Below are 57671 nucleotides of genomic sequence, written 5' to 3' on the forward strand. Positions count from 1 at the left end.
TGACAGAGTATTCGTTTTCATTAAGGCCTGGCGTTGAGTTTCATTTGTGTTTGTGCAAAGGAATATTTTTTCCCATTCCTCAACAGAGGATACGCTCAATACATCCCATGCTTTTTGAAGATGAAGTTCCTGTTTTGAAGGCATACTTTGCACTTTCTCTATTCTCTCAGCCTCAGAAGGATGGTCCGAATATAGATTTGTAAATGTTATCTCCGATGGTTCTTCATCGAAATCATCCAGGCATGTCTCTATCTTGTCGTATGAAATCGTTGTGCATAGTTCTTCAGCCTTGACTTTTTCATATTGTGCAAAAACATCATAAAAATGCGCATACTTTCCAACAGAAAGCAAGCGTCTCCATAATGCTACGGCATTACTTTCTGCTACGCTTGCGAAACTCACTTTTATCATTGCCGAAACGAACATATCTTTTCCAACAATACTACAAGCTACTCTATCTGCATCAAACTCCATTTGGCGAGAAAGAGAATAGTAAGAACGATTTACGAACTTATACATCCAACGCAGCACATCCTTGACAAACACGAGGATATGATACAATAAAAAAAGCACAATTTGCCCAATCACCCCATACCAACCTCCAAATCTACAGAGATTCATCAATCCTCGGAAATATTTATCTAGCCAAGCATCCCACCTATCTTCCTGGAATGCCATATCATACATCACGGTATTCAGATAATAAATAACCGAACCTATCTTCATTGAACTTTGAGCAAAATGCCCAAACTCATGAGCAATTATCGATTTTACCTCCTCCGTATTTGTATTGACAAATAATCCTAAGCCGACCACTAGATTTTTTCGTGTCGGGAAAAATATTGATTGAAGTGTGTTGTTATAAAATACAGAAGCATTTACCTCATTCGACAAGAACACATGCAAAGGCATTTTGCATCCAGTCGCCTTAGCGACCTCTTCTATTAAAGCAAACAACTTTGGCATCTTCTCTTTTGTCACTTCTACTTTTGACGAATCACTCTTATTACTCTTTCGCAAAAGAAATTTCAACGGATATAATCCATACAGCAAAAGAAAACAACAAGGGAATGCTACCAAAAGAACAGTACATAATAACAAGAAGAACTCACCAGAATCATAGCTATCCATGATACCTGGCAATCCATAATTCATAAAACAATAGTATGCTACATATACAAACACACACCCAAAAGCTACCAGTAACAAATAGCTTAAGAAAAATAGTACTATCTTAAACAGAACAATAGTACACTGCTTATTCAACTCGCTGTTCATAAGAATTCTGTTTTTATGATATAATTAAGCAAGACAACAAAACATCATTACCATGTAAAAAAGAGTCTAACTAAATGAAATACACCAAGAATTATCATCAAAATGCCAACTAAAGACAAACCGACAATAATATAATGATCTATCGTTTTAGAATCTCTCAGCCTAATCCAAGAAGGAAAATACTTCCAAAGCAGATACCCCAGTATTATTTGAAAAATTGAATGTATCATAACTACTTAAGATAAGGTTTAATAGCGTCAATACTCCAAGCATAATTTAAATTTGCTTGCGAACCATCATAAAAAGTTCCAGATGTAACCCCTACAACTTCACCATACTCATTGATTAAAGCACCACCACTACTTCCATGATCTATCAATGCATTAATTTGCATCAAATTGGTATCACGCCATTGCGATACTTCTCCTGAAGAGAATGTATTCTCTAATCCTCTAGGGCTACCTATAGCATAAACCTTATCGCCAACACTTGGCTTTTCTTTAGCTAACGGTATATAAGGAACATCATCAACATCGACGAAGAACAAGATAAAATCTTCCTCTTCATCAGACTTAACAACTTTCGAAACCTTATATGCAGTATCACTCCCAACCAGTTTTATCTGCTCAGCACCAATAGCTGTACCCTTAAAAACATGGTAATTACTAACGGCCAATCCATGAGAGTTTATGAAAAAGCCAGAACCTTGATAGGTATTTGTACCATCTGTAGTAAAGACCATGAACACGGCATTTCCATATCTATTAAATATAGTTTTGCCATTCAGGATTTCATTATTATCTCCATATTCTGCTGTAGCAGAAGTTACGTTATCTTCAGAATCAGGAGTTCTTACAGATTCCCTTTCTGTTGCAGACTCTGCACTTCTATTAAGTCTCTTATGCCCAGATTTGTGAGCACAAGAGACAAATAAACACATTATAAGTACTATAAGTAACTTACTTTTTTTCATCTTCAATAATATTTTTAGGAATAATGTGAATCAAAAAACGCTGATTGTTGACTTCATACATTTTATCACGCATTGTTTCAATATTATATCTTCCATCTCCACTACCAGCAATTTGAACCTCACAGTTTTTTCCAAAATTAATACCACATACATCCTTCCAATACTTCATTAAGGAATAAGCTCTCTCAAAACTCAAATCATAATTACGATCAGTCCATGCCTCTGAGTTTTTCGATGCTTGTCCTTCAATGATTAACAGATACTTATTATCATTATGTTTAGATAAGAACTTTTGAATCTCAACACCAGCAGCCCCTAATTGCTGTTTTGTATCATCCGGCAACTCTTCTATATCATAATGCAATTCTTCGAAAAAGCAATGCACCTTAAGCACATACTTTTTATAAAAAGGATTATATTCAAAGTACTGCTTACTCAAATCCTCTGTCGATTTCTGAACAAGTTTGATTTCTGCCAATTCTCGCTCAGTTGCTTCCATTCGTTTATGCAACAATACAATCACCAGAACAAAAAGGACCAACATAATGAAGAACAAACTAGTCATCAAATCAGAGTAACTTGTCCAAAAGAAAGACTCTTTTTGTTTCATTCTACATTACCCTTTCTATTATTTACTATATTTTGCTTCAGCTGAGCCACAGTATCAACAGGTTCTTGCTTTACCACATGCAATAAAGAATCAGAAACAGAATCAACCATTTCTTCATCAAGAGAATTAGCATTTCTCATGACACTTGTATCACTCATGATTCTATAAGAACAATACCCCATGAATAAAGAAGAGATAAAGAACATAATAGCACACATTACCAATAACAACTTTCCCCATGCAGGGAATCTTGCTTCTTTACGACTTCCTTCAGGTGTGGTCGTTGCCAAGAATTCGATTCTCTCTACCTTTTTATTTATCTTCTCTATTGCAATCGAGTTATTTTTCTCAATTTTGTTAGCTAAAGTTGTCAAAGCAGAAGGTATCTGCGAAATAGCTTCCAAATTTTTATTCATCTTTGGGAACGCCTCCAACTGACTAGTGAACTGATCAAGCAACTGCTTATTAATCGTTTTAAAAGTATCAACCTCATCAGTCAAGACCTTTTCCAATTCAGCCATATTAGTTACAGAAGTATTCTGCAAAGTTTTAAGAGCCGTCTTTAAAGCATCAGTCTCGTCTGTCAGATTCTTTGCTATCTCAGCCTTATTTCGAATGAAGAAATCTCTTATTTCCTCAAGGACATGCAAACGATCACTTTCTGCAAAGAATTGCTCATTAAACTTTTCTATAGCAGTAGTATATCCTTTTACACTATTCAGATAATACTGGAAATCCTCCAATTTTTCAGTACATCCCTTCAATTCTTTCAATACATTGACATTCGCTGTAGCCATTTTCATGACATCCATATCATGAACTTTCTGGATGATGTCTGCCTGAAACTTATAAGACTCATTTACTTTAGAAAGAGTCCCTCCCAATTCTTGAGTATTTGAAGAGAAAGTATTATTAAATCGGTTCAGATTCTTCACCAACTTATTCAATGCATCAGAAGTATCGGATGGTAACTCTGGCAACAACACAGATTGCATCCATGCCAAAAATTCATTTTTACCACTTTCCTCTTGCAATTTACACTTTTTAAAGAGCAAGGAATTTAATGTTGTAAGACCAATACCAAAGATACTAGCAACCATTGCCCAAGCTACACCCGTAAGCAAATCGCTCACACCATCAGCTGCAGAATAAAAAGCAGACTGTTGAGCTGACGAATTGGTCATCAGAGATGTTATACTATCAGTAAACAACAAAGAACCAAGACCTATGATAACACCTAACATTGTACCAGCGAGTCCACAATACAATGGTACAGGTGTTTGAGTAGATATATCCTCTTCTACCGTTTCACAATGCCTATCAACAGCATCCTTTAACAAATTATAGTCTATGACTGAGCCAACACTATTGTTCAAATACTTGTTGATGGAATCCTTGATCGATGAGAATATTATATTTCCTTGACCATATATTCCTTTGACAAAACCAGAGTCTCTGTCATGTGATATGTCCCAAGTACCTTTTTTCATAAAGATGTCTCGGAACTGATGCATACGCTTTAAGTTCTTTACAAAGAAATAGAACTGAAGCATAATTATACCTAAAACAATTATAGGAACTATAAATTTCATATTTATCGACTATTTTAATTTAACTTCCGCTGGTTGTATTACTTGCCAGTATTTCTGCCCATGTTGTTCTCTTTGAACAGCCTGTCCACGCTTTACTACACTAAGTTCTGTAGCTTCTTGCAAAGAACCCTCTAAGATGGTTATTGCTTTACGAATCGAAGAAATAGACTTTATTCGCTTAACAGAAAGAGGTTCAAACTCAGCCAAACTATCTGATTTGGCATAATATTTGAAAAACGCCTCTTCTGTTGCCGATGTATAGACCTTACCTATGATTCCCCTATCATCGTTAAAACCGAAATAGCCACTCTTTACATCATTGACTGACGCAGGAGCTTTTTTACTTTCTGATCCTGGTCCATAAGTACGATTTCCCTTACTTACGTTTTCCTTATTAACATTCTCTTTCAGTGCAACAATCTGTCTTTTCAGATAATCGATATCATCTTGATAATCATATACTATACGACTACTTGCTCTATTATTAGTAGCGCCTTCATCTTTCAGTCTATTAATTGCATTTTCAAGGAATATCAATTTATCTTTGATTTTCTCCTTACTTTTCTGCAATTTAAGAATTTCCCATAAGGAAACCATAACCAACACCAAAAGCAACAAACTTATTGCCAACAACACATAAACCAACTGTTTGTCTACCTTACTTTCCAATTCTTTATTGGATTCATTCAAGGATTGCTCTACTGATTCAAGACGATAACTATTGTCTCGTATTGAATTTTTCATATCTCTGCATATTTGCTGTAAAGCTGCCAAATCTTTCGAATCAACAGAGTCACTGTCCGTTTTCTCGACAGATGGCTTTGGCAGACTATTTGGCTGAAATCTACCATTATCGCAAGCACACAAAGTTATACTTGCAACTATTATCAATAGTATTTTCTTCATTATTAATTATCTTCATTAGTTAAACTTTTGTTTATTACTCCGGAAAGAACATTCATCACACCCTTTATTGGATAGAAGAACAGAGTCTCGCTTATTCGTTCTTGACCATTAGAGTCCTCTTTTGCTAAAGTCATACCACGATTGATGAATGTGTCAATATCATCTTTGCAAACATCTTTTGCTAAAGACAAAGATTCGGGAGTTACACCAAAATTTTCATCAAAGTTAAACTCTTTATTCAATTTATCTAAAGCAAACTCAAAGAATTTCTCCACAGCCTCTTTTGTCTTGCTGATATAGTTGGCATTTATCGAATCATAAGTGTCATCATTACCAACAAAAGAAGTACCATCGCCCTTCAAAATCACCACCTTATCCCTGTCTTCATCCAAAGGTTGATTAGTTACCAAAGCACCCTTGCAAGTGGCCTGCTTTGGAGAAGACGCAGCATCTCCTAAGCCGAGTATTTCCAACTTGCCCTCAGTACCATCAACACCTAGCAATTGGAATATCTTACAAGTAAACTTTGCCAACAATCGATTTTCAGGTGTGATAACACGCAAGATTTTACTTCCGTTTCCACTAAACGAGATATGACGTGGCATAGGCATACTCTTCAACTTCAATATCTGGGCAATGTGGTATATTATAGCTGTATAGAATATGATAAAGACTATTTTGAAGTTCTCATCATCACGCAACAGCACGTCAAAATCAATTACGCTTCTATCCAAATTTGCAGCAGCAGGATTTTCTGGCAAAGAGAAGAAGAAAGAGGCTATATTCGAAGGTTTAGTATTGGTATCCAAAATCTTCTTCAGTTCATCAATATCCTTTATTTTATCTTCCACCACTTTCTTGAAATAGTCAATAATTCCATTATGAAGGCTTTCATCCAATGAGCTTTCAAATAGGTCATTAGAAGCAAACTTGAAAGATGTAACATTCTGCAATTCTCCATTCTTGGCAAAAGCAATATCCGTAGTACCTCCACCAATATCAATACTAACCAAATTGGTTGCAGTGGCATTTTGACGGAAGAAATATTGGATAGGAGCCGATGACTCTGTCATAGACTTAGTTGTCCCATTTCCAAAATATTTATGATATGCATTGTTCCATGTTGTTCGAATCAAATTTACTCGCTTTGGGGACATACTGATTGGATAAAACCATGTGATATCCGTTTGCTGCAAATTACCACCATTCATGACAACTTTATTGCGCAACATCAGCATCAAACAATCAATAAAGACAGAAATATAACGTTGTTCCTGCCCCTTTCCCCATTTTATATTATCTTTTGGAGTATCATTGTAAGCATTAGACATACGCTTATTATAAGCAAATGGAATGTTCACCAACTCATAAGGCAATATTACGTTGTTCCAATCCACACCCTTGGCATGAGAGAGTACAGTTCTTGTTGGAAACTTAAACATAGATTCTTCACCAAGAATAAATGGCAGAAAATCATATTCCTCAAGCTCTTCATGAACCTGCAAAAAGTTTTGAATTGCATTAGGAGAAGTTTCAAACATTTTCACCATAGGACTGTCTTTTACGTCATAGGCAAATGTATGTGGTTCTAAATCTCCATTTTTCATAACTTCCACATGAGTGTTGGAAGTTCCTAAATCAACCGCAAACTTAAATTGTTCCGTACCTCTTTGCTGGGCAAATATTGGCACAAGAACACCTTGGTTATTATTTGCATCCGTAAGAACAATATAATCAAAGTTCTCCTTATACAATGTATAAGTTACAGCCTTATAAAAATCCTCTCCATTCTTATTTCTACAAGCATGAGTCACACTCAATTTATTCACACCTTTATAAAATGAGAATTGAAATTTACGACTATATGTACTTACACAGCCTATCTTATACAATGCTTCATTTGGGTTTGCAAACATGACATTAGGCATTAAGAAGCCTGTAAAATCAGCCTCAACTATTGCCCCCTCGTTACGACTTGGATTAGCCGCATTGCCTTCTCCATAATACAACTTCGTATATTCCACATATTTTACATTGCTATTACCCTTTATAGGAATACGCAAATATACCTTTACGCTCATATCATTGATGTTCTCCATCTTAATCATAGGAGAACCATCTACTAAAGGATTCTGCAAATCTACAGATGAGAAAAACTCAAAGAAGCGTCTCTTTAATGGCAACAAGTAGCTTTTTTCTACATTAGGAGTTCCATCGTAATTTCCATCAAAGAAACTTTTTTTGTTCAAACTATGAGGTACTTGAATAATTGTATCTTCCAAGAAATCACCAATCGTCAAATAAGGATATATGGTTCCATCATTTGGCAAACGTCTCAGATTTAAATCATCCTGCTTATCAAAATAACCAGCACGATTATCCTTACCCCACAAAGCTGTAGTGTAATGAAGATTTGCATACATATTACCCGATTCCACAGGGAGCACCAAAGGCATCTGCTCCAACTGAATCTTAGAAACAATCTCAAAGTCGCTGCCTTTTATTGGCTCATTCAACTTCTTTAGTATCGGATAACCTAACACCTCTACAATATTTGTCTGATGATTTACAGAGACTTGAATATTACTCTTAGCCAAAGGATCAGAGTTTGTCAAGCCCTTTAGCTCATTTCTAAAATCAATATCCAACATTTTTAATGTTGCCTGCAAATATTCATACACCTCAGGGAACAAGCCAGCAAAGCCAGGTATAGATTTGCTCAAAACGAACCAAGCCTTGACATATTCCTTGTCTCGTTTATATAAAGGTTGAAAGTCTGAATCGAAAGGTCTATCCTGTCCAAAATTAATCTCTTTGGACACATCCTCAAGCTTATTTGCCGTACTGAAGAATATGGTTCTTGGCGATGTTGCGCCTATAATATCCAACTCATTCAAGCCATTCTTATAATTCAAAATATAAATGTCCTGTAATTGATTAAAATTATAAGCCTTAGCATCAGACACCATGTACTTTCGCAGCGCATCTGCTAAATAGCGATGACCTTCCTTATCGGAATTCTCCAACAAAGAAATCATTGCCACAGAATCCCATTTTACAATTTCAATTTTATCAGAATATTTATCTATATTAAAAAATATCTCACCAACATCAAGAGTATCAGATACCATCTTATGGAAAATAGTATTTCCATCAAGATTAATTTTCTTGGTGTTCACATCAGGTTGACAAACACGCACAAAAGCAGTCTTTACCAGATCTATTCGGGCAAATGGAGAAGGGATTGATGTAATTTCATTCTTTGAAGAAGCCCCATCTGGATCATCTATACCATTCTTTCCATCTCGATTCTCTGAACTGTATGGAAAAGAAGCACTCTCATGCCAATCGGTGAAAGTATTATCACCATTTTTATATAATCTAAAAACCTTTGACATAACTAAAAATCAAATTTTTCTTTTGCTAATTGTTTTGTTGCTAAATAATAAACCTCAAGAAGTTTATCCTTTACATCCTTACTTCCTAATTTACCAACCTGTCCATTGATTCGGTCAATAAACAAACTGTAGTTGGATTTCAAGCTTTTAACTTTACGAGGAGTGACGTTTGTCACAACATCAAAAGGTTTGTCCCCACAATTCAAGTTAAATAAGTCTAACGACCTCTTATTATTTTTCATTTCAGTGAGCCAAGCCAAAAATCTAGCTTGAAAATCCTTTAAGCCACCAACAAACTGAGAACGATACAAATCCTCATTAAAACCAGAAACTTTTCCATTTGCAGCCAATTCACTTGTACTAATTGTATTCCAACTATGCTTAAAGCAATTTGACATTAGCACAAATTGAGTCAATGGGCATCTTACCATTTCAGTAATTCCTTCATAGAAAGAAGTAAAAGATACGGCATCACCTTCTTCTTTTATGCCCAATTCCTTGTTTACCGTTGTAGGATATGAATTCTTACTAAAATCAACAATAGCAGTTGCTGCCAAAAACTCTATTAGATGAGCATCATTCTTCTGTTCAACTCCGCCCTCATAATTTTCATAAACATTTTGAACATCATCACCCAAATAATAAAGAGCATTAATCTGATTATTCTTGCTTATGTTGTCCTCATAATAAGCCAGAGCTGATTTTGTTTTAGATATGAAAGTTGAAGAGTCTATTTCGCTCTCATCACTTGGCTTAAGTTTGAAGTAAGGCAATATTGTCACCGCACCAATCTCCGCATCATTGATTGTCTGAAAATTCGGAAAAGAATTGCCTGTTCTCAGAGTTTTCAACAGGAGAGGAAATCCGCTTGCTCCTGTACCTCCAAAAATAGAACTAATGATAAATATTTTATCTCCAGCCGAGAAACCATTTGCAAAAGTATCAAAATCGTCAGAGTTGACTATCTGATTTAGGACAACACTTCCAATATTTGGGTTTCCCTTAAAACCAACATCCATCTTCGATTTGAGATTCTTTTCCGAAAAGAGCAACTTCACCATAGCTTGGTTCTCTCTACTCATCGTAGAAACATCCATAAACTTCTGGAAGCTCTTATCATCTGTATCTTTAATCTGCAATCTAAAGCCAGGAAGTTCCTGATTGATAGAAATTCTAAAGAATTTATTATTGTTGGAAGAGGCAAATGTTAGATCTTGTCTAATTCGTGAATATAGATTCATTAAATCCACAGTTCTTGACAAATCTGCATTAGACTCATCTGGATCAATAAAAATTGGCACAATCTCGTCTTGCCCAAGTTGTACACCTGAAGCCAACATCATTGTCAAGGAACGGAGCACTCGTGCTCCCGTTCCACCAATACCAAATATATATAATTTTGCCATACCAAAATCGATTAGAATGGAGAATTAGAAGAATTCTTACTCCACCATTTCATTAATAAAGATAATATACCAAATACCAATATTGCCAACAACATATTGGCAAAACCAAAACACAGCATATCCCCATAAGAGATATTCAAATCGTAGTCTTTTTTTGTAGAAGAATCTATACCTACCATATAACCAAGATAGTAATGGCGAAGTACCCATTGCCATCCTATCAAGAAATTAGCTATAGCATTACTACCTAAAAATATCAGCCAGCCCCACCATTTTGCCAATTTAGGATGGTCAATAATATAATAATACAACAAACAAACCAACAACGAAACAACCAACATAGTAAAGCCTATAGGCACATACATGTTTGTCTGTTGGTCTGGTGACACATTACCCCAAAGGTAATTAGCCAATTCAAGTCCGAACACATCTTCGAACCAGCAATAAATACTGCCAAAGAATTCTCCCATAATATAAAAGTTTTAATTGTTTTTAATTCTAAAATCGATTGTAGCCAAGTTTGTATTATCCTTGTATGCATCACTTACTCCCTTTATCAAGTATTTGATGCCAGTTGTTTTATTCATATTTTTACGAATATCTCTACCACTATCATCATTTACCTCATCTACCCAAGTTGGCATAGCTGGAGGTGCAAAAGAAATGGTTTCAGAACAAGGCTTAGTATTTTTTGAAATAGCCAATGTCAAAATGTGAGTGTATTCAGACCCCTGTTTAACATTCTCTACACCACTTACACTAACATTTCTACCAGTACTGGAAACATAATTCCTAGAGGACATCAATGTAGCTTCTTCTTGAAGAGTTTCAGACATATCAACCATAAAATCAAAGACATACTGACCTTTGACATTAAGATTACCCTTAATCATGTGTTTCTTTAATGAAGTTGCAATATCGAAAGGCACATTAGTTGTTGAAGAAAATGCTACATAATTATCATAACCATGTTGTATAGTAGTCAAAGCAACCTTCTTATTAAGTCTACCCAACAATTCTTTATTACCTATCATCCAAATATAATAAGGTCGTTTTGACTCTATAGGTTCACATCCCTTAGCATAATAATACATACCTTGATAAGTAGAAGACAATCTTATGATTTCTACTCCTAACTTTGGATGTTTATTTAATGCTTTAGAAAAAGTACGGGTTACATTAGTCTGTTTTACCCCAAAGAAATTAACCGCATCACCTTGAGGCACATCCAATATGCAATCAGAGATAAACATTGATACACTATTATCCTCTGTTCGCATTACAATATTGTTTAACATATCAGCAATATCAGAATTGCTCCTACTACCTGCACATTTTGCAAAACTCGCAGGATTCAATGCCTCCTCTAATTTAGCTATATCTGCTTTAAATGAAGAAATCTGCGTATTGATATAATATAATTCAGTTGTATCCACTTTTAAGTCAAGAGCATTTACATAACTTTTCACTGCATCTTTGAACTCTGATTTTTGTCTCATATATCCATCCATACTACCAGAATTCTCTATGTAAACTTTCAATTTTACAGAATTATTGCTTTTTTGAATAGCAACAGGTTCCCATTGCACGAAAATACTACTATTTCCCGTACATGTTACTATAGCAACAACAACTATCAACAATACAACTAAAAGTATTATAATTTTAGCCTTATTTTGCATAAATATCATTTTTATCCAAAAGGCTCCATTTTGGAAAGTTTATATTAGTAAGTTACATATACAAAAAGCGCGGAGCCAGTCTGTTGCCCGTTCCACGCTATTAAGGCCTTCGCATTGCCCTGTCTGTCGAAACGAACAACGCTGATACAACGCCAATACAACGTCAAATCTCATGCAACATTCAAAATGATAATAAAACGTGCGTAAATACTAATATATACAGCATATAGCAGGTATTTAACAAAGTGTGTATTTTGTTATTTGTTTGTTACTTTACCATTTGATTTTATTATTTATCATAGTTAATGGTTCGTAATTGGTTCTTGTTTTGGGTAACAAATCCAATTATTTTTCGTATCTTTGCACCGTGAGTAACAAATCTCGCAAAATGACAATAAGTAGAATAAATAACAAAGTAACATGAGAAGTAACAATGAACCTGTGCGCATACGCTATAAGGATTTGGCGAATGGCACAAAGTCGATTTATCTCGACACTTACAAAAGTGGAAAGAGGTCGTATGAGTTCTTGAAGCTTTATCTGCTTCCTGAGGACGATGACAAGGCTAAGGCTGTCAATACCGAGACCTTGCAGAAGGCAGAAGCTATCAAGAACCAACGAGTGCAAGAAATTCTGTCGGGGAAGTTGGAAACAGTGAAGGCTTCCTTGGAGCATCCTGCTTCTACAACAACTTCAAGCAAGAAGACCGCACGTTTAAGTAAGAAGAAAAAAGTCGGCAGTGATAAAACTGGCAAAAGTGTCAAGGGAAAGGAAAGTGAGGTAAACGAAGTCGTTGGAGCCGTTTCTGGCAGAGAAGGACACCAATGGAAGTTTATTGACGATGACGGTGAGGACAGAGCCATAGATGGAACAATCAAAAAACATAGAGGCAGACCCAACAAGCGTGAAGCTGTCACTCTTCGTTTCAAGGACCTTGCCAACGGCAGCAAGTCGCTCTACTTCGACATATATTATAATGGTGAGCGCAAGTACGAGTTTCTGAAGCTCTATATCAACCCAGAGATTACCGAGGCTGACAAGCAGAATAATGCCTTGGTCATGGAAACCGCAGAGCGTCTGAAAGAACGCAAGATGCGAGAGGTCGTCAATGGAGAGACTTTCACAGATCCTTCTGACGAGCTGAACCAAGTGGAGAAAGTTGAGGAATACACCAGTTCAGTGATAGTTCGTAGTCGCAAGATGCGCAACGGAGACCGTTCTCTCTTCCTTGATATATATTATGGTAAGGGTGAACGTGCCTATGAGTCAGTTGGTCTTTATCTTCGTAAGGATGACAGCGAGGAGAAACACAAGGAAATCTGGAAAGAAGCTGAGAAAAAGGCCAAAGAACGCATGAAGGCATTGAAGGACGGAACCTTTGAAAAGCGTGTCGGCAGAAGAGGCTACAAACCACATGGGGAAGATCCCGATGCCAACGTGGACAAATACAAGGAGTATCTTGCCAACAAAAAGGTAAAGACGGAGATTGCCGTTGCCGAGACTGAGCGCAAGAGAAATTCCAAGACCAAGGAACCTGTGAGAATCCGCTTCAAGGAACTTGCCAACGGCAACAAGTCGGTCTATCTATCCATCAATGTCAATGGTCGCCGCACCTACGACTATCTGCGTCTTTATCTCATTCCAGAGGTTGACGCAGCTGCCAAGGAGCAGAACAAGCAGACGATGCAAGCGGTGTATGCCATCAAGGCACAACGCATCATGAGCATCACTAACGGCATCGCAGGGCTCAAAGACAAGTCGAGAATCAAAATGCGACTTGTGGATTGGTTGGAGATATTCCGTGACGCACAAGTGGAGCGAGGAAGGCAATCAGCCCGAAACTGGGTGAACAGCGTGCTGAATGCAGTGAGAGAACACTCGCCAAACGTGACACTCGCAGAGATGACCAAGGAATACTGCAATGGTTTCATGGTGTTCTTGTTGAACGACTATATCACCTACAAGCACACCCATCCGTCCAAATCCACGGTGATGAACTATCTCAAATGCCTCAAAGCTGCCTTCAACATGGCTATTGAGGAAGAGATAATGGACGACAATCCCGTATTGCGTCTTCGCATGGATGTTCTGAAAGGTGGCGGCACCAAGCGAGAGTATCTAACCGTTGACGAGGTGAAGAGACTGATTGACACCCCTTGCAAGCGTGAGGATATCAAGGCGGCGTTTCTGTTTTCATGCTTCTGCGGACTCCGTATCAGTGACGTGAAGAGTTTGAAGTGGAAGAACATCATCACCGAGGGTGACAAGACACGAGTTGAGATATTGCAGTACAAGACCAAGCAGCCTCTCTATCTTCCTCTCAACAAACAAGCCCTTCGTTGGATGCCTGAGCGTGGATCTGCAAGTGACGAGGACAATGTGTTTCCAACACTGCCAAGTAAGAACTACGACTGCATCCCGGAATGGAGCCGTGCGGCAGGTATCAGCAAGCATGTGACCTACCATGTCTCAAGTCACAACAAAATCTTTTATTTATTGAATATCAGCGAGTTAAATATTTTGAAGAATGTAACTGCTAACGATTTAGAAACGAGCTATATTCTTTTTCTTTCACAACTTTGCAATATACAAAGAACGCTTTGATTACAAGTGCAAAGATAAATTGAAATTTTGAAATACAATTATTTTTGCTCATTTTTTCACTTTCTTTAATGGATTCCCTTGGCAAGCCCTTTGGCACTTTACCTACTTCAAGGTATTGCAAATATATACCGATTTTCGTACCTTTGCAGCCGATTTTGAATATTCAAACCAAGATGAGGCTAAGATATGCTTATGTGTCTGTGCTTTTGCTCATGTACTTCTCAACAATAGCAAATGTATGGGCATCGTCTTCCCTTTCTCCTGACGGAAGGGCTTTCTCTTATGCTGTGTCGAGTGATACAGTAAGGGAGAATCGTGCCTTGTCAGAGGGCGATGGCGACTCTGTGGAAACGCAAAAAGAAGATTCCATCTTTAAGACGCTCAACCTCGGCGAAGTGGTGGTTACTGCTGCCATGAAGGAGGTGGAGATGAAGGGCGATACCACGGTTATCAATGCCAATGCTTTCCAGACTCCCGAAGGAGCATACCTCGAAGAACTCTTGAAGCGAGTGCCTGGATTGGAATACGAAAAGCAGAACAAGACGATAACATATAATGGTCTTCCCATCCATGAAATCAATGTCAATGGTGAGAGTTTCTTTGGCGGCAACAGCACCCTCGCCCTCGAAAACCTGCCAGCCAAGTTGGTGAGCAAAATCAAGGTGTATGACAAGCGGAGCGAACTGGAGAAAATCACCAAGGTGCGCAAGGGCGGCGAAAACTATGTGCTCGACTTGCAGACCAAGCGAGAGTTCAACGGCACGCTGATTACTTCGGCTGGCATAGGCAGGGGCAACAACGAAAAGAAGGAAGCCGAGTTAATATCCAACCTCTTCCGCCAGACTGGCGACAACATCTCCGTGATAGCTCGAAGTGGCAACCGATACATGACTTCTCGCTATCCCGACAACCGACAGGACAACGTGGCGATGAACTTTGCCAAGAAGTTCTCCAAGCGATTCACCCTCTATGGCAACATGATGTACAACCATTATGCCAGTGGCAACGAGAGCACCCTATATAGCGAGCAATATCTCACCACAGGCAACCGTTACCAGAACTCGGCATCCACCAGCACCAATCGCAACACGATGGGCAATGGTTCGTTGGGCATGAGGTGGAGCTTGGATGACAAGACCTATTTTAATATAGGTGGAAACTTCAGCAAGTCGAAGAGCGACAACACCAGCGACAGCCAGCAATCCACCTCTTCAGAAGGCGATGAGCGTATCAACAGCATCACGAGAAACTCGGATTCGAAGAGCGACAGCCATTCGTTCTCCGTCAATGCCGACATCACCCGAGTGTTCAACGACAAGGGTACGAGCATCAGCCTCACGGGTAGTTACTCCGACAGCAAGAGTACCAACGAGTCACATTCCCTTTCCGAGACCACTTACTATCAGTTGGAGAGCAGTCTGGGTGGCGATTCCGTGCTTTATCGCAACCAATACCAGCACTCCCCCTCCACCAATCGTGCCTATTCCGTAGGCATCAACTTGACGCAACCCTTGGCTGAGAACTTGCGCCTGCAACTCGGTTATCGCTATTCTGCCAACCGACAGGTGAGCGACAGGATTACTTACGAGAGCGAAGTATATCAAGACAGTTTGAGCAACTATACCCAGAGTCGGACTTATTCCCACGAACTCAGCCTTTATTTCAATTATAATGGCAAGCGATGGCAGGTGAATACAGGTGTGCAGATGCATCCAGAGCGGAGAAGTCTTGACCAGAAGACTGGGCTGCTCTATGCCGATACGGTGAGGACGAGCGTGAATTGGAACCCACAGTTGAATGTGTCATGGCATCAAGGCAAGACTCGCTTCGAACTGAATTATGATGGCAGCAGCCGACAGCCAGACCTTGGCAGTTTGGTTTCGCTGACCGACAATAGCGACCCATTACACGTTACTCATGGCAATCCTTCGCTCAAAGCGGCTTATAGCCAGAACTTTCGGTTGATGGGAAGGAACACTCGCCTCGGGCTTTCGGGTGATGTTAATTTCAGCAACACCTATAACAGTCAGACGCAAGCCGTCTTTTACAACCTTGCCACTGGTGGCACGGAGACTTATCCTGTGAATGTGAATGGCAACTGGAATATGCGTGCCAGTCTTCGTTATCAGAAGCGATGGAAGAAGCGGTTCAATCTCTCCGCTCGCACAGGTGCCAACTTTAGCCAAAGTGTAGCCTTGGTGAACGAGGGGAAGAGCGAGGAGCCAGACCGCAGCGTCACCCACAATACGTCGTATAATGCCAACCTTCGCTTGGGTTATCAGCCGAAATGGGGAGGCTTCGACTTGCAGGGCGATTGGCGTTATCGCCATGCCACCAACCAACTCCGGGGTACATCCAACTATACCCGAAGCTATAACTTTTCGCTGAATACCTATGCAGAGCTTCCTCTTGGTTTCATGGTCAAGAGTGATGCTGCATACTCTTTCCGTAACGGCACGAACATCAAGAAAGGCGAGGACGACCAAGTGGTTTGGAACTTGGGGGCATCTTGGCGATTCCTCAAAAAGAAGCAAGCCGAGCTTTCGCTCTATTGGTCAGATATTCTCAGCGACAAGAAAAACTATTATCGCAATGTTACGGCGACAGGATTGACGGAAAGCCGTACCTCACAAATTGGCAGCTACTTCATCATCAGTTTTAAGTATCGGCTGAATAAGCAACTGTGAAAAACATATTGAAAATCTGAGATATGTTATGATTTCTCAACAAGACAGATGAGAAACCCTATAAATCATAACAAATTACTATTGCAAATTTCATTATTTTTAGGTATTGCACATTATTTAATAAATATGTACCTTTGCCGCCACAAATTAAGGGTAATATTTTATATTAATTATAAACATTTAAAAGAATAATAAAACAATGAAGATTTTTAAGAATTTCATCGGTCTCGCTGCCCTGGCACTCTGCCTCGGTTTCGCTTCTTGCAGCAGTGACGACGATACACCTTCTTATAGCAATGTGGCTGTAAGCAACTCAGAGTTGATGACTATCCTCAAAGCTAAGGGATACCAGTTTGATGAAAATGGCAAAATGCTCCTTGACGACAAAGCCAACAGCACCACATCTCTCGACCTTTCAGGCACAAAGGTTGATACCGCTGCCTTGAAGGAACTTTCTGTTTTTCCTAATTTGAAAGAGTTGAACCTTAGCAGCAACGGCTATGGTGAGACTTTCGACTTTTCAGTTCTCCCTGCTCAGATTACAGGCATTGACCTCACAAATAACGACATTTACAACTACGATAACCTCGTAAAGGTAACAGTAGAGGAAAATGGCGATGAGACAGTGGAGAATGTTCACAATATCACCAAACTTTATTTGCCAGAGGAAGCTAAGTATAATATTGCTCAGCTTATGCGTTTCTATCGTCAGAATAAGTCTGCCATTGATGGTGGTACGATGGATGTTAAGATGCAGAATGAGGATGGCGTTTCGGAAAAGTATAATACTTTGAGAGAAGTGCCAGATGCTAATCTTAGAACTTATTTGAAGAATAAATTTTCTGATTTGTTTAATGGAGACAACATAGATATAAGCAAACACCTTGGTAATGAGCAGAAGTCTTTGGCAGTTGCTATTATGGAAAGTGACAATGTTGAAAATTTTGAAGGCTTACAATATCTTGTAGATAATCCTTATTGGGAGGGAACATCTCTAGCTTTGTTCTGCAATGAAGGTAGCGAAGGTACTTTGTCTTATATAAAAGTAGGTTCTACACTTAGTACACTCATTCTTCAAGGAATAAAGATAGATAATTTAAATTTGACATCTGCAAATGGTCTTTACCTTATAAGAATGATTGATATTCAGAACTTAAAAGATTTAAATATCAGTAAATCTTCTGTATGGGGACAAAGAAGCAAAGAAGTTGAAGGTGACGAAATGGTTGGAAGCTTTTTGTCTGTTTACAATTGTCCTTCTTTGGAAAGTATTACTCTTCCAAATAAAAAAGAGTTGAAGGCAACTTACTTGGATGTTGAAGTTTTGCCATCATTGAAAGTTTTTGATATGTCTAATATCGTTATGCTTGGTAATCTATTAATCGGTGACCTACCTACATCATACGATTTAGTTTATCCTAACCTCACTGTATTCTATAATTTCGACACATCAATGGAACCTACTACATCATTTACATGTTCAAAAGATACATATAACAGAAATTCTACAAAAGAATTTATTGATAAATATTATAAGAATGTAAATCCACAAAAATTAAGTTATTACAGAAGATTAAATTGCTCTTTAAACAAGGGCTATAATTGGACAAAATAAATTAATAAAAAAGTTTAACAAATTTAATTTAAAAACAATGAAGAAAATTTTCGGTTTAGTAGTAATGGCTATGAGCATGCTCTTCGCAGCAAATGCTATGGCAAGTACAAGTGTTGAGTCTGTAACTGCTGTTACAAGTGTAGCAGACTATGAGGGTGATTACGTTGGTCAGATTAGCAACGTTACAATGAATGGCAAGAGTTATGATCCAGAGAGTGCAACATTTACTCTCGAGGGTAATGTTTTGTATTGTGATTTCCCACAGATTGGCAAAATGCCAGGAACCATTGCTGTCGAGTTGCCAGTCACTGTTGATGAGACTACTGGTAAAATTACAGCTGAGAAAGATGCTGTTGCAGGAACATTGACTTTGAAGATTGGTGGTATAGTCAAACTTTATCTTGATTCTCTGACCAATGCGAAAGTAGAAAATGGCACATTGGAGTTTGACATGGCTGTTCATGGTACTTATCTTTCAATCATTAAATTCCCTGCTTCTTTCCATTTTAAAGGAACTTTAAAGTAATCTTATAATATACGTATGCAGTAGCCTTTATTCACATATTGGCTACTGCTACAGTTTTGTATTGACAATGAAAAGTATTAAACTTTTTGCTCTTGCAATCTTAGGAATTTTTGCTTTGTTTGTATCTTCGTGCAGTAGTGATGATGATTTAAATAAAGAACCACCTGCAGAAGAATATGTAACAAAGGCAAAAGACATTCTTAACGGGGATATAGTTTTATCCACAAAGGCTACCATGAGTGGAGTTGATAAAACTCATTTGGCAAGTGGTTGTCCAACCAAGTTTAATTTCACTTGGAAAGAGGATGGTTCTATGACTCTTTCACTTGTTGATTTTACAGTAGGCACTATGCCTTTTGCAGTAACATTCAAGTGTAACACAAAGTTCATGAACCTCAATTCATGGGATAAGTCAGAACGTCCAGAAGCAGGTTGGGTTAAATTCCAAGGTAAAGATGGCAATGTTACCACTAATGGTGATGATCCAAATGATTGCCAAACAGGAAGTGGAGCATCTGTTGATGGTTATCTGAATGTATTGACAAATCAGATTGAGTTTATTGTAAACTACAATATGATGAATGTACGCACAGAAACATTCCAGCAGACTATTGACAAAAGTCGCCTTAACAATTTTAAGGCGGAGTTTGAGCAATATGAGAAAGACCTTGCACAGTGGAAAAAAGAAAATGGTCAAGGATAACTTTTATATTGTTCATATAATCAAAGGAAAGAGGGATATGCCCAGACATGTCTCTCTTTCTTTTTGCAAGTAAAAAATGAAGGGAAGAGAAACAAGCCATAGCGAGGCTAAAATCGTGTAAGGATTTGGAAAAAATAGAATAGCAATATAAATGAATACAATTAGAAATGTAATGCTCATCGGCTTGCTGATGATACTCGCCCTCCCTGTCGCTGCACAGCGAAAGGTGAAGTTCGGTATCTTCGACAAAGCCACTGAGCAACCAATCATCGGTGCAGTCATCACCTACGCCGACAATGAGAAATTGAAATCGCCACAGCGTGTTGTTACCAACATGGATGGTGAGGCTACCATCTCGGTGACTCAGAGTGGCAAGTGTTATTACCAGGTGGTATCCGTGGGCTATAACCCTCTGAGGGGAACCATTGGAAGCGACAGCTCCCTCAAGCTCTTCATGACCGAAGACGTGATGAAGGTGAACGAGGTGGTGGTTACAGGTTCCCGCACCGCGCGACCAATCAAGCTCTCGCCAGTGAGCACGCAGGTGATCGGCGGTAAGGAACTGGTAGATGCAGGCTATGCCGACCTGACCAAGGCTCTGCAACAGGAGACACCGGGTATGAACATCCAGAAGGTGGGTTTCGGCAACGAAATCTCCATGCAGGGCTTGGATGCCCGCCACGTGCTCTTCCTACAGGATGGTGAGCGATTGACGGGCGACATGGCGGGTAACCTCGACTACGAGCGATTCAACCTCCATGCCATCGACCGCATCGAAATCGTGAAGGGTGCCAGCAGTACCCTCTACGGAAGCCGTGCATCGGGTGCCGTCATCAACCTTATCACCAAGAAAACCACCAAGCCTATCGATATTCAGGCTGGTGTACGCTGGGGACAGATGAACGAAACCAACTACAAGAATCCAGAAAAAAAGGATTTCTTGTATATGTTTGAGAAGAACGCCGACCGCCCGAACCTGCAGAGCTGGGTATCGGCAGGATTCAATGCAGGCAAGGTAACTTCGCAGACCGACGTGTGGTATTCTTCGAGCGATGCCTTCTACATGTATCAGGCTGAGAACGACAAGAAGGTCTATACCCAAGAGGCGAATCCTTGGCTCGACCACGACGTGACCATAACCAGCGTGGCTTCCCGTCCGCCAATGAGCATCGAGGGTACAGAGCATATCTCGGTATCGCAGAAGGTTTTCTACGACCCTTTCAAGAATCTGGAGATTCTTGCCTACGGTAGTGCGTTCTATATGAATACCTACGACCTCATTCAGGATATGACTTTCAGTCAGGCGCGTGACTGGACGGCTGGAACCAAGATTAAGTACTCCTTCAAGGATTGGTTCAAGATTACCGCCTCCCTTCATGGCGACTTCTACGACCGCTTCAAGCGCCACGAGCGTATCGACGAGCGTACCAAAGTGTATAAGAGCCGTATCTTCCAGCCTCGCCTCTCCATCACCTCGCAGAAGTTCGAGGGCCACGACCTCATCCTCGGCATCGAGCACCTGAGCGATGACCTGACGAGCGACCGATTCAACGGCGATGCCTCCCACATCATGCGCACCCGTTCGCTGAAAGAGACGGAGGCTTTCCTGCAGGACGAGTGGACGATGAACGACCACTGGATGGTTTCGACAGGTGTGAGAACCAACTTCAGCCGTGCCTTCGGACTGATGGCGATGCCTAAGATTGCCTTCAAGTGGAGTCCTTCGGATCACTGGGCATGGAGAGCCAACTATTCGATGGGCTACCGTTCGCCAAGCATCAAGGAGCTGTTCTTCAACTGGGACCACCTCGGCATGTTCATGATTAAGGGTAACGAGGACCTGAAGCCTGAGAAGAACAACTACGTGAGCCTGGGCACAGAGTACTCGAACGATAACTTCTTCATCTCGGGCAATGTGTATGGCAACTTCTTCCGCAAGAAGATTGAGGGCGTATGGCGTATCTACGACATGCAGTACAATTTCGAATATACTAATCTGTCGAAGCAGAACCTCATCGGTTTGGAGGCCATCATGCGCTGGCACTTCCTCAACCACTTCACGATGAATGCCACCTACAGCTACGTGAACGTGAGCAAGACGGATGGCGTCCAGGTGAACACCACTTCGCCTCATGCTGCTACGGCGAGCCTCGACTACAAGTACAACAAGAAAAACTACCGACTGGGCGCTACCTTCTCGGCAAGCTACATGGGTGAGAAGAAGTTTGATGTGCAGGACCGACTCTCTGTAAACGGTGAGAGCCACGATGCCTACTTCCGCTGCCAGTTGCCACAGTATGTATTGTGCAATCTGTCGGTGATTCAGACCTTTTATAATAAGGTAAAGGTGACGGTGGGTGTGGATAACATCTTTAATTACGTGCCAAAGACCTTAGGTTCGGGCATCACCATGTTTAACGTGCCAGCCACGGCAGGAGCCAAGGCGCATGTGCAGGTGGAAGTGTTGGTAGATGAATTGGTAAAAGCATTTAGAAAGAAAAAATAATGAAGAAAGCATTACTATATATAATAGGTATGGCAGCCGCAATGACGAGCTGCGTATCTTATGAGGCTGAGGACTTCACTGGTCATACCTTGCCCCGAAAAACAGGTTATAGCACGGGTGTTACGAACGACTGGCTCTATTTTGACCTGAAGACAGGACATCGCTATAATGTGCTGAATCCTAACCAGAGTGTCATCGCCTATATTGACGGCAAGCCGATAGAGGAATATTTCCATTATAAAGGTACTGCCAAACTCGTAAAGTATTGGAGCGAAGGTGTGCAGAAGAACATCTTCGAGGATGCAGAGCGTGATGCAAACGGCGATACCATCTTTACCAAGAATCAAGCCACTGGCAAGTTAACCTATAAGACGGTGAAGCGCCAGGCAAGCAGCATTATGGTGATGGAGAACATGGAGGATGACCCCAATACGATGGCTTATCCTGCTACGGAGTGGGACCTCGCCTTCGATGGTTACCAGCTCCGCACCAACAGTGGAACGAGCGGCATAGGCAAGGGCGGTGCTGCCGACCTGGGCTATGGCGAATATGACAAGTGGACGAGCAAGGCGCAGGTGGATGCTTATCTGGCTGAACACAACATGACTTTCGCCGTGGATGATTCAGCAAGCGTCTATGTCACCATGTCGCGGGAAGACTGGAACAAGTATTGCATCGCCAACAAACTGGATATGAACGAGAACCCTTGGTTCGACCCGAACAATGGTCCTGCCAAGCAGTTGGTAAGCGGCAATCCGGTGCTCGAAAAGGCAATGACCTTCTCTGGTCCACCTCCAGTATATACTCCTTCTTTCCATACCTACGTAATCCGTTCGTGGGATGGCGAGAGATATTACAAGCTCCAGATTATCTCCTGGTATGATGCCAATGTGCAGATAGGTGATGAAGGAGGAAGAATCAGTTATTACTTAGATGAATTAAAATAAATATTAAACATTATGAAACAATTGAATTGGTGGAAATCCATCGCTTCGTTCCTCGTGGTACTCTTTACCATGCCGTTGGGACATGCGCTGATGATGATAATGGATAAGACGATGACTCCTGAAGCTGTGCATTACTCAGCCTTCTTCATGGGGTTGGCAGGTCTTATCATGGTAGTAATCGGTGTCTTCGTAAAGGGAGACACCAAACAGACTCTTTGGGGACTTTTCGGAGGTCTGCTTTTCTGGACCGGTTGGATAGAATTTCTGTTCCAGTACTATGCTACCCGCTGGGGTACACAGCCGGAGATGGAGAATGGCGAAGTTGTGACTCGCCCTGAATACCTCATCCTCCCTGCCACCTTCGGCATGTGGATGATGGTGATGGTGCTCTACATCTTCTCAACCAAGAACGGATGTAACTTCATCAACTGGTGGCAGCGTGTTCTCTTCCGTTCCCGCAAGAACGAGATTGCCGCCCGTCCGATGACACATCATACAAGTATCGTCACCTTCATGGAACTGAACATGATTCTCTGGACCAGCTATCTCCTGTTGATGTTCTGCTACGACAAGAATTTCCTCGGCGACCATCATCCTGTAACTTCGGTTGTTGCCGTAGCTTGTCTGATAGGTAGTTTCTTCATCTTCCGAAAGCAGTTGCGTTTGAGCACATGGGGAGCCAATATCCGTATGGCTATCGCAACGGTTGTCGTGTTCTGGGTTCCAGTGGAAGTGCTTGGTCGCCTTGACTTTTTCAAGGAGATTTGGATTGAGCCGGAGAAGTATACAACCCAGATGATCTGCATCCTCGTGGCATTCGTGGCATTGCTCGTCTATATCATGTTTGCAGCTTACAAGAAGAAAAGCCATGAGTAACAAGAAACTATATTGGTGGAAATCCATCGTGTCGATGGGCGTGATATTGGGAAGCATGCCCATGGTTCACTTGGTGGCACGAGTATTGAAGGACAACTACGACGGCACGCAACTGTTGGGTGCTGGCATGGCTGTGGGATTCGTGGGCTTGGTGATGGTGGTGGTCGGTGTTTTCGTCAAGGGACAGACTCGCCAAACCTTGCTCGGACTTATCGGTGGCATGTTCTACTGGACAGGTTGGGTGGATTTCCTCTTCATGTATTATGCCCATCGTTGGGGCACACATGCTGAGATTGACCCAGTGACAGGAGAAGTGTTGAGCCGCCCTGAATATCTTCTGCTCCCTGCCACCTTTGGCTTGTGGGCAATGGTGATGTTGCTCTACATCTTCTGTTCCCGAAATGCCTGCAACTTCCTCAACTGGTGGCAGACGCTCTTCTTGGGGAAGAACAAGCGACTCATCGCCGCTCGCCCGATGACACGCCATACCAGCATTGTTACCTTCATGGAAATCAACGCAATGCTCTGGACTTGCTATCTCCTGCTGATGAACCTCTACGATCCTCAATTGTTTGGTCGTGAGAATCCAGTCACCTTCGGTGTAGCCTTCGGTGCCTTGCTTTCCGCCCCATACGTATTTCGCAAGCAACTCCACTTGCCATCGTGGGGAGCAAACATCAGAATGGGTACGGCAACGGTCATCGTGTTCTGGATAGCGGTAGAGGCATTTAATCGCACGGGCATCATCGGGAAGCTCATTGCACATCCGAGCGAATATCCTTGGCATTGGGTGGTAATGGTGATAGAACTTTGTTTCTTGGCAGGAAAGATTGTCAAGGATGCAAGGGCGAAGAAAGAAAAGAAATAAGATAGATAATCAGATAAGGAAATCAATGAAGAAAGGAACTTGGAGAAAACAACATAAATGGCTTGGTATCGGCTTGAACTTCTTCATGCTGATGTTCTGCGTGTCAGGCATCCTGCTCAATCATCGTTCACTCATCAAGGATGTGAACGTGAGCAGGAAGTACCTGCCAAGTCGTTATGAGTTTCAGAAATGGAATGGCGGTTTGCTACGAGGCACGCTTGACATTGGCAAGGATTTAATGGTAGATTCCATGAGGAATGTGGATTCTTGTCGCCAACTGTTGCTTTATGGCAATGGTGGCATCTGGCTTACCGACTCCAAGGCTTCCTATTTCAAGGATTTCAATGAGGGGTTGCCAGAAGGTGCAGACTATCGTCAAATCAAAAATGTCATAAGGCTTGATAATGGAAGGATATTTGCAGTCTCACCTTTCGGGCTTTATCGCTATGGAGTGCATAACAAATGGCATGAGGTGAATATGTCACTGGAGGATGAGGAGAAATTTACGGACATCGCTTCGCATGGCGACACCCTTGTAGTGCTCAGTCGTTCCTTTGTCTATACCTCGCTTCCTCCTTATAAGACTTTTAAGCGCATTCAACTTCATGCGCCAAAGGATTATGACGGCAAAGTAACTGCCTTTCGTACCGTTTGGCTACTCCATAGTGGAGAACTTTTCGGAATAACAGGAAAGATTGTGGTTGATGCCATAGCCATTATTCTTGTGGTTCTCTGTATTACGGGTATCGTCTTTTGGCTGAGACCGAAGCGAAAGGCATTACTGCAAACCTCGCTTCATCTGCATGACAGAATCGGGCGATATACTATCATACTTGCGCTCTTGATTGCACTGACGGGTTGGTGTCTCCGCCCTCCTGTGATGATAGCATTAGTGTTAAGCAAGATTCCGTCTATCCCAGGCACAACACTCAGAAGCAAGAATCCTTGGAACGACAAGCTCCGCATAATTCGTTATGATGAGAGCTGCCATGATTGGCTGTTATCCTCATCGGAAGGATTCTATTCATTGAACATCAAAAATGCTACAGTGAAAGTTATTACTTCTGTTCCACCTGTCAGCGTGATGGGATTGAATGTATTACAGAAAGATGCAAATGGTAGATGGCTTTGCGGTTCATTTAGCGGCTTGTTTGTTTGGGACAGACGACAAGGAACTGCTACCGATTACTTTACGAACAAACCTGCACCGAATGAAGCAGGAGCACCATTCGGAAAGAAAGCTGTCGCAGGTATGAGCCAAGACTTTTCCACCCCTGCCGTAGCGGAATATTACGAGGGAACAAACTTTGCCCCTCAACCTTCGAGCATGAACCAACTTCCGATGTCGCTTTGGAATGTGGCATTAGAGGTGCATAGTGGCAGAATTTTCATTGGAACGATAGCCACATACATATTCATCTTTGTTATGGGCATTCTTGCGTTTTGGTGCTTGTGGTCGGGCTATAAAATTAGGTTAAAAAAGAAATAACATTGCACAAAATCCAATTCTCATTAAATGCGAAAACAAACTGATGGTGGCGAGGTAATATTTTTGCCACTATCAGTTTTTTATATAGTGTTCCACCTGCTATAATGGTGCAAACACAAGAAACAACATCTTATTATTTCTTGATAAGCCTTTTGATTTCATTTGATTCGTTTGTCAACTTTCTTGCCAAGCTATCTTTGTATGCTGCTATCTCCACCATTTTATGATAACGAAAGATTGAATCTTCATAAACAGCAACACGACTTCTTACATCATCAATAACTTTCTCATCTCGGCAAACAGAGAAATGCTTTTCGATGTAGCGAATATTCGGGTCGTCAGATGGAAGAACCATTTTTAAGGCTCTATATTTCAAGTCTGCCTCCTCCCAATTTTTGTGCTCTCGCCATTGGGTGAGATTACCCCAAATGGAGATAACAAGAGATAAAGCCAAGCCACCAATGAAAAGAAGAACATACTTTGAAGTAGGCTCGAAACGATGGGTAACAATCTTCTTCTGAGGTGCATTGCTTATGTTGTCAAGTCGCTCTTGCAGGTCTTTTGATGCAGCATCTTGCTCTTGCTTCAGCTGCTTAACTGTATCAAACAAGAGCTTGCTTCGCTGTTCTCTGTTACTTGCTTCTTTCTTGGTAAGGTCGGTAAAGATACAGATAGCCTCTCTTAATCTTGCCAATTTGTCAATAGACTCCCCTTCTTTTACAGCTATAGAAAGGATGGCTTTTTCAAGCTTGCATGTATCAACACTTACAGGGACTGGAATGCTTCCAGCCTCTGCATTCTTTGGTGAAGCAGAAAGTTCATCGACTTTCTGCTCCAATCTCTCAACTGTGCCGTAGATGGCTTCCAATAGTTCTTCTTTCATCTTTCTTTTGTTGTTTGAATGGTTTGTAACTTGCATCAAAGGCTAAAGCCCTTTCTGCGTTTCTTCTTTTTCTTCTTGGCTGATTCATCCTCTGGGAAAGACTCAAAGGTCTGAGCGTTGGCAGGAGCAAAAAGTCCTATGGAAGAAATACCGTCCCAAGGGTCTTGACTGCTCTCCGATATGGATGGCTCCTGGTTGTTCTTGTGATTGCCTTGCTCGTATTGCTGAGCAGATTTGGCTCTTGCTGATAAAAGGTTCTCCGTTCCCTCTAATCTCGCATTCAGTTTGCCAAAGCTATAGTCTCGGCTAATCTGCGTACCCTTGAAGCTATATCCATCCTTGCAGAAACGGATGCCTTGAACCTTGGTTCGCTCCTTGTCCTTATAGACAAACTCCAAGAGAACACCTCGCTTTGCAAGTTCATTCTTGAACTTCTGCCAACTATCAGTGCCGTTCAAGGCATCCTTGACGGCATTGTGAATCTCATATTTGGCTCGCTCAGCATTGCGTAACTTACGAGTATTAGTATTGCTCTTGTCCGTTCCGTAGGTAAATCCATACTTGGATTTAAGAGCCTTGGTCACTTGCTCATTACGCCTGTAATCATTCCTGTCTGATATGAGCTTGCCCTCGTTATTGATGCGGTTATACACGATATGACAATGTGGATTGTCGGTGTTGTGATGCCTTACGATGATGAATTGAGTATCTTTTATCCCCATCATCTGCATGTATTCAAGGGCTATCTTAGCCATGAATTCATCCGTCAAACGTGGCTTGTCCTCGGGCTTGAAGCTCAAAGCTATGTGCCCCACAGGCTTCTTAATCCTTGGATTTAGTTGCCTTTGTAGCTCGAAACTTTGCGTCATCTCGGCATTCGTGCCGAGTAACACACCATCAGAGGCAAGGATTTTCGCCTCGTCCTTGCCTGTAACATAGCGGATGCAACCAGCAAATGAGCTGCCCTTCTTTAGCTTGCCTATCATGTAGCATCCTCCTTTCTGCCTATTCCGCATGGCTTCGATTTTGGACTTGCTTGGCGATACTCGCCAAGGATGGATTTCAATCTTCTCAACAAGTCCACCAAATACACATGGGTTTCGTGGAAACCTCTCAGATGCGACAGCTTGGTAAGTTGGTTGAGGTTGTTCGCCATGCCTATGAGATTCTTAGCGATGGCTACCGTCTCAGCGTTGTGTCCGCTGACCACCTCGCCGTTCAAGGCGGACTCACGGATGTACTCCGCCAACTTGCAGTTGGCTTTTCTCGCCCTCAGCCTCAGTGCCTCGTAGCTTGGCTTCGAGAACTTCACCGTGACAGACTTCGACAGCCTGCGAACCCTGCCTGTGGGCGGTCTTCCGCCCTTTTTCTTGTCCTGTTCATGTATGCTTGTCATTCGATATACTGTTTACAGTTGGTACACTCACTTTCTGCGACCGTCGGGAGCAAAATTCCTCCGCCCTCATGGTGGAGCGAGGCGTTTTGGGGTTCCCAAAACATAACCTCGCTCCCTCTCAGAACACGTTAGTTGGAACTACAGCCTTTCAGCTATCCACGTCCAAGGTCGCAGACCTTAATTCTCACAATTTGCGCCAAGCCTCGAAGTCCTCTTCATAAAGGCTTAGGTGGTGGCGCACGATGTTCTCGATGATGCCCGATACGCTCATGCGTCTCCCTCCGAGGATGCGGACGACACGATCAAGACGGTCTCGTACATCGGAACTGACGAAGACTGGCTTGCGGTCGTCAATCCTTGGAACTTGGAGGAAGGTCTGCTGATACTCCTCTAATGTCGCCTTGCGCTGCTTGCCGCTGATGCGCTTCTGCGGATTCGGTGGCGATTGAGCCTCGTTCGTTGATGTTTCCTCTCTATAGGGAGTTGTTGCAGCAACTTTCTCTACAATTGCTCTCAACTCTGGGTTCTCTACATCATCATAGAGAGAATTACAACTACTTGGATTGGCTTTGTTGCCATACGTAGATGGTTTAACAAAATCCAAATACTCTTTTTCCATCAGCTCCTTTTGCTCAGGAGTCAAGACTGCATCTTTTGTTCTTGCCATAGCTTATGCTGTTTTATTTGTTAGTATAGTGGTCACGGTTTGCACCATTGACCGATTGTCGGGTGCAAAGTAAGTGTACTGAGTGCAGCCATGCAACTGATTGGGTGTAACGTGGCAATTTAGTTGTGGCTTGCTTATTTGCATACCGAGATAGTTGTGAGAACTTCAACGTATTTCTCAACTCATCATTGTTCATGTATTCGTTGCAGTCGTGCAAGTTTTTCTTGTTGTTTTTGGCGTTGAAGTCGGCAAACCCCGGCAACATACTGCCACAGAAATTGAAAACGCTTGTTTTTAGATTGCCGTGCCTTATCTTTGCACTCACAAACGTGGAGCACAGCATATGCGTGGAGCTTTGCGACATATAACATAGTATTAACTTAGAAAAAAGAAAAGTATGGGATTCATCGTATTCGAGGAAGAGGCATTCAACTATCTTGATGCCCAGTTGGAGAACTTTGTGAAGCGCATGGACAGAATCCGTGAGCGCAGTGAGGACAAGACCATGAACAAGTGGCTCGACACGCAGGACGTGTGTCAGACACTCAACATCTGCCCACGGACAGTACAGACGCTTCGGGACAACGGAACTTTGGCTTATACGCAAATCAGCCACAAGACTTACTACAAGCCGGAGGACGTGATGGCTATCGTAGCAGTAGTGGAGGACAGGAAAAAGGACATGCGCTTTCGCAAGCGCACAGGTTAGGCTGTCAATATACAACAGCCACTTAATCCAAAGCAGCAAGTAAACCGAGTAACGTAAGTATCAACAATAAAACGAGACAACTATGAGCAATGAAGTAATGACAAGAAACAGCGAGTGGATGAACCACATCGTGAACCACCTCAACCGAATGGTTGACAATTTTGAACGTGCCGTGATGAACTACCGCCCCATGCTTGGCGGTGAGCGCTTCATGACGGACAAGGAGCTTTGTGCCAGGCTGCAACTGAGCCGAAGAACCCTGCAGGACTACCGAAACAACGGTGTCATCCCGTATATCCAGCTTGGCGGAAAGATACTCTACCGCGAGTCCGACATTCAGAAGATTCTGATGGCTAACTATCGTGAGGCGTACAGAATGAAGGGCTTGTAGGAGAAATACATGTCCTTGATGAGTGGGGTGAAATGAACAAGGCGACAACGTATAACTTACCGAGTATGGCTGTTATAGGTTGTCGCCTCGTTTTATTGGCTATACCGAGTTGGTCGTGTTTGCCGGGTATCATTTGTGTTACCTGTATAAATCTAATACCATGCTAAAACACACTGCGGAGGTTCGCCCAAGTGGCTAGAGGCGCAAAGCCTCCAAGGAACGTTGCTTTATGGCAGGTCTATGCCATTGCGTTCTCTGTAAAGATACAGACCAGTTTGGTGCGGCTTGTCTGCCTGCCGATGACGGACTGCATGATGAACTCCCGAAAGGCTCTGCTCTCAATGCTGTCAATACGGAAGGCTACCGCAATGACGAGTTCAAGACTATACACATCATAGCTGATGCGGTCGTTCTTCCTGACATGACGGCGTACACCCTGCTCTTTCAGAATGCCGTCCTTGAATATAGCCTTAACAGCCTTGCGCACATAGCAGCCGAATACATTATACATGTCGGCAATCTCCTGCATGGTCATCCATACAGTATCGGTCGGCATGGATACCGTTCCGCTCTCGCTGATAGTTATTATCCCTCTGTTCATTTCCCGTCCTCCTTATTTTTATTCTGGTCAGTTTCTTTTGTTTCTCTGCGCTGCATCAGCTTGTCCATGTCCTTGGATATCTTGTCATCGGTGATGACGGCATAGACCTGGGTGCTTCGCAGGTTGGAATGCCCCATCATCTTGGCGATGCTTTCCATTGATATGCCCGAAGTAACCATGTTTACTCCGAATGTATGTCTTGCAACGTGTGCGGTAAGGTTCTCATTTATACCCAAAGCCACACCGAGTGAATGAAATTCAAACCACATGGAATCACGTGAAGAAAGAGGGAAAACAGGTTTGCTATCATCCGCTGTATTGTATAGCGACATTATTTGTTCAGCTATCGGGTGCAAGGGAATGAACGCTTCGTTGTTGGTCTTTGCTCTTTTCTCACGGATGTATTTTCTACCGTCTGCCGTCATCCCGATATGGTGTGGATACAGGTTACGTAAATCGACATAAGCCAAACCTGTAAGGCTGGAGAAAACAAACATTCTTCGTGCCAACTCCAAAGCCTTATCCTCCATAGGAGTCTCCATAATGAGCAGCAAGTCATTTCTGGATATATGTCTACGCTTTGGTGAGCCTTTCTTTTCATATCCGACATCTTCCAATGGATTGAATTTCAGCAGACCTCTGTCAACAGCGATATAAACCAAGCGTTGCAGCCAACAAAGATTATGGTTCGTATTGGATGCACTATACCCTTTGCCAATCAAGAACAACTTATAAGATTTGCCAAATTCCTCAGTCAAATCTTCAAATGCAATGTCATTCATTCCTCGTAACCCGATGAACTCTCGCAAGTTTAGCTGCGATGTCTTAGATTGGCGATAAGAAGATGTTGAGTTAATACGGATAGAGCGCAGCCTAAGGCGTTCACGCTCCTCCTCGCCAGTGGCAAGCAATGTCATCGGGATAGTATTTGCATCAACAATAACATTCTTCAGAATCTCGGCGGTAACGATGCCCTTTTCCTTTGTTGCCTGCTCGTAGGCTTCGTCAATTCTTAGTCTGAACGCTTGCAGTTGTCCGTTCACTCTTGCATTCTTGGCTTCACCTTTTTTCGTGTCCCATTCTTCGGGAGCACAGTAAAGACCTGTTGCTATGGCTGACACTTTGCCGTCAATCGTGATACGGCAAAATATAGATGTGGTTCCGTCTGCCTTTACTCTGCCACGGTTGATATAATAAAACTGCTTGTATGTACTTCTCATTGTTATGTTCCTTTCTTATTTTGTGAAAATATTACAGGGCAAACTTGAAGTCTTTGTTGGCTTCGATGAACTTGTCCATATCCTCAAATAGCTTTTTCGGGGTGACACGTGCATAGATTTGCGTGGTCTGAATGTTGTTGTGACCAAGCATTTTGCTGATAGTCTCTATTGGAACACCTTCTTCGAGCGTAACGAGCGATGCGAAACTGTGCCGTCCAACATGATAGACCAAATCCATACTTATGCCAGATAGTACTCGGAGACTTTTCATGTTACCTCTCAACACTCGAAATTCCTGTGGCGGTAAAAGAGTAGGTCTTGTCGGGTCTTTGTATTTCTTCAACATGGCAAGCGCCTCTGGCAGCAGCTTCACACGTGCAAGCATCTTGTTCTTCTTTCTATGGTATTTCAGCCAAAGGCTGCCCTCCTCATCATGAAAGAGGTTTTCTTCCGTGATGGAAACCGTATCGGCATAAGCCGTGCCTGTATAGCAAGCGAAAAGAAAAAGGTCACGGGTCAAAGCCAACGATTTTCTTCGCTCTGGTATTTCGAGGTCACGAATTTTTAGGAAGTCCTCACGTGTCAATGCCTTTGGTGGATTCTCTTTCTTTTGAGGTAGCTTGAAGTGCATGAAATGATAACGCTCGGAGTGTCCTGCCTTGAAAGCTATTCGGCAGGTCTTCTTCAAGATGGCGAGATAGTGGCGGACTGTATCAAGTGCAAGACCTCTCTCGTCCAAGCAAAAGTCCATGTACTCACGGATAAACTGCTCGTCAAGCTCACCGAATGCCACATCGTCAGTTCCATAACGCTTCTTGACGAACAATACCAATGTCAGGCGAGTGTACTGGTAGTTTGGCAGCGTGCCTTTCTTGTAGTCGATGCCGATTCTTGACTCAATGTCCGCAATGATGGCGTCAAGCTGCTTCAACAAGGTCATCTGAGTGTCTGCACTGCATTGAAACAGATCCTTTATCGCCTTTGCGTCAAAATCCGTCTTGCGCTCCACAAGTGACTCGTAGGCTGAGTTTATTGCCAGCAACAGCTTGTCAATCTTGGCGTTCACTTCCACAGCCTCCTTGCTCTTGCCGTCAAGTCTGCTCTCACGTGGATTCCATAACTTTGGCGTACATGACAACTTGCAACCGAACTGCGCCATTGTTCGGTTGAGGGTGATGCGTCCCATGATGGGAGCCTTACCGTTCTTGTCCAATCCGCTCTTTTTGAGGTAGAGCAGCACCTTGAATTTTTCAACTTTCATCTGCTTACTTTTTTAGTTTGCAAAAATAATCAATCAGTAAGCATTCTCCGTCATTGAAAGTTGTGCAGAACAGTGCAACAAACACTGGTGACAAACTATTTGTTTTTCACCTCGTTAGCAGTGTTGGTTTCGGTAACTGACCGCTAACGGTTTGGTAACTGAAATAACTCAATATCCTGCTCGGCTTTGCTTTGCAGCCAATTGGCAGAATTATAAAATCTTGCTCATTCTCAACCACTTGCAGTTCATTTCTCTCATATTCACTTTCCGTTGCTTTTGCTTAAATTGTGCATTGCTTAAGGCACACGTTCGCCACGATGGAGCTGACCATGGGCGCAGACCTATATACTACAAGCAAACTTCTCGGTCATACGGAGGTGCGCACGACACAAATTTACGCAAAAATCATCAACAAGAAAAAGGACGAGGCTGTCTCTCTGTTGGACAGTGCGTTCGAAGAATAAAAATGGAACATAACAATACATCAAACAACCAAGGACGAGACGACTCCTCGTTCTCTCTTTTTACCCCAATGCAATGAATGCACCTTCGCTAATGGTGTAGGTGGCATTTGCGGTACCAACAAACTATGGCTGTTCTTCAAGGAAGCCCACGAGTGCTATCAGACGGAAGTTATAGGATGCGGTAAACTGTATCACCGCTACAAAAAGGACTTTCTCAACAGCCATTCCTATACAGACTGCCAGTATGCGGCAGGCAAGAACGAGCACAAGAAGAACTTCTACATCATGGAGGAGTTTCTTGAAGAACGTGAGGACTTGGTAGTCATATTCTTTACCAAAGTGGATTTCGAGTATCATGACTACAAGGCTCTTCATCACAAGTTCAACACCACGGAGCCACCTCCAAACGGTCAGTATCTCCATGGTAAACCACCGTCAATATTACAAACAGCACAAGACACCAAACCGAAACAGGACTTTCAATGTTACTTTGATTCTACTCAGTTGAACCTCATTGCGCGCCATGCCAATGAGGTTCATTTGTTCTCGGCCGATGTGTCGGAAGAGGATATGCGAAAACTCTTCTCGTGTCAAGTCAGCAAGCAGCTAAAGGCGAGAAGTAACAGACGTGTGGCATTCTTCTTTGACATGCTCTGCAGCAAGAACTTGATCTGCAAGCAATGGCAATCGGTCATTGCCAAGCATAAACTCATCATGTCTTCATCAACAGACAAGCCACTTACGACAACCAAGCTGTCTTCAGCAACAAGTGATGCCAAAGGTACCAACGCCAGTATCTATGAGGCTATCCGCAAGAAAGTGCAAGAAATAGCAGATTGCGGTAAAAATGACAGCAAGGACACCATCTGACAGATGAAAACCTTGACAGTTAGCTTGATAGTCGGTTGACAGTCAAGCGCACTTCCATCCGATTGGCTATAAATGCCCTTACCTTTGCCCTCCGTAATCAGAAACCTGGTTATGGAGGGCGACCTCGTTATGTGTAACGATAAATAGAATAACGACAATGATTGGACAGACAACAAATCAGACAGACAATCTGCCAAAGGATGGTGCTATCCTACCGCCAACGATAGAAGCGGAGGAACATGAGTTGACAGAGCAGGAACTGGCAGAGATGACACCAATGAGACTTGCCGAGCGCATTCAACAGATGGAAGAAGCATTCAAGCTGCTTGGACCAGTGGAGGATGTGTTGAACCGCATCAAGTGCCTGGAGAAATGGCTCTTTGCAGGAAAAGACGTGCTCACCCTTGACGAGGCAAGCGTGTTCCTTGACGCTTCAAAGAGTCAGCTTTACAAACTGACACGCACTTTTGCCATTCCCCATTACAAGCCAAACGGCAAGACCATCTATTTCAGCAAGGAAGAACTGGTGGAATGGATCAAGAAGCACCCTGTGAAAACAAAAGAGGTGTATGAGCAGGATGCCATACGCTATGTGATGAACAAACCCTTGAAGAGCAGATGACGATGGAAGAAATGAACGACATGAGCCTCTTTGAAGGCGCAGCGGACAATGCTGATTTGTTGGAAAAGTTGCTGAAGGCATCGCTTATCCATGCGGACGAGACCTACCAGACACCGCCACAGATAATATGGGTGGACAACTCGACCATAGCCACGCTTGGCAACTTCAGTGCCTCCACAGGCAAGGCGAAGAGCCGAAAGACGTTCAACGTGTCCGCTTTGGTTGCTGCCTCGCTTGCTAACGGAAAGGTGCTGCAATATACGGCAAAACTACCCGATGACAAGCGTAAGATACTCTACGTTGATACGGAGCAGAGCCGTTTCCACTGTCACAGCGTGATGCAGCGCATCCTCCGGCTTGCAGGATTGCCCGACAACATGAACAGTGAGAACCTTGTGTTCTTCGGACTGCGAGAGTACAGTCCCAACCTCAGACTGCGACTGATAGAATATGCCTTGCAGACGCAAAAGGGCTTTGGCTTGGTCATCATTGACGGCATAAGGGACTTGATGCTCGACATCAACAATCCGAGTGAGTCCGTCCATATCATCAACAAACTGATGCAGTGGTCAAGCCGCTATGACCTGCACATACATTGTGTCCTACACTTGAACAAGGGTGATGACAATGTAAGAGGTCACATAGGAACGGAACTCAGCAACAAGGCAGAGACGGTACTGGTGATAAGCAAGAGCAATTCGATGGCGAATGTGAGTGAAGTGAAACCGCTCAACATCCGAGACAAGGACTTTGCGCCCTTTGCGTTCCAAATAAACAAGGAGGGACTTCCAGAGATTGCCAAGGACTATGTGGTTGACTCCACCACAGCCAGACAGCCGAAGATGACAATAGCCGACATTACCGATGAGCAGCATGACAAGGCACTTGGAATGGCTTTTGGCAAGAAAGTGGTGTCAGGTTATGAGAATGTGATAAACGCATTGACGAAAGGATATACAACTATTGGTTTTGCCAGAGGTAGAACAGTGATGTCAAAGTTGCTGACCTTCCTATTGAAGAGCAAACTGGTGGTGAAGTGTGGCAACAACGAGTATTGCAGAATGAAGGATTATCCTTCGCTTCCGCTGCTTGAAGGGCAGGAGGTGAAGAAGTGAGGATGAAACGAAAATCACTTCAAAAACCACTTCATTCACCTCGGTGTATATATAATAGTAGAACGGACGGATTTTGTGAAGTGGCATCATATTTAACTACATGGACATACGACAAAATGACTTCACAAAACCGTTCATTCACTCTGGTGTATATATAATAAGCGCACGAATGAACAAAAAAATGAATGAAAGATGAACATACAACAAGCAAAGGAAATCAAACTTACGGACTATCTGAGCGCATTGGGACATCAGCCCAAACGATGCAGCAAGTCCACATCTTATTATCTGTCGCCATTGCATGCGGAGACAAAGCCATCGTTCAAGGTGAACTTCAGCCGAAACCAATGGTATGACTTTGCTATTGGCAAGGGTGGCAACATCATTGCTCTTGCCCAACTTCTCTACAATACGGATGATGTGGGTGCTGCATTGCAGCATATAGCAGCGGACATGAACAACCCAAAGTCCACAAAGGCAAAATCTCCCATACCGACACAAGTAGAGACAGACAAGATGGACAAGGTACATATCCAAGATTTGTCCTACCCTGTGCTTATGTCGTATCTGCGTTCACGCCATGTGGATGCGGACATAGGTAAACGCTATTGCAAGGAGATCTGGTACACGTTTAAAGGCAAGCGGTATTTTGGTATAGCCTTTCCAAATAACAGGGATGGTTATGAGCTGCGTAACCCATATTATAAAGGTTGTTTGGGCGAGAAAGACATATCCTTGATACATTCACAGCAAGTTGGAGTGCAGGACAGATGCTGCATCTTCGAGGGGTTTATGGACTTTCTTTCGTACAAGACTTTGGAAAAGCGAGGCGACAATGTGATTTGCATACAAGAACCATGTGATTATATTGTACTGAACTCCATCAGTAGCCTTGGGAAATGCATGGAACGATTGGCGTGTTACACTGTTATCCATTGTTATCTTGATAATGACCAAGCAGGAACGGTGGCTGCCCATACAATCATGGGCCGTTATCAAAACAGGGCAATCAACGAATCCATAAGATATGCAGAATACAAGGATGTCAATGATTATCTTATCGGCAGAAAATCCATTATTCCGCATAAAGAGGATGTATAAAACGATAATTTTCTACGGAGAAAGTCAATATTCTCCGTAGAAAACTATATTTTGCGTGATTTTTGCGTAGATTTCCGTACAAACATACTACACTTTTGAAAATATGTAGTAACTTTGTACAGAATTAAAGATGCAAATCATGGAAAAGCGTATGACAAATCAAAAATCTGAAGGCTACATCTCTGCAAAAGATATGGCAGGAAGAGCTGCATACTATAAAGTATTGCAAGCCGCCAAGAATGGCGAACTCACCAGAATAAAAAGAGGTGTGTATGCAACCGATGACCATTTGGCAAGTCAAATGCTTGATGTGGAAAAGGTTGTTCCTGGTGGTGTGTTGTGTCTGTATTCCGCTTGGTCACATTATCAGTTGACTACACAGGTACCACAAGAATATTGTCTTGCAATAAAAAGAGGCCGAAAAATCACCCTTCCAGATTATCCCCCAATTACACTATGCCATTGGAGTGATACCGCCTTTAACCTTGGAATTACGAATACAGAGATTGAGGGTTTCAAGGTGAGGATATATGACGTGGAGAAATGTGTCTGTGATGCAGTAAAGTATAGAAACAAAATCGGCATAGATGTCTGTACGGAGATTATAAAGGAATATCTGAAACGCAGAGATCGTAATGTCAGCAAACTGATGAAATATGCCTCACAATTGAGAGTTGCCAAAACATTGGGAACATATCTACAAATGGAACTATAAAATAATAAATATGACAACGAAGAATTATGCTCGCTCGGTAAGAGCGAAACTGCTTAATATATCGAAAGAAGAGAATGTCTTCTACCAATCGATATTGACACGATACTTTCAGGAGCGTCTGTTGTACCGTCTGTCGGTAAGTCCATACAAAGAACGCTTTATATTGAAAGGTGGTGCATTACTGTATGCCCATGAGCATTTGAAAGCAAGACCAACATTGGACATAGATTTCCTTGGTCAACAGATTAGCCGTGAGTTGGACAATATCAAGGAGACATTCAGAAATTTATGCGACATAGAATGTCTGGAAGACGGTGTTGTCTTTGAAAAGGACAGCATTAGCGTAGAAGAAATCACTCTCAAAAAAGAATATAATGGTGTGCGAGTGCATGTCAAGGTAGGACTTGACACGGCAAGCCAAGTTATTTCCATGGATGTAGGCTTTGGCGACATCATAACTCCTGCACCCGTTGACCTTTCTTATCCGGTGTTGCTGGACACATTACCAGAAGTTGACATCTTGGCTTACTCTTTAGAAACCGTGGTGGCAGAAAAGTATCAGGCAATGATAGACCATGCGACAGAGAACAGCCGCATGAAAGACTTCTTTGATGTGTACAGAATACTAAAAGCAGGAAATATTGACTTGAACACATTGCAAGAAGCCATCACAACCACGTTTGAGAATAGAGGCACCGCCATCTCTACGGAATATAGCCTTTTCGAGGATTCTTTTGCGACAGATGCCAAACGAAATATTATGTGGAATAGTTATTTGAAGAAAATCAAATTCAAGGAGCCACTAACCTTCCAAGAAGTTTGGACATATATCACACAGGAACTGAAACAATACATGGAAAAATAAAGGTATTACGATATACCTTATCAAGCTCTCCCATTCGGAGGGCTTTTTTTATGCCCTTTTCCCAAACATGCGAAAACTAACAGAAAAAGCTGATTAAAGTATGATTGAGAGTATGAAATATAATTATAATTTGAATATATCTTAAATTTTGATGGCCATACTTTACAAAATTCTTTTATGTCGGATTTTACTCTTTACTTTGCACTCGCAACTGGCACTTTTGCCACTGCATAGAGTATAAATCATCAATAAAACAAAGTATTATATGAGTCCATTTTTGATATTCGCAATCAGCCTTACCATTGCATACGCCATCTACTATGCGGTGATGATAACCAGAGACCTGTATGGTAAGAAGGAAGAAGCCAAGAGCAACGAGGAAATGTTTGACATCAGCAACATAACGGAAGAGGAAGCCGCAGTAGCCGTCAATGAAAGCGATGGTGGCTTTAGCGTTGCCGACAAGCAATACGACACGAGTTTCCAAGACGGCACATCATACGATGAGGGCTATGGTATGGGAACAGAGAACAACGGAATGAGTGGTTATTCTCCAGAAACGGATTCTTCCGGCAGAGAAGATGATGTTGATGAAGACGAAGGAAATGATGTCAACCAACAGAAGCCGAAGAACGCAGCCGAGTCGTTGCAGGAAAAGATGGATGGGCAGATGGAGTCCACTTCTCCCATATGGATAGACGGACTATGGCAGGACGACTTCACGGAGAGCCTATTGAAACAAGGCGAGACAAAGCCAGGACAACCAAACATCAAAACAATACCAGTCAAGGATGAAATTTAGCCATATCATAAAGAATGTAGTAAGTTCCTTTGTCTTTGCGCTGCTCCCCCTGTCAGCATCAGCCAAATGCGGTAATGTGGACTATAGCTGGGGAGCAGACGCACTGGCAGGGATGCACGACTATGTGGTGACGATGATGCTGTATGTGCTGTATCTGACATACGCTGTTGCTGCTGTGATGGTGATTATATCCGCTTTGCAGATATACATCAAGATGAACACAGGGGAAGATGGAGTTACCAAGTCCATACTGACGCTGATAGGAGCCAGTCTGTTTATGATAGGTGCATCCATACTGTTCCCAGCATTCTTTGGCTACCAGATTTAAGACTCAACTGCAGAAGAGTATATCATGTGAAAGCGAAAACACCTTTCTATATAATTATAATAAGGTGTTTCCAAACGAATCATTAACAAGTAAAACAAGAAAGAATGTTTAAGAAAACAACGAACTATTTGAAGAAGACCGCCAAGAGCGTTCTCTCTTCAGGACGCTTGAAGACATTGGCATTTATGCTCCTTGTGGGCGGTGGCATTGCCATGGCGCAAAACTCGGCAGGTGACTACACAGCAGGAACCACTGCCTTGACAACTGTGACGGAGGAAATAGCCAAATACGTGCCTATTGTGGTCAAGCTCTGTTATGCCATTGCAGGTGTTGTTGCCGTAGTGGGTGCCATCAGCGTTTACATCGCCATGAACAATGAGGAGCAGGATGTCAAGAAGAAGATCATGATGATTGTAGGAGCATGTATCTTCCTCGTGGCAGCAGCACAGGCATTGCCATTGTTCTTCGGTGTGACCAACTAACGAGTGAGAGTTATTCCGTGCATATTCAGTAATTGAGAAACGACGTGAAGAATGGCAAGAGAAGAGCAGGAAATCCGCTACCCCGATTACCCACTGTTCAAGGGACTCCAGAAGCCTCTTGAATTCATGGGAATACAAGGGCGGTATATCTATTGGGCAGCAGCCACGGCAGGAGGAGCCATCATCGGCTTCATTGCCGCCTACTGTCTGATGGGTATTATTGCAGGACTGATAGTGTTGGTCGTGGCAATCACTACGGGTGCAGGTCTCATCATGTTCAAGCAACGGAAGGGACTGCATACCAAGAAGAACGACCAAGGAGTGTTTATCTATGCCTACAGCAAGCGCATATAAAAATGTGAAACAAAAAAAGTATCGACATGACCAAGATGTGGATGACAAGTAGAAAGTGAACGACTGGTAGGCTCATTCTCCCCCAAGGGTGTGGGTCTACCTTTATTTGTTTCAGCGAAAGTATCGCATCTTTGACATAAAAGAATGGTTATGAGCATGAAAGCAAAGAACATTATCATTATGGCATTGGCTGGCATATTGCTGACCGCATGCAAGGACAAGACCTACAAGCCACCCACATTGGATGCCATGAGGAGTGCTGACAAGGCAAGAGCTGCTTGGGCGAGAGAGGCAGAAGAACATCCTGCGACCGTGGAAACACAAACAAGCAGGATGGATTCCACTGCAAAGGATAGTGTATCAACCCTTTATGGCGAAGAAAGCTACAATACCTCTTATCAAGAGAATGACAACAAATCATCCAGTATGGGAGAAAATCATCAATCATCCGAAGAAACAGAAGAATAAACGAATATGGTACTATATGTAATCTTATTTTTCGTGGCAATCTGCATTGGCATGGCCATATCGGTCTATGCCTTTGGTACTGGTGGCAAGCGGAAGAAAATCTTTCAGGACATCTACTTCTCCGTGGAAGACACGGACGGTATCGGTGTGCTCTATACAAAGACTGGAGAGTATTCTGCCATCCTGAGAATGGAGAACCCAGTGCAGAAATATTCTGCCAATATAGACAGCTATTATGAGTTCACCAATTTGTTTGCTGCCATCGCACAGACTCTGGGTGAAGGCTATGCCCTGCACAAGCAGGACATCTTTACCAGAAAGCAGTTTAAGGATGAGAGTGGCAAGGGACACGAGTTCCTTTCCGAATCCTACTTCCGCTATTTCAACGGAAGAGAACATACGGACAGTATGACCTATCTGACCATTACGCAGGAGAACAAGAAGAGCCGTCTGATGTCCTTCGACAACAAAAAGTGGCGAGATTTCCTGGTAAAAATCAGAAAGGTGCAAGACCAACTGAAGGATGCCGGTATCAAGTCGGAGTTTCTGAACAAACAAGAAGCAAGTCTGTATGTTGACCGCTTCTTTGCCATGAACTTCCGTGACAAGATGGTGAGCATGACAGGATTCAAGGTGGATGACGAGATGATAGGTATGGGTGACAGACGCTGTAAGGTATATAGTCTTGTGGATGTGGATTGCGCCAACTTGCCGACACAAATCCGTCCGTTTACCAACATCGAGGTGAACAACACCAGCATGCCAGTGGATCTGGTAGCATTGGTGGACAGCATTCCTGGTGTGGAGAGTGTGGTGTATAACCAAATCATCTTTGTGCCGAATCAGAAGCGTGAGCTTGCCCTGCTCGACAAAAAGAAGAACCGCCATGCCAGCATGCCGAACCCAAGCAATCTGATTGCCGTGGAGGACATCAAGCGAGTGCAGGAGGTGATAGCGAGAGAAAACAAGCAGCTGGTATATACCCACTATAATATGATAGTGACGGTGAAGCCAGACACGGATATACAAAAGTGTACCAACCATCTGGAGAATGCCTTTGGCAGGATGGGCATCCATATCTCGAAGCGAGCCTATAACCAGTTAGAGCTGTTTGTCAACTCTTTCCCCGGCAACTGCTATGGGATGAATGCCGACTACGACCGATTCTTGACCTTGGGCGATGCTGCCACCTGCCTGATGTACAAGGAAAAGATTGTGCATAGCGAGGACACACCCTTCAAGGTCTATTATACCGACCGCCAAGGAGTACCAGTAGCCATCGACATATCAGGAAAAGAGGGACGAAACAAGCTGACCGACAACAGCAACTTCTTTGTCCTCGGTCCTTCGGGAAGCGGCAAGAGTTTTTATGTAAACTCCATGGTGCGCCAAGCCCATGAGCAGGACACCGACATCGTGTTGGTAGATACAGGAAACTCGTATGAGGGACTATGTGAATACTTTGGAGGCAAATACATATCCTACACAGAAGAACATCCTATCACGATGAACCCTTTCAAAATCAAGCGAGAGGAATGGAACATCGAGAAGTTGGGATTCCTGAAGAACCTGGTGATGCTGATATGGAAAGGAAGTCAAGGCACAGTAAGCAAGACCGAAGACAGACTGATAGAACAAGTCATCAACGAGTATTACGATGCCTATTTCACCACCAAGCGAGTGAGCAACCTCTGTCTCAACACTTTCTATGAGTTCAGTACTGAGCGACTGCCGAAAATATGCGAGGAGAACGGTCTGCATGGCATAGACCTGTCATCCTACAACTATCTGTTGAAGGACTTCTATAAAGGAGGCAGCCATGATGTGACGCTGAATGAGAATATGGACAGCAGTCTGTTTGATGAGACCTTCATCGTCTTCGAAATCGACAGTATCAAGGATGATCCACTGCTCTTTCCACTGGTGACACTCATCATCATGGACGTGTTCCTGCAGAAGATGCGCATTAAAAAGAACCGAAAGATGCTCATCATCGAGGAGGCATGGAAAGCCATCGCCTCGCCCATGATGGCGGAATACATAAAATATCTGTATAAGACCGCCAGAAAATTCTGGGCAAGCGTGGGTGTGGTGACACAGGAGATACAGGACATCATCGGCAGCGAGATAGTGAAGGAAGCCATCATCAACAACTCGGATGTGGTGATGCTGCTCGACCAGAGCAAGTTCAAGGAACGATTCGACACCATCAAGGCGATACTCGGTTTGACCGATGTGGACTGCAAGAAGATATTCACCATCAACCGCTTGGAGAACAAGGAAGGACGCAGTTTCTTCCGTGAAGTCTTTATCAGGCGAGGACAGACCAGCAATGTGTATGGTGTGGAAGAACCGCATGAGTGCTATATGACCTACACCACGGAACGAGCGGAGAAGGAAGCATTAAAACTCTACAAGCGAGTGTTGAAATGCAACCACCAACAAGCTATCGAAGCCTATTGCAGGGATTGGGATGCAAGCGGTATCAGTAAGAGCCTCGCCTTTGCTCAAAAGGTAAATCAGGCAGGAAAAGTACTGAATTTAGGGAACAAAAATAAAAAGTAATCAAAGATGAAACGACTTCTATCCATCATAATGCTGATAGTCTGTGTGTTGGCAAAGGCTGACGCACAGTACTACAGCGTGAACTATGACAGGCAGACGGTGGCTGCTATGGCAGCTGCATACGGAACGGAAGCCGTGGCAGAGGCATACTATAACGAACAGGTGCAGAACATATTGAAACACTATAATGCTGCGGAAGTGGCGAGTGCCGGTATCTATGCCTCCAAGTTTTTGGAGCGCAAGGCAATGACAGAGTTGGGCATCTGGAACAGTAGCACAGAGAACTACTATTACCGCCGTATCTACAACATGGTGTCGGGCAAAATCATGCCGAAGATATGGACGGTGGCAGGAATGATGCTGAAAAGTCCACAGGCTGCCCTGTATTGGGGAACCTATCTGATGAAGATATGTGACGACACCAAGAACCTGTGCATGCAGTTTGAGAGTGTGGTAACAAACAGCACCCTCATATTCTCGGACATCGCCTTTCTACAAATCAACCAGGAGATAGCTGCCATACTGAAACTTTCAGAGATTGGCAACGTGGATAGGAAGAAGATGTTGGACGATTTGTCGAAGGTGCCAGGCAATTTTACAGTGGACAATCTGAAATCCGACATCGACAATCTGTATAAGGCAGGAGCCAACCTTGCAGGAGCAGGAATGAATAATATCGGCAATGACCTTTTGCAGAGCAGCCAGTTCAACGAGCTTTTCCAAGGCAAGCTCAGTGCAGCCATCGACATTGTGGATAACTATTCCTCGCTGTTCAAAAGTCTCGACAAGAGCGTAGGCAACACCCTCTTGGGCATGATTGGAGGCAAGGACAACGTGGCAGGACTTTTCTCTCTTGCCAACTATAACCTCACCTCATGGATGACGGACTATCTGGATGAGACGGCAGGAAACTACTACACGCAAAGATGGTATATCGCCCGACGAGACCAAGGACGAGAAAAACTGTGCGACTATGTACCGCCCACCGATGACAACAGCATCTTGAAAGGCGACCACTGGTACAGAATCAACACCAAGGATGCCAACTTCTATCCCAACAATAGCCAAAAGGAAGCCATCCTGCAAAACTCGGAGAATCATGCAGGATGGTCAAGGACAAGGGTGCAACAGCTCAACAACCAGAATGATGGCTTTACCTACAGTATCAGCTATTTGTTGAACAGCTACATCATCAGTAGCAAGAAAAAAGGACAGAAACAGAAGGCATACGCCTACGAGATACAGGTGTACAAGAGTTGGAACAGAACAGAAGAAGTGTATGAGGCAGTCTTTGACTCCTATTCGATGGACTTGAACACCTTCAAGGCACAACTGCAAGCCCAGTTGAGCGAATGGAATGACAACGAGGAAGGCTATACCTATTATATAGGCAGTGATGCACGCAACTACTATCAGGCAACCGATGCCGCCAAACTGAAGGGATGCGAGAGCGTGACCATCAGTGTGACATGCTGCGACGGTGTGCAGTTGGGGCAAGGCACCACACAATACAAATGCAAGAGTTGTGGCGGTTCGCTGAATGACCACAGCAAGAAATGCGCCATGACAACATCGGTGACAGAAAACACCCTCGACCTCTCGGACTTGTATAAACAAGAGCAGGAAGCCAATGCCAAGATAGCCTCTCTGCAATCTCAAATCAGTCAGTTGGAAGCCGAGAACAAGTCACTTGTCAAGCAAATCGCCAATGCAAGTGTGGAAGATGCAGCCAAGTATCGGGAGCAATACAACAAGAACAAGGCTTCCATCGAACAACTGAACAAAGAACTTGCCACATGGCAACAGAAACAAAGGGAAATAGAGGAAGCCAAGGCAGAGGCAGGAAAGGACAATGACGTGGCGACGGATGACTACTATCGCATACCAGCCATTATGAACGACTGCAAGAGTGCCTACAACCTGACTTGGCAAGGGGAAGGAACATGGAGCGGCTATACTTACATTCGAAAAGCCACCATGCCCAACATCAACGGCATCATCACCTTCAAGGCAACATTGAAAATCGCCCGAAAGCCGAAATATTTCTTGGGCATCAAGATACACAGAGCAATCCTGCAAATCAGTTGGGAACTGACATCGGAATACACCAACACCTCGGTAGTGGATGTGATAACGCTTGACCCAAGCAAGACCGAGCAGGAAAAGGCGGACGAAGTGAACAAGCGCATCTCGGAAATCGCACAGGAATATCCATCGTGCAAGATAACCACCGAATATGCTAAGAGCGCACCTGCCGATGACAATAACACCGATGATACCTTTCATCTGCTATGGTCGAGCGATAGGTTAGAGATAGCCAGAGAGGTGGACAGCAGAATCACCAAGATATACGCAGACTTGGTATCGTTGGAGAAGATGATGCACTACAAGCGCAACATCATCGACGTGCTGATGGACATCGCTCCACATATCAATGCTGACGAAGGACGACGGTTGACACTGGTGGAGAAATGCAAGAAACGTTGGTTAAGGAAAGCTGCCGACACCAAACATTCAGATGATTATCACGGCAAGTTTAATGATGAAGACAATGAAAATGAGAAATAGAAAAGAATACAAGGCTGATGCAGCGGAGAGGGTTGCAGGGTCAGTGAGCAAGAAGCGACGAATGGATATTGTGAGAACATTGCTGGTAGCTATCTTGCTCCTCGCCCTCCCCTCTAAAACATTCGCCCAATGGGGATTTGATGTTGCCAGCGTAGAAGCCTACATCAATGACCACAAGAAACAGCGGAGTCTGTTGCTTGCACGAAGCACCTTGGAATACAGCAACAAACTGTTGCACGGTTACAGTAAGGACGAGACCAAGGCATACAAGGAACTGAACGTGGACCTGGATAAGTACACCAGAGCGTTCGATGTGATAGATGTGCTATATCAAAGTTTACGAACCAGTTTGAACGTGTACTCCACCTACGAGGGTGTGAGCGACAGAATATCGGACTATAAGAAGCTGTTGGATGACTACAACAAAAAAGTCATCAAACGAAAGCGCATCTCGCTTGCCGATACCATACTGATAGGCATCAACCGACGAGCCATAGAGAATATCGCAAATGAAGGCGAATACCTCTACAAAAGCGTGAGCGACTTGGTGCTGTATGCCACAGGAGCGGCAGCGTGTTCTACGGCAGACCTTCTTGTGGTGTTGGAAAGCATCAACACCTCGCTTGACAACATAGAGAAGCATCTGAACAAAAGCTACTTTGAGTCGTGGCGATATATCCAAGTGCGCATCGGCTATTGGAAAGAAAAGGTTTACCGAACCAAAAGCAAGCAGCAAATACTGGAAGATGCCTTCGGTCGGTGGCGAGTGGCAGGTAAACTCGGATATTGAGAGAACGAAGAATTTATAATTCCATATATAATAATGTATAGGCATGGATAGAAAGAAAACAAGAATAGGAACCATCATGTTGATGTTGGGAGTCGCTATCAGCGGCAATGCCCAAAGTGGTGTAACATACAATCATGACAGTTCGAAAAAGAACCAGATAACGGTGATGGAAATCGGTAGTGGTAGTCTGTCACCAGAATTGTACTATCAGTTACTGCACAGCAGTTACAAGAAGTCGGCTGCGAGTAAGAACAAACTTGGTTTTCGTACAACGGCAGGAATCGGAGCCTTCAATCAAGTGGAATATGCCGAAGCCATCGACTCCGCCCTGACCAAGAGAGCAGAGATTGAGGCGTTGAATATGGCAGACCGACAGGTGGATCTGGCATGGAAGGTGGAAGGAAGCAAGATAAACAGCAAGATGGATGCCTTCAAGAAGAACATCGACCGCATCCTGCCTGTAGGCGGATCCATCGGTGACAAGCAACGCTGGACAGAATACTATCATGTCTATGAGACAGCCATCAAAGCCACCAAGGATGCCTATATGCCCAATGCCAAGCGTAAGAAGATATACCTACAGATTTATGCAGATGTGGCAAAACAGAACGAGACACTTGTGAAGCAACTGGTGCAGATTTCGAATGCCAGCAAGACCAAGGAATTGTTGACAGCAAACGGCAACTACCAGACCGCCAACAAACGAAGTATCATCAGCAGTGCATCCAGCAAATGGCGAGAGGCAGGAGTGGCAGTGAGAAACAACACATCTTCTGGCAGTAATAACGGTTCGAACGAGGATGACAATGATTTGAAAATAAATAGATAAGGAGTTATGGCAGACAACAGCAGCATATTATCAGACTTCGGTATCAACATCTTGGAAGAAGAGATTGATGACGTGATTTTTCAGACCAACGAGTTCCTGTGCGACGCTACTTTCACAGGCTCGAATGGGCCTTTTTGGTGGGTCGTCCAAATGTGTATGGCACTCGCATCCCTCTTCTCCATCGTGGTGGCAGCGAATATGGCTTACAAGATGATGGTGAAGCATGAGCCACTGGATGTGATGAAACTATTCAAGCCACTGGTGATAAGCATCATCCTCTGTTGGTGGTACCCACCTGCCGATACAGGCATGACGAACAGTGGCAGCAATTGGTGCGTACTGGACTTTCTGAGTTACATACCAAACTCCATTGGAAGTTATACCCATGACCTATATGAGGCGGAAGCCACACAGATAGAGGACAAGTTTACGGAAGTTCAGCAGCTCATCTACACCAGAGACACGATGTACACCAACGTACAAGCCCAGGCAGACATTGCCCATAAGGGAACAACAGACCCGAATCTGGTGGAATCGACCATGGAGCAGACAGGTGTGGATGAAGTGACCAACATGGAAAAGGACGCAGCCAAGCTGTGGTTTACCTCACTGACTGCAGGAGCCGTAGTGAACATCGACAAGATAGTAATGCTGATAGCATTGATCGTCTTCCGTATCGGTTGGTGGAGCACCATCTATTGTCAACAGATACTGTTGGGAATGCTGACGATATTTGGACCGATACAATGGGCGTTCTCGCTATTGCCGAAATGGGAAAGCAGTTGGGCGAAGTGGCTGACAAGGTATCTGACCGTGCATTTCTATGGAGCCATGCTCTACTTCGTGGGCTTCTACGTGCTATTGCTCTTCGACATCGTGCTCTGCATACAGGTGGAGAACCTGACGGCTATCACCGCCAGTGAGCAGACGATGGCGGCATATTTGCAGAACTCGTTCTTCTCGGCAGGGTATCTGATGGCAGCAAGTATCGTGGCTTTGAAGTGTCTGAACTTGGTTCCAGACCTTGCGGCATGGATGATACCAGAGGGCGATACCGCATTCTCTACCAGAAACTTCGGTGAGGGTGTGGCACAGCAAGCCAAAATGTCGGCACAGGGGACACTTGCCCATGTGATGCACTGATAAAGGTAAAAAAGTAAAAGAGTGAAAAGGTAAAAAAGATTATAGCAATGGTAATCAAGAATTTAGAGAATAAGGTGAAGTTGGTGACTATCATCTGTAGCCTGTTTCTGGTTGGGTGCGTGCTGATAAGTATCAGTAGCATCTGGACGGCGAAGAATATGGTGGTGGATGCACAGAACAAAATCTATGTGTTGGACGGCAACGTGCCGATTCTGGTACAGCGTACGACGATGGATGAGACATTGGATGTGGAAGCAAAGAGCCATATCGAGATGTTCCATCATTATTTCTTCACATTGGCACCAGATGACAAGTACATCAAATACACGATGGAGAAAGCCATGTATCTGGTGGATGAGACAGGATTGGCGCAGTACAATACGCTGAAAGAAAAGGGTTTCTACTCCAATATCATGGGAACAAGTGCCGTGTTCAGCATCTTCTGTGACAGTATCAAGTTCAACAAGGAGAAGATGGAGTTCACCTACTACGGCAGACAGCGCATTGAGCGTAGAACCAATGTGCTGACCCGTGAACTGGTGACGGCAGGACAGTTGAAACGAGTGCCGAGAACTGACAACAACCCACATGGATTGCTGATAGTGAACTGGCGAACCTTGCTCAACAAGGATATTGACCAGAAGACGAAGAGCAACTATTGAAGGTAAAAGGGTAAAGAAGTAAAAAGGTAAAAAAAGAAATAACGATGAACACAAAAGGATTTAAGCAGATGCTCATTGGGGAGAAGATGCCCGACAAGGACGACCCAAAATACAAGGAACGCTATGAGCGAGACGTGAGAGCTGGAAGAAAGTTTGCCAGGATGTGCAGAATCGACAAGGCTGCAGCCAAGGTGCAGAAATTTGCCGACTTGCATAAGACAATGTTCCTGGTCATCGTGTTCGGTTTTGTGGGTGTGAGCTTCAGTTTCAACATCTATCGCATGGCAAGAGCTTATCACTATCAGGGAGAGCGACGCACCGCCACGGAGAGACAGGACTCGCTGATAAAGGCTCGCCATCAGAATATGGGGAATGCAAAGAACATAGTAAGGACCAATGAGGATGCACACCATCCTCATAAAGACAAATAACGATGAAGCTGACAGAAAGAATCAATTTCAGACAACCCAAGTACATGCTACCTGCGATTGTCTATCTTCCACTGCTCGGTGCCTCCTACTTTATCTTCGACCTCTTTGATACCAAGGTGGCGGAGAAAAAGGATGCCAATATGCAGACCACGGAATATCTGAATCCGAACCTTCCACAAGCTCATATCAAGGGCGGTGACGGTATTGGAGGCAAGTATGAGAACATGTTGAACGCCTACGGCAAGATAGAAGACCATAGTGCCGTGGAAAATATAGACCGAGACAATGAGCAAGAAAAAGAAGAATACCAAAGCAAGTATTCGGATGCAGAACTGCAACAGTTGGATGCCGAAGCCAAGAGGCAAGCAGAAATGGAAAAACAGAGAGAAGCACAAGAAACCCATGAGCGACAAAGAGAGAATGAGGCGTTGGCTGAGCTGAACAAGGCACTTGCCGAAGCAAGACTGAAGGGACAGCAAGCTACGCAACAGAACTCATCGTCTTCAGCAACAGCATCCGATGAAACAACAGCTACAGCCAAGGGCGGTATCAACATTGAGGGCAAAATCAAGGTGAATGAAAATGCCCGAAAGGAAGCTGACGAGAATGATAAGCCAAGTGAAGTGGTTAAAAAGGTGAAGACATCATCTGATTACTTCAACACATTGGCGGTGAACGAGAAAGAGCCGACACTGATAAAGGCTATCATTGACGAAACTGTGAAAGCCGTGGATGGAAGCCGTGTGCGCTTGCGATTGCTTGATGATGTGGAAATCGGTGAGATGATAGTGAAGAAAGGCGCATACCTGTATGCCACCATGAGCGGTTTCAGTTCACAACGAGTGAAAGGCACGGTGAAAAGTGTGTTGGTGGATGACGAAATAGTGAAAATCAACCTATCACTCTATGACACAGACGGCATGGAAGGCTTGTATGTGCCAAGCAGCCAGTTTAGAGAGACCAGCAAGGATGTGGCAAGCGGAGCCGTGACCGGCAATGTGGATATGAACACCACCAATACTGGCAGCCGTTTTTCGCAGTGGGGCATGCAGACCATGCAGAATGCCTATCAGAAAACAAGCAATGCCATAGGCAAGGCTATCAAAAAGAACAAGGTAAAGTTGAAATACGGAACATTTGTGTATCTGATAAATTCGAAAGATACTAAGAGTAAGTAAACATTAAACACTACAAAGTAAACATTACACCCATATGAATATCAAGAAGACCATTGGCGCACTGATAATGTGTGCAATAAGTGTCATACCGATGATGGCACAACAGACCTGTGCGGAGAGTTATCAGCCCTGCACCTACCAGGAGATGGAGCAGCTGACCGTGAACGAGCAAGTGACTACAGTCATCACGGCAAGCGAACCCATCCGCTTTGTGGATATATCCACCGACAAAATAGCAGGAGACCAACCCATCAACAATACTGTGCGTTTGAAACCCAAGGAAGGAATGCATGAAGATGGTGAAGTGCTTGCCATCGTAACTATTGTGACGGAACGCTATCGCACCCAATATGCGCTACTCTATACCACCAGACTGCAAGAGGCAGTGACGGATAAGGAGATACAACAGATAGAGAAGAATGCCTATAACAATCCTGCGGTTACATTGTCCTCTACGGACATGGCTCGTTACGCTCGTCAGATTTGGAGCTCGGAAGCCCATGTGAACAATGTGAAGACCAAAGCGCATAAAATGGTGATGCGACTGAACAACATATATTCATCGGGCGACTATTTCTTCTTGGACTTCTCGGTGGAGAACAAGACAGACATACCGTTTGACATAGACCAAATACGATTAAAGCTGACGGACAAGAAGACCACAAAGGCAACCAACTCACAGATGGTAGAGTTGCATCCAGTCTTCACGTTGGAGCAGACCAAGCGTTTCCGCTATGGCTACCGCAATGTGATAGTCATTCGGAAGATGACATTCCCGAATGACAAGCAATTAACTATCGAAATGACGGAGAACCAAATCAGCGGTCGCACCATCTCATTGAAAGTGAACTATAGCGATGTGTTGTCAGCCGACTCATTCAATCCGATTTTTCTAAAATAGCAATCATATCCAATGGAAGAAAGCAAGGAGCTACAAGGATTTTACAAGATATTCAGGGCGGTCATCTACATATCCGTGTTGATGGAGTTCTTTGAGTATGCCATAGACCCAAGGGCGATAGACGGCTTTGGCGGTGTGGTGTGCGACCTGCACGACCGCATCAAGCAGTGGTTCATCTACCATGACGGCAACTTGGTGTATAGCAAGGTGGTGACGTTCCTGTTGGTGTGCATCACCTGTGTAGGCACGAGAAACAAGAAACATCTGGAGTTTGATGCCCGAAAGCAGGTGCTGTACCCACTGGTGAGTGGCGTGCTGCTGCTGGTATTGTCCGTGTGGCTCTTCGGCTATGCAATGGACACTCGTCTCTATGCCCTAAGATTAAACATCATCCTATATATGGTGGCAACCATCATCGGAACGGTATTGGTGCATATCGCCTTGGATAACATCTCGAAGTTTCTGAAGGAAGGACTAATGAAAGACCGCTTTAACTTTGAGAACGAGAGTTTCGAGCAGTGCCAAAAGGAGGAATACAACAAATACAGCGTGAATATACCCATGCGCTACTACTATAAGGGCAAGTTCCGCAAGGGATGGGTGAACATCGTGAACCCATTCCGTGGCACCTGGGTAGTGGGCACACCGGGTAGCGGTAAGACATTCTCCATCATCGAGCCGTTCATTCGACAGCATAGTGCAAAAGGCTTTGCCATGGTCGTTTACGACTACAAGTTCCCTACCTTGGCAACCAAACTGTACTACCACTATAAGAAGAACCAAAAGTTGGGCAAACTGCCAGAAGGCTGCAAGTTCAACATCATCAACTTCGTGGATGTGGAATACTCCAAGCGAGTGAACCCGATACAGCAGAAGTATATCAATAACTTGGCAGCAGCGAGCGAGACCGCAGAGACATTACTTGAATCCCTGCAAAAAGGAAAGAAGGAAGGCGGTGGCGGTAGCGACCAGTTCTTCCAGACCTCAGCCGTCAACTTCCTCGCCGCCTGTATCTACTTCTTCATCAACTATGGCAAAGAGCCATACGACAAGGATGGTAAGATACTGATAGCAGAGAAAGTACTTGACCCGAAGACCATGCAGATGAAGCCGACCGGTAAGGTGTTTAACCATGCAGGAGAAGAAGTGGAGCCAGCCTATTGGTTGGGCAAGTATAGCGATATGCCTCATATTCTTAGTTTTTTGAACGAAAGTTACCAGACAATCTTCAATGTGCTGGAGACCGACAATGAGGTAGCACCCTTATTGGGACCGTTCCAGACCGCCTTGAAGAACAAGGCAATGGAGCAGTTGGAGGGTATGATAGGTACACTGCGTGTCTATACCTCACGTCTTGCCACCAAGGAAAGCTATTGGATATTCCACAAGGACGGCGATGACTTCGACCTGAAGGTCAGTGATCCGAAGAATCCGAGCTATCTGCTGATAGCCAATGACCCAGAAATGGAGAGCATCATTGGAGCATTGAACGCCCTTATTCTCAATCGCTTGGTAACACGAGTGAACACAGGACAAGGCAAGAACATCCCCGTGAGCATCATCGTGGACGAGTTGCCGACCCTCTACTTCCACAAAATAGACAGACTGATAGGCACAGCCCGAAGCAACAAGGTGAGCGTAGCCCTGGGCTTTCAGGAGTTGCCGCAGTTGGAAGCCGACTATGGCAAGGTTGGTATGCAGAAGATTATCACCACCGTAGGCAATGTGGTGAGCGGTTCGGCACGAAGCAAGGAAACGCTCGAATGGCTGTCCTCCGACATTTTCGGAAAAGTGGTGCAACTGAAGAAAGGTGTGACCATCGACCGAGACAAAACAAGTATTAACCTGAACGAGAACATGGACAGCCTTGTCCCTGCCTCCAAAATTTCGGATATGCCGACAGGATGGATCTGCGGACAGACCGCAAGAGACTTTGTGGCAACCAAGACCGGCATGAATGGCAGTATGAACATACAGGAAAGCGACGAGTTCAAGACCAGTAAGTTCTATTGCAAGACCGACTTCAATATGGCAGACATCAAGAAAGAAGAAAGCGAGTATATGCCACTGCCCAAGTTCTACACCTTCAAGAGCCGTGATGAGCGTGAGCGCATCCTCTATAAAAACTTCGTGCAAGTTGGTGAGGACGTGAAAGCCATGATAGCAGAGATATTCAACAAGAAGAATGCCAAGTGACAAAACAATGACATCCCCAAAACCAAAACAACGTCCATGATAAAAAAGATAAAGACATACATTCTCCTAACGCTCTTGCTGCTGTGCCAGAATATCATGGCACAGAACAAGACACCCACAACAGATAGCCCAAGCCAAACCGACTTGGGCATCTTCGCATTACCTCCCTTAGAACGAGCGGTGCGCTGCATCAAGTATTACGAGGGATGGCACGATATTAAGCGCAACTATCCCTATATCGGATGGGGACATCGGATTTTGCCGCATGAGAAGTTCAGCAAGAACCTCACCTATCAGCATGCCGATTCTCTGTTGCGTTCAGACATTACCAAGTTATGCGCCATGTTCCGCAAGTATGGCAAGGACTCACTACTCCTTGCCGTACTTGCCTACAATGTCGGACCCTACAAAATATTAGGGAACAAAAGATTTCCGAAGAGCCGTCTCCTGCAAAAGATTGAACGAGGATTGCGTGACATAGAAAAAGATTACCTTGACTTTTGCAGATGGAGAGGCAAATGCATTCCGTCCATCAAAAGGCGAAGAATGACAGAACTTCAACTATTATACATCCCATAAAAACGAAATAATACTTCATCAACCATCGAAGTAGCACTTCATAGCCTGTCGAAGTTATACTTCATCGGCACTTCAAGTATATTGGCCTCGTAACTTACAAAGATTGCATAAGAACAGCATTTGTTTATACAAAATTTCTGAGATATTAAAGCGATTCGGCTTAAATAGTCTTAAATTTACAACGTCGTATTTATATTTTCTGCCATTTCTTGTCTTTTCTCAATAAATTTTCGTATTTTTGCAGTCGGATTGTATAGCCAGACCGCAGTTGTCGCAGTAAGACGGGTTCTTTCATGATAACCGAGTCGGCAGCCTACGCCGTGCTGAGTGTAGTGAAGTCAACCATGACATATCTATACGAAAGCGGGCATTGGGTGGGAAGGCAATCCAGACATAGAAGGCGTTTATCGACGCTGTGTTTAAGGCGAACTGAAATCTTCCAAAACTATCAGTATCAAAGTCTTGAACGTAGCCAACGGTAGATGTCCCGGGTGTGATTATATCAATCCCGTGGAGACCTGTAAGCATAGATTGTATCCTTTTGGACGCAATCTAATGTATTATATAGGTCTCTTTACGGTAATGATTTTCATATCGGCGTGGGCTCTGACGTTGTCTGTTCAACTTTGATAGGCAGTTGGAAGAGCCTCAGTTCGTGGAATAGACAACAGGACGATTCCACGCTTTTTTTTGTCGCAATTTAACGGATTTCTGTCTAGAAAAAAGTTAGCACCGATATGAAAGTCGATGAATGGACATCAGAAGATGTACACACCTCAGGAGGAGGTGAATTCCCTCCTTGCGCTGGACTTACCTCCGACGCCCTCCCCGAAGCTCAAAGCACAGTTTCCGCCGAGAGTTCACAAACAGGGGTGTCCACCAGAAATGCCCATATAGCAAGTAAGCCTAAAGTGCAAAAAGAGGAAGAAATTCCTCATTGGTATGCTTTACGCACCACCTATGGTAGAGAGAAAAAAGCATACGACTATATGACCGCCAAAGGCATCACGGCTTTCTATCCTACCACCGAGGTAGTGAAACTTATAAAAGGTAAGCGCAAAATTGTTATCGAGTCACGTTTACCCAACATCTTCTTCGCCTACGGTACCGAAGAACAACTCAAAACCTTTGTTTACGACAACGTAAATCTCCCATTCCTTCGTTTTTACTATCGTCACGTCCACGTTGGGCGCAGAATAGAGAAGGTTCCTATGATAGTTCCAGACTATCAGATGGAAAGTCTCAAAATCATCTGTGCTGCCGATGCGGATAATACAATCGTGTCATTAGCCGAAGTGCCAAAGTTCAAGCAAGGACAGATGGTGAGAGTAATAGACGGAGCATTCAAAGGAGTGGTAGGCAGAGTTGCAAGATGGCAAGGACAACAGAGAGTGGCTGTTGTGCTGGAAGAACTGGTAACGGTGGTGACAGCGTATGTGCCGAGTGCGTTTTTAGAGAAAATCATTTAAGATGGGTTATACAAATAGCCAAAAACTCATAAAACAGAAAAACAATAAGTAACTGTTCAAAATTAATTTTACAAATATGAATAATTCACGAATAAGTTCGTACCCACAGAGGCCAAGGCCCTGTTCGTACAATAGAAAAGCGAGTCCGTAGTCTCGTAATCTATCGGTCTTATCCATTTGCCCTTAAGTATACGCCAAAGAATCTCGGCAGGATTAAGTTCTGGAGAATAAGGTGGAAGATAGACGAGGAACAATCCTCTATTCTCCCAAATTTTCCTCAGTTCTTTCACCTTCCGATTTCTATGAACAGAAGCATTGTCCAAGACAATTACAGTCTTCTTCGTGACATTGAAAGAGAATCTGTCAAGATAGTCCACAAT

Annotated in this window: 53 protein-coding genes and 1 pseudogene (2 of these 54 cut by a window edge); 36 read left to right on the plus strand and 18 right to left on the minus strand. The window is 43.5% G+C overall.

The genetic code is table 11. From position 1 onward, the window contains the following. The 9 genes from ONT18_RS10140 to ONT18_RS10180 all read right to left on the minus strand — a co-directional run. A protein-coding gene (locus ONT18_RS10140; protein ID WP_264905348.1) for a M48 family metalloprotease crosses the window boundary here: on the minus strand, positions 1-1278 show its 5' portion. Its footprint begins 828 nt before the window's first position; only the first 1278 of its 2106 coding nucleotides appear in the window; it begins with the start codon at positions 1276-1278; its stop codon lies off the left edge, out of view. Positions 1279-1510: 232 nt separating this feature from the next. Next, complete coding sequence (locus tag ONT18_RS10145) at positions 1511-2251, minus strand: S1C family serine protease (RefSeq protein WP_264905350.1); 741 nt, start codon at positions 2249-2251, stop codon at positions 1511-1513. Next, entirely contained in the window at positions 2238-2861 is a 624-nt protein-coding gene (locus tag ONT18_RS10150) for a hypothetical protein (RefSeq protein ID WP_117728853.1), read from the minus strand. The genes ONT18_RS10145 and ONT18_RS10150 overlap by 14 nt, the downstream gene beginning before the upstream one ends. Next, the gene (locus ONT18_RS10155) at positions 2858-4453 is read right to left on the minus strand and encodes a hypothetical protein (RefSeq protein WP_264905353.1); all 1596 of its coding nucleotides are present in this window, start codon (positions 4451-4453) and stop codon (positions 2858-2860) included. Before ONT18_RS10155 ends, ONT18_RS10150 begins: the two co-directional genes overlap by 4 nt. A gap of 9 nt (positions 4454-4462) precedes the next feature. After that, positions 4463-5359 (minus strand): hypothetical protein, encoded by an 897-nt coding sequence (locus ONT18_RS10160; RefSeq protein WP_264905355.1) that lies wholly within the window; start codon positions 5357-5359, stop codon positions 4463-4465. Between the two features lie 2 nt (positions 5360-5361). Further along, positions 5362-8757 carry a cell division protein FtsA gene (locus tag ONT18_RS10165; protein WP_264905357.1) on the minus strand — a complete coding sequence of 1132 codons (3396 nt, stop codon included), beginning with the start codon at positions 8755-8757 and terminating at the stop codon, positions 5362-5364. A gap of 2 nt (positions 8758-8759) precedes the next feature. After that, positions 8760-10163: a hypothetical protein gene (locus tag ONT18_RS10170; RefSeq protein ID WP_264905359.1), complete on the minus strand. Its 1404-nt coding sequence runs from the start codon at positions 10161-10163 to the stop codon at positions 8760-8762. A gap of 11 nt (positions 10164-10174) precedes the next feature. Next, entirely contained in the window at positions 10175-10633 is a 459-nt protein-coding gene (locus ONT18_RS10175; RefSeq protein ID WP_153119265.1) for a hypothetical protein, read from the minus strand. A 12-nt stretch (positions 10634-10645) separates the two neighbouring features. Beyond that, the gene (locus ONT18_RS10180; protein WP_264905362.1) at positions 10646-11845 is read right to left on the minus strand and encodes a hypothetical protein; all 1200 of its coding nucleotides are present in this window, start codon (positions 11843-11845) and stop codon (positions 10646-10648) included. 420 nt (positions 11846-12265) lie between these two features. Here ONT18_RS10180 and ONT18_RS10195 point away from each other — a divergent pair, with 420 nt between their 5' ends. The 10 genes from ONT18_RS10195 to ONT18_RS10240 all read left to right on the plus strand — a co-directional run bounded on the left by ONT18_RS10195 (position 12266) and on the right by ONT18_RS10240 (position 26666). Continuing rightward, positions 12266-14449, plus strand: coding sequence for a phage integrase SAM-like domain-containing protein (locus ONT18_RS10195; protein WP_437183722.1), 2184 nt, complete (start codon positions 12266-12268; stop codon positions 14447-14449). Between the two features lie 173 nt (positions 14450-14622). After that, positions 14623-17136, plus strand: coding sequence for an outer membrane beta-barrel family protein (locus tag ONT18_RS10200; RefSeq protein ID WP_264905364.1), 2514 nt, complete (start codon positions 14623-14625; stop codon positions 17134-17136). 199 nt (positions 17137-17335) lie between these two features. After that, the gene (locus ONT18_RS10205; protein ID WP_264905366.1) at positions 17336-18751 is read left to right on the plus strand and encodes a hypothetical protein; all 1416 of its coding nucleotides are present in this window, start codon (positions 17336-17338) and stop codon (positions 18749-18751) included. 37 nt (positions 18752-18788) lie between these two features. After that, a complete protein-coding gene (locus tag ONT18_RS10210) occupies positions 18789-19277 on the plus strand; it encodes a hypothetical protein (RefSeq protein WP_264905368.1) in 489 nt (162 codons plus the stop codon). Between the two features lie 67 nt (positions 19278-19344). Then, positions 19345-19980 (plus strand): DUF4903 domain-containing protein, encoded by a 636-nt coding sequence (locus tag ONT18_RS10215; protein ID WP_264905370.1) that lies wholly within the window; start codon positions 19345-19347, stop codon positions 19978-19980. 151 nt (positions 19981-20131) lie between these two features. Continuing rightward, positions 20132-22486 carry a TonB-dependent receptor gene (locus ONT18_RS10220; protein ID WP_264905372.1) on the plus strand — a complete coding sequence of 785 codons (2355 nt, stop codon included), beginning with the start codon at positions 20132-20134 and terminating at the stop codon, positions 22484-22486. A 41-nt stretch (positions 22487-22527) separates the two neighbouring features. Then, a complete protein-coding gene (locus ONT18_RS10225; RefSeq protein WP_264906827.1) occupies positions 22528-23433 on the plus strand; it encodes an HmuY family protein in 906 nt (301 codons plus the stop codon). Positions 23434-23445: 12 nt separating this feature from the next. Next, complete coding sequence (locus ONT18_RS10230) at positions 23446-24309, plus strand: hypothetical protein (RefSeq protein ID WP_264905374.1); 864 nt, start codon at positions 23446-23448, stop codon at positions 24307-24309. Next, entirely contained in the window at positions 24302-25177 is an 876-nt protein-coding gene (locus ONT18_RS10235) for a hypothetical protein (RefSeq protein ID WP_264905376.1), read from the plus strand. The genes ONT18_RS10230 and ONT18_RS10235 overlap by 8 nt, the downstream gene beginning before the upstream one ends. Beyond that, a complete protein-coding gene (locus tag ONT18_RS10240) occupies positions 25149-26666 on the plus strand; it encodes a PepSY domain-containing protein (protein ID WP_264905378.1) in 1518 nt (505 codons plus the stop codon). The genes ONT18_RS10235 and ONT18_RS10240 overlap by 29 nt, the downstream gene beginning before the upstream one ends. 133 nt (positions 26667-26799) lie before the next feature. Here ONT18_RS10240 and ONT18_RS10245 read toward each other — a convergent pair whose 3' ends face one another. From ONT18_RS10245 to ONT18_RS10260, 4 genes are all read right to left on the minus strand, one after another. Further along, a complete protein-coding gene (locus ONT18_RS10245; RefSeq protein WP_264905380.1) occupies positions 26800-27549 on the minus strand; it encodes a hypothetical protein in 750 nt (249 codons plus the stop codon). 35 nt (positions 27550-27584) lie between these two features. Next, complete coding sequence (locus tag ONT18_RS10250) at positions 27585-28535, minus strand: relaxase/mobilization nuclease domain-containing protein (RefSeq protein ID WP_264905382.1); 951 nt, start codon at positions 28533-28535, stop codon at positions 27585-27587. After that, complete coding sequence (locus tag ONT18_RS10255) at positions 28532-28945, minus strand: MobC family plasmid mobilization relaxosome protein (protein WP_264905384.1); 414 nt, start codon at positions 28943-28945, stop codon at positions 28532-28534. Before ONT18_RS10255 ends, ONT18_RS10250 begins: the two co-directional genes overlap by 4 nt. A 184-nt stretch (positions 28946-29129) precedes the next feature. Further along, on the minus strand, positions 29130-29612 hold the full coding sequence (locus ONT18_RS10260; protein ID WP_153085319.1) for a DUF3408 domain-containing protein: 483 nt from the start codon (positions 29610-29612) through the stop codon (positions 29130-29132). Positions 29613-30009: 397 nt separating this feature from the next. On the opposite strand from ONT18_RS10260, the gene ONT18_RS10265 reads away from it, so the two are divergent. After that, positions 30010-30321 (plus strand): helix-turn-helix domain-containing protein, encoded by a 312-nt coding sequence (locus ONT18_RS10265; protein ID WP_008628599.1) that lies wholly within the window; start codon positions 30010-30012, stop codon positions 30319-30321. An 82-nt stretch (positions 30322-30403) separates the two neighbouring features. Then, complete coding sequence (locus tag ONT18_RS10270) at positions 30404-30712, plus strand: helix-turn-helix domain-containing protein (protein ID WP_008145366.1); 309 nt, start codon at positions 30404-30406, stop codon at positions 30710-30712. A 238-nt stretch (positions 30713-30950) separates the two neighbouring features. On the opposite strand, the gene ONT18_RS10275 is transcribed toward ONT18_RS10270, so the two are convergent. Genes ONT18_RS10275 through ONT18_RS10285 form a run of 3 tightly spaced genes read right to left on the minus strand, consistent with a single transcriptional unit; the run spans position 30951 to position 33794 of the window. Next, on the minus strand, positions 30951-31313 hold the full coding sequence (locus ONT18_RS10275; protein ID WP_119238501.1) for a hypothetical protein: 363 nt from the start codon (positions 31311-31313) through the stop codon (positions 30951-30953). Next, entirely contained in the window at positions 31310-32533 is a 1224-nt protein-coding gene (locus ONT18_RS10280; protein WP_153133674.1) for a site-specific integrase, read from the minus strand. Before ONT18_RS10280 ends, ONT18_RS10275 begins: the two co-directional genes overlap by 4 nt. A 31-nt stretch (positions 32534-32564) precedes the next feature. Beyond that, positions 32565-33794 carry a tyrosine-type recombinase/integrase gene (locus tag ONT18_RS10285; protein WP_264905387.1) on the minus strand — a complete coding sequence of 410 codons (1230 nt, stop codon included), beginning with the start codon at positions 33792-33794 and terminating at the stop codon, positions 32565-32567. A 290-nt stretch (positions 33795-34084) separates the two neighbouring features. Between ONT18_RS10285 and ONT18_RS10290 the strand changes: the two are divergent. Next, a pseudogene (locus ONT18_RS10290) lies at positions 34085-34258 on the plus strand (tyrosine-type recombinase/integrase); the annotation flags it as partial. A gap of 123 nt (positions 34259-34381) precedes the next feature. On the opposite strand, the gene ONT18_RS10295 reads toward ONT18_RS10290, so the two are convergent. Further along, entirely contained in the window at positions 34382-34615 is a 234-nt protein-coding gene (locus ONT18_RS10295; protein ID WP_264905389.1) for a hypothetical protein, read from the minus strand. On the opposite strand from ONT18_RS10295, the gene ONT18_RS10300 reads away from it, so the two are divergent. The 23 genes from ONT18_RS10300 (at position 34598) to ONT18_RS10410 (ending at position 57291) form a co-directional block, all read left to right on the plus strand. Further along, positions 34598-35128 carry a hypothetical protein gene (locus ONT18_RS10300; protein WP_264905391.1) on the plus strand — a complete coding sequence of 177 codons (531 nt, stop codon included), beginning with the start codon at positions 34598-34600 and terminating at the stop codon, positions 35126-35128. The genes ONT18_RS10295 and ONT18_RS10300 overlap by 18 nt on opposite strands. A 157-nt stretch (positions 35129-35285) precedes the next feature. Beyond that, positions 35286-35750: a helix-turn-helix domain-containing protein gene (locus ONT18_RS10305; protein ID WP_437183723.1), complete on the plus strand. Its 465-nt coding sequence runs from the start codon at positions 35286-35288 to the stop codon at positions 35748-35750. Then, positions 35747-36865, plus strand: a complete 1119-nt coding sequence (locus tag ONT18_RS10310) for an AAA family ATPase (protein ID WP_437183724.1) — start codon at positions 35747-35749, stop codon at positions 36863-36865. The genes ONT18_RS10305 and ONT18_RS10310 overlap by 4 nt, the downstream gene beginning before the upstream one ends. 192 nt (positions 36866-37057) lie before the next feature. Continuing rightward, positions 37058-37966: a toprim domain-containing protein gene (locus ONT18_RS10315; RefSeq protein ID WP_264905394.1), complete on the plus strand. Its 909-nt coding sequence runs from the start codon at positions 37058-37060 to the stop codon at positions 37964-37966. Between the two features lie 130 nt (positions 37967-38096). Further along, on the plus strand, positions 38097-38681 hold the full coding sequence (locus tag ONT18_RS10320; RefSeq protein WP_264905396.1) for a type IV toxin-antitoxin system AbiEi family antitoxin domain-containing protein: 585 nt from the start codon (positions 38097-38099) through the stop codon (positions 38679-38681). A gap of 10 nt (positions 38682-38691) precedes the next feature. Further along, positions 38692-39546 carry a nucleotidyl transferase AbiEii/AbiGii toxin family protein gene (locus ONT18_RS10325; protein ID WP_264905398.1) on the plus strand — a complete coding sequence of 285 codons (855 nt, stop codon included), beginning with the start codon at positions 38692-38694 and terminating at the stop codon, positions 39544-39546. A gap of 265 nt (positions 39547-39811) precedes the next feature. Beyond that, positions 39812-40348: a hypothetical protein gene (locus ONT18_RS10330; RefSeq protein ID WP_118312536.1), complete on the plus strand. Its 537-nt coding sequence runs from the start codon at positions 39812-39814 to the stop codon at positions 40346-40348. Next, positions 40338-40676 (plus strand): DUF4134 domain-containing protein, encoded by a 339-nt coding sequence (locus ONT18_RS10335; RefSeq protein WP_118312535.1) that lies wholly within the window; start codon positions 40338-40340, stop codon positions 40674-40676. Before ONT18_RS10330 ends, ONT18_RS10335 begins: the two co-directional genes overlap by 11 nt. Positions 40677-40780: 104 nt before the next feature. Next, entirely contained in the window at positions 40781-41158 is a 378-nt protein-coding gene (locus ONT18_RS10340; protein WP_094881035.1) for a DUF4134 domain-containing protein, read from the plus strand. A 51-nt stretch (positions 41159-41209) separates the two neighbouring features. Next, positions 41210-41512: a DUF4133 domain-containing protein gene (locus ONT18_RS10345; protein ID WP_118312534.1), complete on the plus strand. Its 303-nt coding sequence runs from the start codon at positions 41210-41212 to the stop codon at positions 41510-41512. A 150-nt stretch (positions 41513-41662) separates the two neighbouring features. Next, complete coding sequence (locus ONT18_RS10350) at positions 41663-41980, plus strand: hypothetical protein (protein ID WP_141565415.1); 318 nt, start codon at positions 41663-41665, stop codon at positions 41978-41980. Between the two features lie 6 nt (positions 41981-41986). Next, a complete protein-coding gene (locus ONT18_RS10355; protein WP_258982431.1) occupies positions 41987-44545 on the plus strand; it encodes a TraG family conjugative transposon ATPase in 2559 nt (852 codons plus the stop codon). A gap of 6 nt (positions 44546-44551) precedes the next feature. Then, a complete protein-coding gene (locus ONT18_RS10360; RefSeq protein WP_264905406.1) occupies positions 44552-47113 on the plus strand; it encodes a hypothetical protein in 2562 nt (853 codons plus the stop codon). Positions 47114-47174: 61 nt separating this feature from the next. Next, entirely contained in the window at positions 47175-47903 is a 729-nt protein-coding gene (locus ONT18_RS10365; protein WP_301331945.1) for a hypothetical protein, read from the plus strand. Positions 47904-47946: 43 nt separating this feature from the next. Then, complete coding sequence (locus ONT18_RS10370; RefSeq protein ID WP_437183398.1) at positions 47947-48732, plus strand: DUF5045 domain-containing protein; 786 nt, start codon at positions 47947-47949, stop codon at positions 48730-48732. A gap of 6 nt (positions 48733-48738) precedes the next feature. Continuing rightward, positions 48739-49875 (plus strand): hypothetical protein, encoded by a 1137-nt coding sequence (locus ONT18_RS10375; RefSeq protein ID WP_264905408.1) that lies wholly within the window; start codon positions 48739-48741, stop codon positions 49873-49875. Positions 49876-49922: 47 nt separating this feature from the next. Continuing rightward, positions 49923-50537, plus strand: a complete 615-nt coding sequence (gene traK, locus ONT18_RS10380) for a conjugative transposon protein TraK (protein WP_010537146.1) — start codon at positions 49923-49925, stop codon at positions 50535-50537. 44 nt (positions 50538-50581) lie between these two features. After that, entirely contained in the window at positions 50582-50968 is a 387-nt protein-coding gene (locus tag ONT18_RS10385; protein ID WP_264905410.1) for a hypothetical protein, read from the plus strand. 2 nt (positions 50969-50970) lie between these two features. Continuing rightward, positions 50971-52146 (plus strand): conjugative transposon protein TraM, encoded by a 1176-nt coding sequence (gene traM / locus ONT18_RS10390; RefSeq protein ID WP_264905412.1) that lies wholly within the window; start codon positions 50971-50973, stop codon positions 52144-52146. A gap of 34 nt (positions 52147-52180) precedes the next feature. After that, positions 52181-53047 carry a conjugative transposon protein TraN gene (gene traN, locus ONT18_RS10395; protein WP_264905414.1) on the plus strand — a complete coding sequence of 289 codons (867 nt, stop codon included), beginning with the start codon at positions 52181-52183 and terminating at the stop codon, positions 53045-53047. Between the two features lie 12 nt (positions 53048-53059). Next, complete coding sequence (locus ONT18_RS10400) at positions 53060-55243, plus strand: type IV secretory system conjugative DNA transfer family protein (RefSeq protein WP_264905416.1); 2184 nt, start codon at positions 53060-53062, stop codon at positions 55241-55243. A 36-nt stretch (positions 55244-55279) separates the two neighbouring features. Then, positions 55280-55822 (plus strand): glycoside hydrolase family protein, encoded by a 543-nt coding sequence (locus tag ONT18_RS10405; protein WP_149952459.1) that lies wholly within the window; start codon positions 55280-55282, stop codon positions 55820-55822. A 737-nt stretch (positions 55823-56559) separates the two neighbouring features. Beyond that, complete coding sequence (locus ONT18_RS10410) at positions 56560-57291, plus strand: UpxY family transcription antiterminator (RefSeq protein ID WP_264905419.1); 732 nt, start codon at positions 56560-56562, stop codon at positions 57289-57291. A gap of 68 nt (positions 57292-57359) precedes the next feature. On the opposite strand, the gene ONT18_RS10415 is transcribed toward ONT18_RS10410, so the two are convergent. Next, positions 57360-57671 carry the 3' portion of an IS630 family transposase gene (locus tag ONT18_RS10415; RefSeq protein ID WP_106812727.1) on the minus strand. Its footprint extends 306 nt past the window's final position, so only the last 312 of its 618 coding nucleotides appear in the window; its start codon lies off the right edge, out of view; it ends in the stop codon at positions 57360-57362.

Source organism: Segatella copri, from assembly GCF_026015295.1.
GTDB classification, from domain to species: domain Bacteria; phylum Bacteroidota; class Bacteroidia; order Bacteroidales; family Bacteroidaceae; genus Prevotella; species Prevotella copri_C.

Bases quoted from the DNA above. Each gene is read 5' to 3' on its own strand.
- ONT18_RS10145 (WP_264905350.1), bottom strand. From the start codon at position 2,251: ATGAAAAAAAGTAAGTTACTTATAGTACTTATAATGTGTTTATTTGTC.
- ONT18_RS10150 (WP_117728853.1), bottom strand. From the start codon at position 2,861: ATGAAACAAAAAGAGTCTTTCTTTTGGACAAGTTACTCTGATTTGATG.
- ONT18_RS10155 (WP_264905353.1), bottom strand. From the start codon at position 4,453: ATGAAATTTATAGTTCCTATAATTGTTTTAGGTATAATTATGCTTCAG.
- ONT18_RS10160 (WP_264905355.1), bottom strand. From the start codon at position 5,359: ATGAAGAAAATACTATTGATAATAGTTGCAAGTATAACTTTGTGTGCT.
- ONT18_RS10165 (WP_264905357.1), bottom strand. From the start codon at position 8,757: ATGTCAAAGGTTTTTAGATTATATAAAAATGGTGATAATACTTTCACC.
- ONT18_RS10170 (WP_264905359.1), bottom strand. From the start codon at position 10,163: ATGGCAAAATTATATATATTTGGTATTGGTGGAACGGGAGCACGAGTG.
- ONT18_RS10175 (WP_153119265.1), bottom strand. From the start codon at position 10,633: ATGGGAGAATTCTTTGGCAGTATTTATTGCTGGTTCGAAGATGTGTTC.
- ONT18_RS10180 (WP_264905362.1), bottom strand. From the start codon at position 11,845: ATGCAAAATAAGGCTAAAATTATAATACTTTTAGTTGTATTGTTGATA.
- ONT18_RS10195 (WP_437183722.1), top strand. From the start codon at position 12,266: ATGAGAAGTAACAATGAACCTGTGCGCATACGCTATAAGGATTTGGCG.
- ONT18_RS10200 (WP_264905364.1), top strand. From the start codon at position 14,623: ATGAGGCTAAGATATGCTTATGTGTCTGTGCTTTTGCTCATGTACTTC.
- ONT18_RS10205 (WP_264905366.1), top strand. From the start codon at position 17,336: ATGAAGATTTTTAAGAATTTCATCGGTCTCGCTGCCCTGGCACTCTGC.
- ONT18_RS10210 (WP_264905368.1), top strand. From the start codon at position 18,789: ATGAAGAAAATTTTCGGTTTAGTAGTAATGGCTATGAGCATGCTCTTC.
- ONT18_RS10215 (WP_264905370.1), top strand. From the start codon at position 19,345: ATGAAAAGTATTAAACTTTTTGCTCTTGCAATCTTAGGAATTTTTGCT.
- ONT18_RS10220 (WP_264905372.1), top strand. From the start codon at position 20,132: ATGAATACAATTAGAAATGTAATGCTCATCGGCTTGCTGATGATACTC.
- ONT18_RS10225 (WP_264906827.1), top strand. From the start codon at position 22,528: ATGACGAGCTGCGTATCTTATGAGGCTGAGGACTTCACTGGTCATACC.
- ONT18_RS10230 (WP_264905374.1), top strand. From the start codon at position 23,446: ATGAAACAATTGAATTGGTGGAAATCCATCGCTTCGTTCCTCGTGGTA.
- ONT18_RS10235 (WP_264905376.1), top strand. From the start codon at position 24,302: ATGAGTAACAAGAAACTATATTGGTGGAAATCCATCGTGTCGATGGGC.
- ONT18_RS10240 (WP_264905378.1), top strand. From the start codon at position 25,149: ATGCAAGGGCGAAGAAAGAAAAGAAATAAGATAGATAATCAGATAAGG.
- ONT18_RS10245 (WP_264905380.1), bottom strand. From the start codon at position 27,549: ATGAAAGAAGAACTATTGGAAGCCATCTACGGCACAGTTGAGAGATTG.
- ONT18_RS10250 (WP_264905382.1), bottom strand. From the start codon at position 28,535: ATGATAGGCAAGCTAAAGAAGGGCAGCTCATTTGCTGGTTGCATCCGC.
- ONT18_RS10255 (WP_264905384.1), bottom strand. From the start codon at position 28,945: ATGACAAGCATACATGAACAGGACAAGAAAAAGGGCGGAAGACCGCCC.
- ONT18_RS10260 (WP_153085319.1), bottom strand. From the start codon at position 29,612: ATGGCAAGAACAAAAGATGCAGTCTTGACTCCTGAGCAAAAGGAGCTG.
- ONT18_RS10265 (WP_008628599.1), top strand. From the start codon at position 30,010: ATGGGATTCATCGTATTCGAGGAAGAGGCATTCAACTATCTTGATGCC.
- ONT18_RS10270 (WP_008145366.1), top strand. From the start codon at position 30,404: ATGAGCAATGAAGTAATGACAAGAAACAGCGAGTGGATGAACCACATC.
- ONT18_RS10275 (WP_119238501.1), bottom strand. From the start codon at position 31,313: ATGAACAGAGGGATAATAACTATCAGCGAGAGCGGAACGGTATCCATG.
- ONT18_RS10280 (WP_153133674.1), bottom strand. From the start codon at position 32,533: ATGAGAAGTACATACAAGCAGTTTTATTATATCAACCGTGGCAGAGTA.
- ONT18_RS10285 (WP_264905387.1), bottom strand. From the start codon at position 33,794: ATGAAAGTTGAAAAATTCAAGGTGCTGCTCTACCTCAAAAAGAGCGGA.
- ONT18_RS10295 (WP_264905389.1), bottom strand. From the start codon at position 34,615: ATGATACTCGAAATCCACTTTGGTAAAGAATATGACTACCAAGTCCTC.
- ONT18_RS10305 (WP_437183723.1), top strand. From the start codon at position 35,286: ATGATTGGACAGACAACAAATCAGACAGACAATCTGCCAAAGGATGGT.
- ONT18_RS10310 (WP_437183724.1), top strand. From the start codon at position 35,747: ATGACGATGGAAGAAATGAACGACATGAGCCTCTTTGAAGGCGCAGCG.
- ONT18_RS10315 (WP_264905394.1), top strand. From the start codon at position 37,058: ATGAACATACAACAAGCAAAGGAAATCAAACTTACGGACTATCTGAGC.
- ONT18_RS10320 (WP_264905396.1), top strand. From the start codon at position 38,097: ATGCAAATCATGGAAAAGCGTATGACAAATCAAAAATCTGAAGGCTAC.
- ONT18_RS10325 (WP_264905398.1), top strand. From the start codon at position 38,692: ATGACAACGAAGAATTATGCTCGCTCGGTAAGAGCGAAACTGCTTAAT.
- ONT18_RS10330 (WP_118312536.1), top strand. From the start codon at position 39,812: ATGAGTCCATTTTTGATATTCGCAATCAGCCTTACCATTGCATACGCC.
- ONT18_RS10335 (WP_118312535.1), top strand. From the start codon at position 40,338: ATGAAATTTAGCCATATCATAAAGAATGTAGTAAGTTCCTTTGTCTTT.
- ONT18_RS10340 (WP_094881035.1), top strand. From the start codon at position 40,781: ATGTTTAAGAAAACAACGAACTATTTGAAGAAGACCGCCAAGAGCGTT.
- ONT18_RS10345 (WP_118312534.1), top strand. From the start codon at position 41,210: ATGGCAAGAGAAGAGCAGGAAATCCGCTACCCCGATTACCCACTGTTC.
- ONT18_RS10350 (WP_141565415.1), top strand. From the start codon at position 41,663: ATGAGCATGAAAGCAAAGAACATTATCATTATGGCATTGGCTGGCATA.
- ONT18_RS10355 (WP_258982431.1), top strand. From the start codon at position 41,987: ATGGTACTATATGTAATCTTATTTTTCGTGGCAATCTGCATTGGCATG.
- ONT18_RS10360 (WP_264905406.1), top strand. From the start codon at position 44,552: ATGAAACGACTTCTATCCATCATAATGCTGATAGTCTGTGTGTTGGCA.
- ONT18_RS10365 (WP_301331945.1), top strand. From the start codon at position 47,175: ATGGATATTGTGAGAACATTGCTGGTAGCTATCTTGCTCCTCGCCCTC.
- ONT18_RS10370 (WP_437183398.1), top strand. From the start codon at position 47,947: ATGGATAGAAAGAAAACAAGAATAGGAACCATCATGTTGATGTTGGGA.
- ONT18_RS10375 (WP_264905408.1), top strand. From the start codon at position 48,739: ATGGCAGACAACAGCAGCATATTATCAGACTTCGGTATCAACATCTTG.
- traK (WP_010537146.1), top strand. From the start codon at position 49,923: ATGGTAATCAAGAATTTAGAGAATAAGGTGAAGTTGGTGACTATCATC.
- ONT18_RS10385 (WP_264905410.1), top strand. From the start codon at position 50,582: ATGAACACAAAAGGATTTAAGCAGATGCTCATTGGGGAGAAGATGCCC.
- traM (WP_264905412.1), top strand. From the start codon at position 50,971: ATGAAGCTGACAGAAAGAATCAATTTCAGACAACCCAAGTACATGCTA.
- traN (WP_264905414.1), top strand. From the start codon at position 52,181: ATGAATATCAAGAAGACCATTGGCGCACTGATAATGTGTGCAATAAGT.
- ONT18_RS10400 (WP_264905416.1), top strand. From the start codon at position 53,060: ATGGAAGAAAGCAAGGAGCTACAAGGATTTTACAAGATATTCAGGGCG.
- ONT18_RS10405 (WP_149952459.1), top strand. From the start codon at position 55,280: ATGATAAAAAAGATAAAGACATACATTCTCCTAACGCTCTTGCTGCTG.
- ONT18_RS10410 (WP_264905419.1), top strand. From the start codon at position 56,560: ATGAAAGTCGATGAATGGACATCAGAAGATGTACACACCTCAGGAGGA.